Source organism: Marinobacterium marinum, assembly GCF_013868415.1.
Classification (GTDB): Bacteria; Pseudomonadota; Gammaproteobacteria; order Pseudomonadales; family Balneatricaceae; genus Marinobacterium; species Marinobacterium marinum.
The window spans coordinates 1-57170 of sequence record NZ_JACEMT010000040.1; the positions used below are offsets into that span (position 1 = coordinate 1).

Sequence of the window (57170 nt, forward strand, 5' to 3'; positions counted from 1 at the left end):
CCAATCATCGAGCTGCTGCATGAAGGCCCTCAATGGCCGTTGAGGGTGGGTCCCAATTTACCCGGAAAACGCAGAGAATTATCCATACAAGTCAAAGCACTCGGACTTGGTAAAGCTGTCACCTTTTTTGTTCCAAAAAAGCCGCCAACTTCACCAAGCCGGTGTTTGAGGCGTTAGCCGCATTCAGAGTTAAAGGAGAATAATGAATACTGTTGATGCATTTGGAATAAAAGAGCAAATGTTCGAAGATATGCTTCATGATTACGATGAGGCGAAGCAGTGGTTGGAAGAATTAGGTATTAAAATAGAGGCAGGCAGGTTTCAGTCATATAAAAAATTAATTGCCCAAAGTCTAAAGAGGGGAAAATTCAATTCTCCTGATATAAACGATTCTGACGCCCTTTGGGCTGTTGCTGAACTTCATGATTTGCTTGAAATATCTAAATATTTGCATGGTGTCGACCATGAGGATATTAAAAATACTCTAAACTGGCTTAAAAAGGGACCGCCTTTGCTATCGGGAGAACCGAATGATGGCGGCGGAATCCATGGAAGAAACTTTACGTTTGAGCTTTATGCATCTTCCAGGTTCTTAAGAGCTGGCTTGGATGTAAGTTATCAATCCGATGCTGATTTGAATATCTTCATAGCTAACACACTACTTCATGTAGAGTGCAAAAGAGCTGTAACTGAAAATAACTTAGAAGGCCTTATTGAAAAAGCAATTGAACAAATTGATAGATCATGTGAGGAAAACGACACTGACCGCGGGTTAATAGCCTTATCACTCAGTAAACTGTTCTGGATGATTCAAGTAGATATGAATCAAGGCAATGTCGCTGATGAGAAAGAACTTCAATCTTTGCTACATCCCGTGTCAGAAAAAATAGCGATGGCAATAAGAGCGCAATACGCAACTAAATCAGACAATGTTATTGGAGTGATTTTTCATTATAAAATGCCTTTTTATAGGCGTTCAAATGGATTTCCAGCGTTTATTAATAGGTTTTCATTTGTATCATTTTCCGATCCAGGTACTACCAATAAGGCGATTTCGGATGAATTATCGAATTGCCTTAAGCAGTCCGTATACAGTAGCGGCTAACAAGGCGGTGTTGTCGCCTTCGGCTGGGACTGCCATTCCGCTGGCGCTTCATGTCAGCCCCAAACCGCGACGTTAGCCTCTTTTAGAAGTGGTCTTGAATACAAGGAATAGTCATGAGTCAAATCCAGAAACTAAATATTAATCTTGAAGGAATTGGTGGCGTGCTCAAAAGTCGTCGGTTTCGTGTTCCAGCATATCAGCGTTCATATGCTTGGGAGGTTGATCATGTCGAAGCTCTTCTAAACGACATTAAAGAGGCAATTGATAACAAAGAGCGTGAATACTTTCTTGGGTCAGTAGTGGTTACTAGTGCTGACAATGGAAGATATGAGGTGGTGGATGGGCAGCAGAGACTCACTACAATAAGCTTGGTTATCGCGGCAATAAAAGAAATTTTTCAACGTGATGAAGATCATGAAGTAGTTGTGTCGGTAAAGTCTGATTTTCTTGCCAACACGGACAGAAGAACAAAGGAACGAGAGCCCAAGCTAATTCTTAATGAGGTAGATAACGAAATTTATCAAGATCTAATTGAGAGCTTTGGTGACGTAGACGAAAAGAAGGTGCGTCGGCAATCACACAAGCGATTGTTATCAGCGGCTAAGCATTGTGAAAAATATCTAACTGATCTCTGCATTATGTCTAAAGACTCAGAGGAGGAGCTGCACTCATGGCTTGATTATATAGAAACAAGCCTAAAAGTCATTGTTGTAACGGCTCCCGATGATAGTAACGCATTTGTAATATTTGAAACTCTCAATGACAGGGGCTTAGAGCTTGCTATTTCAGATCTCGTAAAGAATTACTTATTCCATAAATCTGGCGAGAAGATTGAAGAAACTAAAAATCGCTGGCTATCAATGGTCTCGACTTTGGAAAGTGCATCAGACGACCCGTTAACGGTTACATATATCAGGCACTTTACCATGGCTAGATATGGGCTGGTACGGGAAAAGGATCTGTTTTCCCTCCTAAAAACAAAGATCACTAGTAAAAGAGGCTCTTTAAAGTTTTCAACAGAACTAGCTGATACAGTAAGAATTTATACGGCACTATTAAATACGGATCACGAATACTGGAACGATTTCAGTAACGATGTGGCATATTCAGTATCTACTTTCAACCTCCTTGGTATGACTCAGATAAGGCCTTTATTGTTGGCATTGCTTGATAAGTTTCCTGCAAAAAAAGTATCTGAGGCGTTTAAAAAGTTAGTATCGGCGGCCGTCAGGTACCAGATGGTTGGTGGTGTCGGTGGTGGTACTCTCGAAAGGGTTTATGCTGATACGGCAAAAGCTGTCACAGAAGAAAGAATAAAAACACCTAGCGATGTTATTCAGGCTTTTAAGAGTGTACCAAGTGATTCGGCATTCTTATCAGCTTTTTCCATTGCTTCGATCTCCAAGCAAAAGATTGCTAGGTATTACCTACGTGAGCTTGAAATTGCACAAGCTGGTTCGAATGCGGAAACCATACCTAACTATGACACTAACAGTGTTAACCTGGAGCACGTATTACCATTAACGCCTGATCCTATTTGGGAGAATGCCTTTACTCAAGATGAAATGCGATCTTATCAAAGGCGTATTGGAAACCTGGCAATAATGGCCTCAAAGCTTAATAGCACTATTGGTAATGGTTGCTTTGAAGATAAAAAAGAACACTACACAGATTCAACTTTCAAATTCACTAAAATGATTTCAGCCAATAATGGTTGGAATAAGGATGCCATCGATAGTCGTCAAAGACAGATGGCCGAAGTAGCAGTTAAGCATTGGAGTTTAGGCTAACAAATGCATGTTGGGCACCCACTGCGTGGGCTGGGACCTTCGTTCCGCTGCGCTTCACTGCGGCCCCAAATGCGGGCGTTATATTTCAAGAAAGTGTGTGCCATGGAATACGAAGGCTATTTAACAAAACAAGAAGTATTGGAGAGAATTGAAAATGCATTTCCGTTCGTGGAAAGGCCATCGGAAGATGACCTTTATGTATATGACGAGTCCGATAGAATGCGGAAAATCATAAGTTCTGGTATATCTAAATTTCGAGAGCCGGAACTTCCTTATGAAGGCGTAATAGTTTTGTACGATGAATTTTCTACTATAAGCCAGAAAGCCGTCAGTTGGCTACTTCCGTCAATGCTAAGAATTATAATAAAAGAACGAGATCTTTCTGAAAATCTTCATTGGTTTCTGCCGTCATACTTTGAACACTTGGATTTAAATAGCCCTGATTCAGCATATAATTTTTCCTGGCTATCTCGGCAGCAGTTGTCTGCATTAAATTGCCTATTTGAGTACATGTCCGAAAAATACGATGAGTCAACTGGCTATGCACAAGAGAAATTACGAGAGATTGAGCAAAAAATATAACAAGGCGTTCAAAATCAGTCGCTGCGCTCCTTGGGACCTCAAAAGCTACGCTTTTTCGGCCCTTTAACGCGGCGTTATATGAAAATACTCCAAGGACGTAAGTATGTCAGATGATTATCAATTGGTCGTTTCTGGCGATGATCAGGAATCACTTGTTCAAATCCCAATAAAGAAGAAAGACTTTGGTGATTTTGTCACGAACCTTCTTGGCCAGCCAGAAACAATGGAATGGTCTAGAAATGGTACATTTGATATCAGGTTTGATTGGTTAATACACCTTCATCACCTGCTGGATCAAAGGATTACTCAGCAAAATCACTCATCTCTTGTTGATTTTTCAGCAGTAATTAAATATGAAAAAGGTCCAGAAAGAAGGCTTAATAATATTGATAGCTTTATTCACTTTAACGAGGCCAAAAAGGAACTGACAAAAAGTGTAAAGCTAACTTGGACATACCTTGTATCCTTTCCTAAAAAGCACGCACCTGAAAAACAAGAAATTTCCGTACAGTTTTCAACGGATAGTACAGTAAGAGTAATGATGGGAACTGCCCGCGTCACAAGAGAGGAGACTGAAGGCCGGGGAGATGTTCATTGCTCCATTTCATATACAGAAAGAACTTGGGGTGATGACATAGAATCAATCCTTGAAAAGGAGATTGATTCTATTATCGAAAAACCCAAATGGTACAGAAAAGTTGCTGACTTTTCGCTCTTAATGCTATTTATGGGATTTTTTATATCAGGGTTAGTACTTCCTGATTATATTGAGCAAACTATTCAGGAAAATAATATTGCAGCAATATTCGCAGGTTCAATACCAGAGGGGGCAGGTATCGAGTCACTTCAAGATTCAGAAAAGCTCAATCTTATCGTTAAGATACTAGATCCAAATAGTAAAGTTCATAGCGTTGAAGTTTGGTTCAGGATAGTTTCATTTTTAGGAGGTATTGCATTAGCGGCTCTTACTATGGCTATAATGATGATTGAGAAGCCTTCATTTGTTGTGATTACCAGTTCGGATGAAGAGAGACGGCAAAAGATAAGAAAGGGAAAAACTAAGAAAATAGTAGCTAGAGTTGTATCGTTTGCATTAGCAATTTCAGCAGGTGTCGCTGGTAATTACCTCTATTACTATTTATCAATACAATAAATATATAACAAGGCAATGAAATTCGTTCCGGCCCCTTGTGCCTCCACCGGACCCAAAAAGCTACGCTTTTCGGTCCGTTTATTGCGGCGTTATACGTAATATGGCATCAAGGAAGACAGAGCTAGAAAAGGCCGCAGGAAAGCTGATCTTAGCCATTCAAAAGGAATGGGGTAATGAGCTTGGTGAATCTGTTGCTGAAGTAAGCGAAGATGTTATGAACAAAGGGCATGAACTACTTCTGGCGTCAAAGCAAAGGGAAGTACATTGTGTTCTAGGCGGACTTAACGTGACCCAATACTTGGGGGAGCTTTGGGTTTCAAGGCATCCCGAGGTAAAGAAGTTTATAGTTCAATTTGAAAGGGAACTTGAGGAAAATGAAAGCGTATAACAAAGCATTCAAAATCGTTCGCTTCGCTCTCTGGGACCTCAAAAGCTACGCTTTTTCGGCCCTTTAATGCGGCGTTATAACTTAAGAGTAAGGATGCTGAGATGAACTACGATTGGCGCTGCCAAGCGTGTGATAGCACAGTAAAAGCAGGGAATGATAAGTGCACAACATGTGCTTGTCCCGCTTCATGTAATAGTCGAGAACTTCAAAAGTTTAAAGAGGCCTACCTAAACTCCGAATCGTATCGCGATCAGTCTGAATACAGATGCTTTAAGTGCGATCATCATCTATATGAGCGCGGTGGATTTAGAGCTTCGGGTGATGGTATTTCAGAGGTTTTCGATGTGGCAACCGAAGGGTTTGTTTACATAGCGTGTAAGAAATGCGGATATACTGAAATCTATAAAAAGGACCTTAGTAGCCTATCAATGATTGCTGATTTTTTGATTGGTGAATGAGTTATAAAAGTAAAGGTAACCAACCGCTAAAACAGGTCCCTTAGCCAAACATTATTAATATAAATATTTAGGTAATAAAAATGATTCAAGATGACCGTAAAGATAAAAAGTCGAGAGATCCGTTAAAGGTTTTTATCGGTTTGATTTTTATATTAATATCAACTGTAATTGCCAGTTGGTTAGTTGATGCTTTTTTGATGCTATGGGAATCGCCTGATGAACTTGTTTTAGTTGAAAAAATGTCGTCTTTTATGGCGTATCAAGTACCGATTGAAATGGCAGCGGATAATAGTCAATTATTCAGTGGTATTTTATATGGTTCGGGTGTTTTTTTATCTATTGTTATTCTTACGGGAGTGGGTTATTTCTTTCAATTTTTTATAACGGTAGCGCTACGTCTAATGTTTCCTGATTTCATGCCTCCTTTTAGAGAATTTAATAGGGAGTTAGAAGCATTAAAGCGGCAAATAGGTTTTAATAAGCATGAAAACGGCAAAGACTGAGTCAGTGAAAATATATAAGACTTCTCGGTTTAAATAGATAATAGTATTTTAATTGGCGGCATGTACAACACGTTTTCATCATTCATAATGAAAGGAGAAGTAAATGTTAACGCCCGTAATACAGGAAGAAGAAACGGGGTGCGGAATTGCATCTGTTGCAAATATATTGGGAAAGACCTACTCGGAAATGAAAAATATAGCAAATGCTATGGATATCTATGCCGAGGATAAATCGCTTTGGTCTGATACTCAATATGTAAGGAGAATGTTATTGCAAGCAGGTGTCGAGACATCTTTAGATGAAATTCCATTTGAGTCATGGAATACATTACCCGATTTGGCACTGCTCTCTATCAAACATCATTGGGAAAATGGTCATAATTTCTGGCACTGGGTTGTTTTCATGCGTGTGGAAGGCCAAGGATTTGTTTTGGACTCGGCGAGTTATCTACCATCAAATATTCGGACTGATTTTTCTGAAATGCAGCCGAAGTGGTTCATTGAAGTAAAAAAGGTATAGCCCTGGTGTTGAATGAACGTCTATTGGTTGCTGGGATGCAGTGGCTACGGCGAGTCTGTTCAGGGTACGGTACAACCAACTGACAAATGCAGCGCCAGTTCGTATGATGTAGCGGCTTGGACGGGGTGCCCGGCTTGGTTTGCACGGGCCGTTGGCGGTCATGTCTGCGCCGCTCCTGAGCCGATAAGGCGGTATGGGGTGCCGGTTGTTTGAAGGAGTTTAAATGTCATGTCTGAAAATGGAGTCTCTTGATGGAAGACACGGTTAAACAGGAGCTGATACAGTTTCAGGAAGTCTACACAATGGTCGTAGAGTTCTTCGTTAACTACAGTTTCCAGATTCTGGGTGCCCTGATCATCCTGTTGCTGGGGCTGTGGGTGGCTGCGAAGGTTTCCAAATGGTCTTTGGCGCTGATGCAGCGGCACAATTTGGATATTACGCTAAGCCGCTTTATTGCCAGCTGTGTCAGGATTTTGGTGATCGCCATGGTTGCGATTGTCGCACTGGGCAAAGTGGGGATTAGTGTGACTCCGCTGATTGCCATGATAGGTGCGGTTGGTCTGGGTGCTGGTCTGGCCATTCAGGGGCTTCTGTCCAACTATAGTGCAGGCTTGACGATTGTTTTGACGCGCCCCTATGTGGTGGGCGATACCATCCAGGTTCAAGGTGTCAGTGGTCAGGTGAAGGAAGTGCATCTGTCACATACGCTGTTAACGAATGAGGATGGGGTTGATATCTCTATTCCGAACAAGCATGTGGTAGGCGAAATTATTCATAACTCGCATGCTTATACGCTGGCAGAGGTGTCGATTGATATTGCATACAGTGCCAGCCCTGAGCAGGCATGTGAGCGGTTGAAATCTGCCTTGGTCGCCTTTGGTGATGAAGTTTGCCAGGAACCGGCGGCACAGGTGGGTATTGAAGGTTTCGGTGAAAATGGGATTACGCTGGGTGTACGCATCTGGCTGCCGACGGAGCGCTATTATGACCTGCTGTACCGTATCAATATGGCGCTGTTCAATGAGCTGAAAGACGCCGGCATCGAAATTCCGTTCCCGCAGCGTGAGGTGCGCCTGCTGAATACGCCGCCTGCCGCCTGAGCTGGAGCCCCGAGGCAGGATTCGGGGCTTGCCGAATGACAGGATGCGTCCGCAGAAAAAAGCTGCAGGCGCACCCTGTCCGAGGTCAGCTTTTTTCTGGCAGGGTGACGTTCAGTTCCAGAATGGAGCAGTCTTCGTCCAGATTGATCTGTATGTCGTTGGTCGATACATCGACATACTTGGCAATGACGGCCAGAATTTCCTGCTGCATTTGGGGCAGGTAGTCGGGTTGGGTGCGCTGAGAGCGCTCGTAGGCAACCAGGACTTGCAGGCGCTCCTTGGCGACGCTGGCCGATGTCTGCTTCTTCGATCGAAAATAACTCAAAATACCCATTAGCTCTTCCGTCCAAATACCCGGCTCAGGAAGCCCTTTCGTTCCGCATTGAGAAAGCGGTGTTCGCGATCTTCGCCCAGGAAGCGGGCAATGGCGTCGTCATAAGCCTGGCCGGCATCGCTGTCGGCGTCCATAATCACCGGAACGCCCTGGTTGGATGCCTTGAGGACTGCTTCGGATTCGGGGATGACGCCAAGCAGAGGGATCGCGAGAATTTCTTTGACATCCTCTACCCCCAGCATTTCACCTGCTTCTACGCGTCCGGGGTTGTAGCGGGTCAGCAGCAGGTGCTCCTTGACGGTTTCGCCCTGCTCAGCCTTGCGCGATTTGCTTTGCAATACGCCGAGAATGCGGTCGGAGTCGCGTACCGAGCTGACTTCAGGATTGGTAACGACGATGGCTGTGTCAGCGAAGTACAGTGCCAGTTGAGCACCTTTCTCGATACCGGCGGGCGAGTCGCAAACAATGTAGTCAAAGCTTTCGGCCAGCTCGTTCAATACGGCTTCGACACCGTCAATGCTCAGGGCATCCTTGTCGCGTGTTTGTGAGGCGGGCAGGATGTAGAGGTTTTCGGTGCGCTTGTCGCGAATCAGGGCCTGGTTCAAGGTCGCTTCTTTGTTGATGACATTAACAAAGTCATAAACCACACGGCGTTCGCAGCCCATGATCAGGTCCAGATTACGCAGGCCAACGTCGAAATCAATCAGGACGGTTTTGAACCCTTTCAGGGCCAGGCCTGTGCCGATTGCGGCGCTACTGGTTGTTTTGCCGACGCCCCCTTTACCGGAAGTGACAACGATTATTTCAGCCATGCATCTGTATCCATCAATCTGTAGAAGCGGTTAATTAAAGTGAAACTGTATCCAGTCGCGAGCCGCGTAGCAATGCCTGTATGGGCTGTTGCCAGCATTCCGTATGTAAGTCTTCGCTGGTTTTGAAGTAGCCCGCGATGGAGATGAGTTCTGCTTCCATCGACTGGCAAAAAATACGGGCGTCAGTATTGCCGTTCACGCCAGCCATGGCGCGTCCGCGCAGGGGGGCATAGACGTGGATGTGTCCATCGGCCATGATCTCTGCACCGGCACTGACCGGAGCCAGAATGATCAGGTCTGTGTCTCGAGCATAGATTTGTTGACCCGAACGCACAGGGGTCGTGACCACTTTGGCGGCAGGGGGCGGTGACACGGCGGGTGGTGCTTCGGCCTGTGCCTGTTTCGGAGTTTCGTCATCATTGCTGTGGGAGGCACGGCGCTGGTGGCTGAAATCGGCCAGCTGGAGCGCCGTGCAGAGTTCGGCCGAGCTATCGGGGTTGGTCTTGAGGCCAACGGGCACCAGCGAGAGTTCACGGCAGAGGCTGATCAGGGTTTTCAGTGTGGCAACATCGGGCGCCGTTTCCTGTTGCTGGCAGTTCAGAATCACGGGCATGTTGTTAAACAGCATGGGTACCTTGGCCGCATGAGCAGCCAGCTGCGGTTTCAGCAGTTCGGTATCGCTGGTGGTAAGAATCAATTCGTTGAGAGAGGCGCGGGCGCTTTTGAACTGAAAGCAGCGGGGTTCGGATTCCTGATTCACAGCAGAGGCCATAGGGGTCATATTGCTCACGGAGAAGTCCTTGTTGTTGAACTTCCTGAAAATGTTTTGGGGCTAACCTTATCATGGAACGATGGGAGGCCGACAGGCATCACTGGGAGCCGTTCGGTTTTTTGATCCCGGTCATTGTAGTACACTGCGCCATCTTTCTTGAACAGGAGCTGAAGTCACCATGAAAGCTGTTCGCTGGGTGCTGGGTTTAATCGTGATGGGGTTGCATTATCTGACGTTGCCGCGTCGTGGCAAGCGTTCGCCGCAGGCGCAACAGCAGGTGGAAGAGGCGTTGACCGGTTACGCCCTGTATCAGCTGCCGACCTGTCCCTTTTGTGTCAAAGTGCGTCGGGCGATGCGCCGTTTGAATTTGCCGCTTGAAGTGCGTGATGTCAAAGCCGATGAGCGGCACCGCCAGGACCTGATCAATGGTGGCGGCAAGATGAAAGTGCCTTGCCTGCGTATTGATCACGCGGACGGGCACAGTGAGTGGATGTATGAATCCAGTGATATTGTGGCGTATTTGGAAGGGCGCTTCCCGGTTGATAAGTAACACCAATATACCAAATAGTTATTAATAATATATTTTTATTACCATTAAAGTGGCTATAGTGTGTCAGTATCAAGCTGTACTGCACTGGAGCCACGACGATGGATTACCTGCCGCTTTTTTTCGATCTTAAAAAACGCTCTGTTCTGCTGGTGGGCGGTGGTGACGTGGCCTTGCGCAAGGCTCGTCTTCTGCAGCGTGCCGGTGCTCATATTACATTGGTTGCTCACTGTGTCCTGCCAGAGCTGCAGGAACTGCTGGCTCTGAACGAGGGGCAGGTCATTATTGGCGAGTACCACCCCAAGCTGCTGGACGACAAGGTACTGGTACTGGCTGCGACGGATGATGCGCAACTCCATGCCCGTATTCACTATGATGCGGTGGCACGGAATGTCCCGGTCAACGTGGTCGATAATCCTGAGCTGTGCACATTTGTCTTTCCGGCGATTGTTGATCGCTCCCCGATCATGATTGGCATCAGTTCCGGTGGGCAGTCGCCGGTACTGGCTCGCTTGTTGAGAGCCAAGCTGGAAACGCTGATTCCGTTTGGTTACAGCCGTTTGGGCCAGTTGGCCGGCCGCTTCCGTGACAAGGTAAAGGCGCGCTTCGGAACCCTGAGTGAGCGCCGAGTGTTTTGGGAGTCGGTGTTGCAGGGGCAGGTTGCCGAGCGGGTGCTGGCCGGGCGGGAAGGCGAGGCCGAGGCTCTGCTTGAACAGCAGTTGGAGGCCGGGGGTACGTCGACCGGGGTGGGCGAGGTCTATCTGGTCGGGGCGGGTCCTGGCGACCCGGAGCTATTGACGTTCAAAGCGCTGCGTTTGATGCAGCAGGCTGATGTGGTGCTCTATGATCGTCTGGTGTCCGAGCAGGTGCTGGATTTGTGTCGACGGGATGCGGATTTGATCTATGTTGGCAAGCAGCGGGACCATCATGCAGTGCCTCAAGAGGGTATCAATCAGATGTTGATTGATCTGGCGCGCCAGGGGAAACGCGTGGTGCGTCTGAAAGGCGGTGATCCGTTTATTTTCGGCCGAGGGGGCGAGGAGTTGGCCGAGCTGAAGCAGGCCGGTATTCCGTTTCAGGTCGTGCCGGGGATTACGGCGGCAAGCGCCTGTTCGACCTATGCCGGTATTCCCCTGACCCACCGGGACTATGCCCAGTCAGTTAAATTTGTGACCGGACAGCTGAAGAACCGGGCAACGGAACTCAATTATGCCGAGCTGATCCAGCCCAATCAGACCATTGTGTTTTACATGGGGCTGCATACCCTGCATCTGCTGTGCAAGGGATTGATCATGCATGGCAAGCCGGCGGATACTCCGGCCGCGATCATCTCGCGAGGAACGGCTGCGGACCAGCAGGTGCTGGTGGGAACGCTGGCGACGCTGCCTGCTTTGCAAGAAAAGGCAGAGTTGCCGGCACCGGCCCTGATCGTGGTTGGCGAGGTGGTTGAGTTGCAGTCCAGGCTGTCCTGGTTTGGAGAGGCGCGCTCAGAGGGGGAGTGAGACCCCGTGAGCGCGGGCATGGGTCAGTGCAGGGTATGGCCGACCAGATAGCTGCCGGCAAAGCCGACGCTGTAGGCGATCAGAATGATGCCGGAATAGCGCATGAAGCTGATAAAGGTAATGGCTTCTACCTTGCTCATGGCAACAATACCGGCCGCCGAGCCGATCACCAGCAGAGAGCCGCCTACGCCAACGGCATAGGTCAGCGTCAGCCAGCTGGCTGCATCCATGCCAATATCGGATTTCAGCAGTGCGGCCGTCAAGGGTACGTTATCGACCAGCGATGACAGCAGTCCCATCACGAAGTTGGCTCCGGTCGTGGGCAGCACTTCATAGATGTGTACCAGCGAGTCCAGTACACCGATCTCTTTCAGCATGCCGACCAGCAGCAGGATTCCCAGGAAGAACAGCAGAGTGTCGAACTCGATGACGCGGATGTAATCGAGCAGGTTCTCACGCTTATCATCCTTGTAGCAGATGCGCCCCACCAGGAACATGATCGACAGGCCGAACAGGAAGGTGAGCAGGGGAGGAATGGACGCGATCACGTTGAGGACGATGGTGGAAATGATGGTCAGCAAAAAAATCAGCGCGATCATCATGCCAACCTTGTCATCCCGGCGCGGGCTGGGGCTGATCGTGACCTCGCCCTTGAGGCTCAGCGACAGCATGCCGGCCAGCAGCATGACACTGGCCAGAGCGGGAAGGCTGAGCCAGAGCAGATCATCGATGGCCACTTTGTCCTGCATGAAGATCATCAATGTCGTGACATCGCCTGTAATCAGGGCGACACCGCCCGAGTTGACGGCAAAGACAACCAGTACGGCAAAGCGTACCGTCTTCTTGGCATCCAGTTTCAGTGACAGGACCAGCGCGATCGAGATCAGTGTGGCAGTGATATTGTCGGACAGAGACGAAAAGAAGAAGGCAAAGCCCGCGACCAGGAACATGAGTTTGCGTTCGCTGAGCTGCTTGGGCAGTACTTTGTAAATCAGTGTCTCGATCAGGCCCTGGTGGTTCAGGAAGGCCACAAATGTCATGGCCGCCATGAGGAAGAGCCAGAGGCTGGCGATTTCGAGGATATTTTCGTCCAGCTTTTCCTGAATCCAGTGGCTGTCGGTGCCGGCAGGCGGAAAGAGAAAAAGCAGTAACCAGGCAAGAGTGCCGAGGAATAGAGTTGTTTTCGCCTTATTGATGTGAATCACATCTTCCAGCACGATCATCAGGAAGGCGAGTCCTGCGAGCGCGAGTAATAGCGTTTGCATCGGTTTAACCGAGCCCTCAGAATTGTTTGAAAGCGAAATATTACGCCTCTGTTGCCGACAGGGACAGAGGCCGCGGGAAAGTTGGTACCAAAAGAGTGGAAAAGTACTGGTTTGTCTACATGCTCAGATGTGCGGACGGCAGTCTATACACGGGTGTCACTACGGATGCTCGGCGTCGGGTGGCCGAGCATAATGGTGAAAGCGGAGGCAAAGGGGCGCGCTATACCCGTGCCCGGCGGCCGGTCAGGCTGGTGTGGCAGGAGGGCGGGCACGATCGCCGCTCGGCTTTGCAGCGGGAGTATGCGTTGAAGCAGTTGCGCAAAATGGAGAAAGAGCAGCTGGTGGCGTGCTATGCGGTGCTGCCGGAAAGTGCCCCTCCCGAGGAGAGGGGCGGGCGGCGCTAGAATTCCACGCGAACGGTATTGGCGCACTGACGTGCCTTGTCGCGGGCCTTCTCGACATCTTCATCACGTGCCAGAGCGACGCCCATGCGGCGACGGCCTCGGATTTCCGGCTTGCCGAACAGACGCAGGTCCGTATCGGGGGCGGCCAGTGCCGCCTGCAGGTGGGCAAAGCTGGCCTGATTGGATTCGCCGGTTGGCAGGATAACGGCCGATGCCGAAGGGCCGTGCTGGCGAATCAGCGGAATGGGCAGATTCAGAATGGCGCGGGCGTGCAGGGCAAACTCTGACAGGTCCTGAGAAATCAGCGTGACCATGCCGGTGTCGTGAGGACGTGGTGATACCTCACTGAAAATGACCTCATCACCACGAATGAACAGCTCGACGCCAAAGATGCCACGGCCGCCCAAGGCGCCAGTGACGCTTGTCGCCATCTCTTCGGCGGCCTGGCGTGCGGCCGGTGTCATCGCCTGCGGCTGCCAGGATTCGCGATAGTCGCCATCAACCTGGATGTGGCCGATCGGTTCGCAGAAGCTGGTGCCGCCGATATGACGTACGGTCAGCAGAGTAATTTCGTAATCGAACTCGACAAAGCCTTCGATAATGACGCGACCGCCGCCGGCGCGACCGCCCTCCTGCGCATATTCCCAGGCAGCGTCGATCTGGTCAGGCTGTTTGATGGTGCTTTGGCCCTTGCCGGATGAACTCATGATCGGTTTGACAACGCAGGGCAGACCGATATCGGCAACGGCCTGTTTGAACTCGTCCTGAGTGCCGGCAAAGCGGTAGGGCGAGGTTTTCAGTCCCAGTTCTTCAGCGGCAAGGCGGCGAATGCCTTCTCGGTTCATGGTGAGCTGGGTGGCGCGAGCGGTCGGAATGACGACAAAGCCTTCATCTTCCAGTTCGGCCAGCGTGTCAGTGGCGATCGCTTCGATTTCGGGAACGATGTAATGTGGCTGCTCCTGCTTGATAACGGCACGCAAGGCGTCGCCATCCAGCATGGAAATAACATGGGAACGGTGAGCAACCTGCATGGCAGGCGAGTTGGCGTAACGGTCGACAACGATAACTTCAACGCCCAGGCGCTGGAGTTCGATTACAACTTCTTTACCCAGCTCTCCGCCACCACACATGAGTACGCGGGTTGCGCTGGAGGAAAGGGGGGTGCCCAGTGTTGTCATGGCCTGTCAGCTCCAAATTGAAAATGTTTCAGGCATTATAGGGCCGAGCGGGCGGTAAAGGCTATCGGACTGACTATACTGGAGGAATCGTTGCTTCTTCGCTCCATGCCGCCAGGCATGGTTTTCAGAGGGGCTTCCGGCCCGGTCAGGCCGCCTCCGAGAGGGGCGGCCTTTTTTCGAAACCCTGGCGGGTTTCGAGGGCGGGTATCCGATCAGTCGCGGTTGAAGCGACGTGCGGGTGGCTTGCCACGCGGACGGCGCGGAGCGCTGCCGTTGTCCTGCCAGGGGCGGATATCCAGACGCTGGCCGCAGACGCGAGCGCGTTTCAGGGTTTGCAACTGGTTGGCTTCCAGGCCAGCGGGCAAGTCGATGCAGCTGAACTCGTCGGCAATGTTGATACGTCCGATCAGGCGGCTTTCGATACCGGCTTCGTTGGCAATGGCTCCCACGATGTTGCCCGGCTTGACGCCATGCAGGTGTCCCACACCAATCCAGTAGCGTTCCATGCCGACAGCAACGGGCTCGTTGCGCTGGTTGCGGCGCGGGCGTTCGCCGCGTTCGCCGCGCTCTTGGCGCTCACGCGGAGCCGGGCGGGTGTTGGGGTCCGGTTCGTTCTCGTTCATCCACAGCGGTTTGTCGCTGTGCATCAGTGCGATGGTGGCGGCGATCAGCTGCTCGTTGCTCAGTTCTGAATTGGCCTGCAGCTTTTCGATCAGCGGCATGTACTCGTCCAGATTGGCTTTTTCGGCAGCGGCCAGGATTTGGGCCTGCAGGCGTTCGGCGCGAAGGGTGTTGATTTCCTTGGCGGTCGGCAGTTTCAGGGTTTCCAGCGGCTGGCGCGTGGTGCGCTCGAGCTGTTTGAGCAGACGCTGTTCACGCGGCGCAACAAACAGGATGGCATCGCCATTACGACCGGCACGGCCTGTACGGCCGATACGGTGGATATAGGATTCGTTGTCGTACGGAATGTCGTAGTTGATGACGTGGCTGATACGTTCCACGTCCAGTCCGCGTGCAACCACATCGGTTGCGATTACGACATCCAGTTCGCCTTTCTTCAGCTTGCTGACAATACGCTCGCGCTGGACCTGCGCAATGTCGCCGTGCAGGGCTGCGGCAGGGAAACCGGCGCGGGTCAGTTCGTCGGCCAGACTCTCGGTAGAAGTCTTGGTGCGTACGAATACCAGAGCGGCTTCATGTTCGCGCAATTCGAGAATGCGGGTCAGGGCTTGAGTTTTACTCATTCCACGTACAACCCATACGCGCTGGCGGATGGTACTGGCCGTCGCGGTTTGTGCCTGAATTTTGATAACAGCCGGGCTTTGCAGGTAGTTATCGGCAATGTGGCGTATCGCCTGGGGCATGGTTGCGGAGAAAAGCGCAATCTGACGCTGTGAAGGCGTGTGTTGCAGTACCCATTCTACATCGTCGATAAAGCCCATGCGCAGCATTTCGTCGGCTTCGTCCAGCACCAGGGCCTGGAGGCGATCCAGCTGCAGGGTGCCGCGGCGGATGTGGTCCATGACGCGGCCCGGAGTGCCGATGATAACTTGAGCACCACGGCGCAGGCCGCGAATCTGGCTGTCATAGCCCTGGCCGCCGTAGATGGAGAGGGTGCGCAGGCCCGGCAGGTGCTTGGAATACTTTTCGCAAGCGGTCGCGACCTGGAGTGCCAGTTCACGTGTCGGCGCTAGGATCAGCAGCTGCGGGTGAGTCGCCGTGGTGTCGATACGCTGCAGCAAGGGCAACGCGAAGGCTGCCGTTTTGCCGGTACCGGTTTGAGCCATGCCAAGCAGATCCTGCCCCTCGAGCAGTGGCGGAATACTCCGGGCCTGAATCGGCGAGGGAGTCTCGTAGCCAACGTCGGTCAGTGCGTTAAGAATAGGGGCGGACAGTCCCAAATCGCCAAAGTTGGCGGGGCTGGTATCAGTGTTGGACATGCTGTGAGCTATACCTGGGTCTTAAGAGGAGGAGAAAGGCTGCAGGCACTTTGATCAGGAGCAACACTTTCTAAAAAATAAGGTGGCAATTATACGCGCCTTGGCTGCCGGCGTCCACCGAAAGCGCCAAGGCGAGTGTTTCATTGCGTTTGGAGATGGGTGAAATGGTTATAGATGTCGATCAGTTCGTCCTCGCTGAAACGCACAATGACCAGCTGTTGCCCCGGATGGATGACATTGGGGTCCTGGCCCAGAAGTCCCTGTCGGTAGTTGAATACCCAAGTCTCTTCTACCTTGCGCTTGAGCAGGTGTCCGAGCCAGGAACTGCGCTGATCGTTCAGGGGTTCGTCAGCATCTTCGGGGATATGGGTGCTCAACAGGCGGTCACGGTTTTCGATACGGATGCCGCGCGTGAAGGTTTCCATTAACCCCCGGTGGATAATACCCCACAACCCTTGCTGGTCGGATGGCTGTACGGCGTGAACATAGAAGATTTCATCGGAGGCTTGCTCCGGGCTGCTGAGCAATTCCTGCAGGCGTAGCCTGTCGTGTGTGGATATTGGCGTGGCTGAAGGCCCTTCTGACAGGGTGTTGCTGTTGGTGCTGCCGGGGAGGTTGGCGGCAAAACTGGTGGCGACGTCGGCTTCGGTTGTGCTCAGCGTGGTGGTGGCGGCTGTTTGCGGTTGTTCCTGAGGCAGCTGTAGCAGTTGGTTGCCGGTGACAAAGTGGTCTGCGGTGGCAATGTCCAGGGTGTCTTCGGATGCCTGTTGCGTCAGGCTTTTGATATGCTGACGCGCTTGTTGGCGCGTGCTGTCGGAAACCGGGGGCGTGGTCTGGTTTGGCGTGGCGGGTGAAATGGGCTGCCCGGAGTCGATAAACTGGTAGATGGCAAGGGCGGCGACAACCAGAGTGAGGAGTATGACCAGTCGTTGCATAGGGGCTTTCCTGCATCGTGAGTGATTAAAGACACCATAGATGAGAACTCTGTCGTCGAAAAGCGTTCAATTGAATCAGGCCGCCTGTCAGAATGAAGGCGGAAGGTATGTGCCCGTGATGTGTATGGGGGAGAGCGATGCGTTCTGAACAAGAAACCGATTTCAATGCCTTGATGCAAGCAGAGGGGGTGAAGCGCAGTGCGCCAGCTGTGCCGACGGTGGCGTCCGAGTCGCGCCGGCCTTTGAAAGCGGACCCCCGTAAAAGTATTCGACGACGGTTGGCACAAGGCTCGCCCGAAGGCCTTACGCTGAATCCGGTCGATTGGCTGCACCCTGCCGATCCGGTCAGCTGGAAGCGTGATGGTGTGCAGGAGGGGGTTTTCCGCAATTTGCGCCTGGGGCGGTATAACGCGGATGCCAGCCTCAATGTGCAACAGTGTACGTTGGCTGAAGCACGAGATGAGGTCGCAGGTTTTGTGCGGCAAAGTTGCGAGTTTAATATCCGCACGGTGTTGATTCAGCATGGGCGCAGCAACCGGGCTGACGGGCCGGGTAATCAGTTGAAGACCTATCTGAATGAGTGGCTGCCGCTGCTGGATCAGGTGTTGGCATTTCATTCTGCCCAGCTCCACCACGGTGGCGTCGGAGCGATCTATGTCATGTTGCGCAAGAGCGAGCAGGCACGTCAGGACAACTGGGAAAAGCACCAGAAACGGCGCTGATTCCAGCCGGTAAGGCTGTGTGATCTCATCATGACAAGCAGGAGACAGTCAGGCGTATGGCAGATGTATGACAGTAAGGCCGGCGGCTTTGAGAGCGGCCCTCATTTCGACTTGATACCGACAGATTGATGACGGAGTTGAACGAGCTGCGTCGACAGCTGCAGTTGTCGCACCAGCGTGTGCTGATCTGGGTGAGTGGTGAGGCTGGCTGGTGTCGTGAGCAGCTGAAAGGCCCCTTGTCGATGTGGCTGCAGGGGCGCGGGGTTTTGGTTGGGCGCGATTCGATTGCGGGAATACCGGCATTCGAAGCGCGTCAGGTATCGGCATTGCTGGGGCAAACGCTCGATTTTGCCGTTGTTGATGCCTTTGCCGGCTTTAATCCCAATACCTTCGGTCAGCTCTGTGGGGCTGTTGAGGGGGGTGGGTGCGTGGTCTTGCTGACGCCCTCGCCTGATGAGTGGGTTCGCTACGCGGACCCCGAATACGCTGCATTGTGTGTCGAACCTTACCGTCCTGATCAACTGCGCGGTCAATACCTGGCGCATTTGGTGCGCGTCTTGGGCAGTGCCGATGAGCGTGTGTACTGGCCTCAGGCGGGGGCGCCGGTCCTGCCGTTCCTGCCGGGAGTGGAGGCGGCAGGCGTGGGGGTGCCGCCCTGTCGCAGCCAGGATCAAGTGGCGGCGGTGGAACAGGTACTGGAAACGGCTGAAAAAAGGCAAAGCCCGCTGGTGTTGAGTGCAGACCGGGGACGCGGCAAGAGCGCCGCTTTGGGTATTGCGGCCGCTCGTTTGTTGCAGGCGGGCAAGCGCGTGGTCGTGACGGCTTTCTCTCGAGAGGCGATTGGCTCTCTGCTGGAGCGGGTCGAGGTGCTGGCCCCAGAAGTGGTTGAGCAGCTGGATTATTACCGACCGGATGAGCTGCTGCAGGCGGATGTCCGAGCCGACCTGCTGCTGGTGGATGAGGCGGCGGCGATACCGACCCCCCTATTGAGTCGTTTGCTGGAGCGCTACCCTCGTGCGGTATTTGCGACCACCCTGCACGGTTACGAGGGTAATGGTCAGGGATTTGCGCTCAGGTTTCTGCAACAGCTGCGTAACCGCTACCCCCGTTGTCGGGAGTATCGTTTGTACACGCCCATTCGCTGGTCGGCTCCTGATCCGCTGGAGCGCTTGAGTCATCGGATGTTGCTGTTGGATGTGGATGTGGGGGATCTGACCGATACGGAGGGCGAGCCGGCAGTCGTGCGCTTGACGCAGGCTGACCTGGCACAGAATACCGAGCAGCTGCGCCAGTTGTTTGGCCTGTTGGTCCTGGCTCATTACCGGACGACGCCCGGAGATCTGCGCATTCTGCTGGACAGTCCGAACATGCGTGTCTATCAGATTTCGACCCGAGGCGTGCCGGTTGCCTGCGCGCTGGTTGCCGAAGAAGGCCCCTTGCCGGTTGAACTGGCGCAGTCGGTTTGGCAGGGGCGGCGGCGCCCGCGCGGCCATCTGCTGCCTCAAACACTGATTGCTCAGGAAGGCTGGCTGGAAGCCGCGCCCTGGCGGGCATTGCGGATTGTACGGATTGCCGTGCATCCGAGTATGCGGGAACGAGGGATAGGGCGTCGCGTCCTGCAATCGATTGAGCAAGAGGCCAGGGCCGAGGGGGTCGACTACCTGGGGGCCAGTTTTGCCGCCAGTGAGGCCTTGCTGGGGTTTTGGCAGCGCAGCGGTTTTTGCCCCGTGCGCTTGGGTGAGCAGCGTGACCCGGTTGCGGGTACTCATGCACTGCTGGTGCTGAAAGCGCTGACGGCCCGTGTCGAGGACTGGTTGCCGCAGGCGCAATGCTGGTATCGGCGCAGTGTGTTGCAGCGTGTGCCGGGAACGCTTCGGGATCTGGAAGCGGAGCGTCTGCCAGCCCTTTTGCGGATGACGGTGCGTGAAAGGGTGGTGCCGTTAGCAACGATGCAGCGTCTGCGCGGTTTCAGTGAAGCGCAGCGCAGTCTGGAAAGCAGCCTGCTGCCCTTGTGCGACTTGATTGAAGCCAGTGTGCAGGATTGGGATGACTGGCAGCTGTCGGTGTCTGATCAGCGCTTGTTGTGCGACCGTATTCTGCGCCAGTTGCCGCCGGCTGCGGTAGTGGAGCCGGCGGGCAAAAAGGCACAGCTGGCGCGACTGCGCCTGTTGTGCGGGCTTTTGTTGCTCAGGCTTTCTGCAAAATCACCATCAATCCCTTGATACTGACGCCGTTTTCAAATCGAAGAGGGAAGGGGTTCAGCAACTTGATCGTGAAGTCGTATTGTGCCGCTAGCCTTTCGATATGTTGCAGGCTGTGGCGGTAGCGCCCCGAAGCATGCAGGCTGATCTCGTCAGGACCTTCGTGCTGCTCGACCGTGAACGCGAACAGCCCCTGTGGCGCCAGAGCGCCAGGCAGTGCGGCTAGAATCGGCTGCAGATCGCCCGTATAGATCAGGACATCGGTTGCCGTAATCAATTGGGTGGCCGTCAGAGTGGGCAGGTAGTCCAGCAAAGGACTGCAGCTGAGGGCATCATAGACGTGCTTATCGGCTGCCAGTTGCAGCATGCGGGGCGACAGATCGCAGCCCTGCAAGTGGCGGATCGGCAGTTGGCTGCGCAGCTCTCGACCACAGAGTCCGGTGCCGCAGCCCAGATCGGCGGCGCTGACAGGGCGATTCGCGGGCATAATCCTGGCCAGTTGTCGGCATAGCTCAACGGGTGCGTTGTATCCAAGCTGCTGCTGCAGTCGTGATTCGAACTGATCCGCGTGGGTGTCGTACAGTGTGCGAACATAATCGGCGGGTGCTGCGGCGGTGCAGTCTCCGCGTATGGCGTCCAGCATGTGCCGTACCCCCGAGTTGTCCGGTGCCGCCAGTGCGGCCGCCTGGTAAATAGGCGTGGCGGCGACGGCAAACCCCTCCTCGGCGATATAATCCGCCATCCTGATCAGGGTTTGCGGGTCAGAGTCCTTCGAGGTCCAGCGCTCAATGACAGTCTGGGCATTCTCTGTCAGGCACAGGTTGAGTGCTCGCTCCGATTCCACCTCTAAAGTGTCAGGTAATGTGGTCAGCAGGTCGAGGGCGGCCTGATAGTGCTGCAGGTGGCGTTCGGCGACAGCATGGCAGAGCCGGGCTTCGATCTGCCTGGCCAGGACCGGGTGCGCGTACATGTGATCGCAAATTTCCGGCCAGCGTTCAAGCTGTTCTAAGGCGCCCAGCAGATTAAGGTGGAAGGCTTGCTCACGTGGCTGTAGCTGAATGGCTGTGCGGCAGGCGTTCACGGCCTGTTCCTGTTTGCCTCTGGCCTGGAGTACCAGTGCCAGGTTATTGAAGGCCTGGGCCTTGAATGCCGGCGCGGGGTTCAGGCGACTAGCCTTGGTCAGCTCTTTGGTGGCGGCAAGCTGGTTGCCGTTCTTGAACTGGATCAGCCCGAGCAGGTGGCGAGCGTTGAAGTCATCGGGTCGTTGCGCCAAATGTTGCCGACAGATGGCGCAGGCAGCTGTGAATGCGCCCTGATTCATCAGCGCAAGCGCTTCATTGAGACTGGGTAATGACATGATGAACTCGTTGAAAAAAGTACAAAAGCTGGAGCGATACTAGACAAGACGGCGCGAAATGCCAATGTCTGCTTGAGAGGGCGGGTGAGGGATGTTGTGCCGGTAACGAGGGCGGGTAACCGAGCGGATGGCCCGGCTACCCGTGGTATCAGCTGACCTGACGGGTGCTGTCGGCCTGCTTCAGGACTTCCTGCTGTGCAGCCAGGGCTGCCTTGGCATTGGCCTTGAACTGGGCCGCTTCCAGGTCGTGCTTGTTCAGCAGCTTGTAAAAATCGGTGCGGTTGCGCTGTGCAATGCGGGCGGCGTGGGTGACGTTGCCTTCCGTGATCTGCAGTACCTTGATCAGATAGCGTCGCTCAAAGTCGGCGCGAGCCTCGTTGAACGACGGAATCACCCGTTCCTGATTGGTCAGTGCCTTGGATACCAGCCCTTCTGGAATGATCGGAGAGGGGCTGAGCGCCACAACCTGCTCCATCACGTTCTCCAGCTGTCGTACGTTGCCGGGCCAGGCGGCCTGAGCCAGCAGGTGGAGCGCGCCTGGCGAAATGCCTCGAACCTTGCGATTGTGCTTGCGTGCCGCCTGAGACAGAAAGTGGCGTGCCAGCAGAGGGATGTCCTCCGGACGCTCTCGCAGTGGCGGCAATTCCAGGTTGACGACATTGAGGCGGTAGTACAGGTCTTCCCTGAATTCCTGACTCAGCATGGCGGACTCAAGGTTGCGGTGAGTCGCTGAAATGATGCGTACGTCTATCGGCATGCTCTGGGTGGAGCCGACCGGGCGAATGGTACGTTCCTGCAGGGCGCGTAACAGTTTGACCTGGAGGGTGGTTGGCATATCGCCAATTTCGTCCAGAAACAGTGTGCCGCCCTGGGCCGCGCGAAACAGGCCGTCGTGCTGATTAACGGCACCGGTAAAGGCTCCCTTGGTGTGGCCGAAGAGTTCGGACTCCAGCAGTTGTTCCGGCAGCGCACCGCAGTTGATGGCGACAAAGGGCTTGTCGCTGCGCGCGCTGGCCTGGTGAATTGCCTTGGCGACCAGTTCCTTGCCGCTGCCGCTGGGGCCGGTGATCAGGACGCTGACATCCGAGGCGGCTACGCGCTGTGCCTGGTCCAGTACATGCTCCATGCGGTCGCTGTGACTGATGATACCGGCACGCCAGCTTTGGTCCTGGCTGCGCTGTGAGCTTTTGAGGGCGGCACGGACGGTATCCAGCAGGTGCTGCTTATCGATCGGTTTGGACAGAAAGCCGAAAACGCCTTTCTGGGTTGCCTCTACCGCTTCAGGGATGGAACCATGCGCGGTAATGATGATGACGGGCAGGTCGGGGCGTTCCTGCTGAATGCGAGAAAAGAGCGTCAGGCCATCCATGCCATCCATTCTCAGGTCTGTGAGTACCAGGTCAAAGCTGTGTTGGCGAATCAGGCTCAAGGCCTTTTCTCCGCTTTCGGCACAGCTGATCTCGTAACCGGATGCCTGCAGCCGTAGTTCCAGCAGTCTCAGCAATGCGGTATCGTCATCGACCAGCAGAATATTGGGGGTTGACGTCATCTGTCAGTGCTCCTCACGCTGTCGCGTTATTTGTCGTTCCAAATCAGTCAGGGCGTCTACCTGACGCTGTAGTTCATCGACCTGTCGTTCCAGGGTGTACTGCTGGTCCAGCAGGTTCAGCTGCAGCTGCAGCTGGCGGGTGCGCACCTGAACATACTGCCCCGCGCTGCAGGAGGGGCTGATCTTGAGTGTGCTCAGGTATTCCAGCGCTCGCTTCAATTGCTCGGGGGATTGCCCGGGCGCACTGAGCAGAAGCGCATGTAATGTGGTTTGCTGTCTCTTTTCGGCTTCAATAAGAAGCTTGCGCTTCTCATCAAGTGTAGACGAAATGTAACGATGCTCGTAATCAAGCCATTTGATGACCTGCGCATTTTCGTCGGCGCAGGGGTGAAGCTGTTCTTCGCTATTGTCTGGGGTGTGCGAAACCGGGCGCTCCAGAAGCTGGCAACCCGATAGAAGCATCATCAAGATACAAAATAAAAACTGACGCATCGCTTCAATGTTCCAGAGATGGTAAAAAAAGGCTGAATGCTACCCAGCCGTCACTGTTCCGGCTGACCAGCAGTTTGGCGTTTAATGCGCTGCTGGCCTGAGCCGCTATGCTTAATCCGATTCCTGACCCCTTCAGTGGGCCGCGCCGGCGATTCTTGCCCTGATAGAAAGGCTCGAACAACTGGGGGAGATCGGCGTCTGGAATCTGAGGGCCCGTATTGGCGACCTCCAGCTCCAGTACCGAACCGGTTTGGGAGGTTGTGATGCAGATGACGCCGCCCTGATTTGAATAATGCACGGCATTTGAAATCAGGTTTGTCAGGATGCGCTGCAACATGTGAGAATCAGTAATCCAGCCGTCGATATTATTAAGTTCCAGCTTCAGCTGCAATTGTTTTTGCTCTATTTGCAACTTGAACGGTGTAATTATGCGCTCCAATAAAGAAGGTAATGCTACCGTTTCCTTTTGCAGGCGGTGAGGCTGCTGTAAGCGATTGTAATCCAACAGTTGTTCGATTAACTCCTGCAGGGTAATACTGTTTTGCTGCAGCAGGTGAACGATCTCCTGCTGATTTTGAGTAAGCGGTCCTGCCAACTCTTCCGATAAAATATCGGCCCCTTCGCGCAAGGTGGTTAATGGCGTTTTTAATTCATGGGAAATATGGCGTAAAAAGCGCGCTTTATCCTCTTCGAGTCCTGAAAGGCGATCTGCCAGCCAGTTCAGTTGCTCGTTGACCTGAACCAGTTCAAGGGGGCCGGACAAGTAGGGAGACGGCGTACGTTCTCCTTCGCCCAGAGCTCGAATATGCTTGATCAAGTGTTGCACCGGGCGGTTGATGCGGGCGCTGAAAAACAGAATCAGTATTGTGGAAGCCAAAATCAGAGCGGATGCCTGCCAGACAGTACGCTGCTGTTCGGCTTTGACTTGTTGCTCAAGTTCAGACAGTCGAGAGTTGAAGGCTTGGTCGGTTGCGTGGATCAGGCTCTGGGTGGCGGTGATCAATGCGTCCAGGTCGGCAGGTTCAAAGCGAGGAGCCGTGTCCTGGTCCGATTGCAGCTGGATGTTGTCCAGCAGGGTCTTCAGCTTGGCCGCGCTGTCAGTGAGCCGTGTCGGTAGCTGTAGCTGCTGCAGCAGAGTGCGGTAGTTCTGCAGTTGATGTGTCAGGCGGTCGCGCAGTTCTGATCGTTTGACGATCTCATACTGACGGGCCGAGCGGGTGATGTCTTCAGCCAGAGTGCGCAGCTCTTCAGTTTGTTGGCTGCTTTGCAGCATTTCGCGGGCCAGCATGCGAGCGCGATCAGATTGATCGACCAGGGCGTTGCCTGATTGGAAAATCAGGATGGCAAGTGGGATCGCGGCGAGAAAAAAAGCCAGTAATACCAGTTGCTTGAGCGAATGAGTGTGCCATTTGAAGCGGATCATCAGTTATTTGTCGTGTAACCGAGGTGGTTGCAACGTTCCTATTGTCAAAAATATCCGCCTTGCGGTCTCGACCCCTGCTTGCTTTGGGAGGCGCGGTGCCTGAGATGAATGCATAGCAAATATTGTGCCTTTTTTGTGAAAGTTCTTTTTTATCAATTAGATAGGTTTTTTTAAAGAGGGGTAATACGATTCAGTTTATACAAGCTGTAAGTGTTATGGCGACACATTTGTTGTGAAAACTATAAAGTCCTTTAATATCAAAGGGTTGCAATGTCTCCTTTTGGATACTTTATTGTTGCCTTGGTTGTACAGGTGTGGGGCTTACATAAAAAAGTCGTGCTTTTAATACAGCTGTTGACTCATGCTGGGGCAGCGTTTTGATTTAACCATCAAGGCGGTAGAATACGGCGCTGAATATTAGACCTCCAAACAGGCGTTCCAAATAGCGGGGTAGGAGTGGATGCGGTTTAAATGGATGCCGGTACTGGGCGTCATTATGCCTTTACTGATGAGCGGCTGTGCACAGCAGTCGGTCAAATCCGGTGCGGCCGGGCAATTGGTACGCGGGACTTTAAGCAAGGAAGGAGAGGTTTATCGATTTTCGGCCTGTGGCTCGACGGATGTATTGAATGCCGAGATTGCGTCCGATGTGTTAATACAAGAGCATGCCGCCCAGAGTTTGGGTGAGGGATGGCCGGTTTATGTAGAGGCCTGGGCGGGTGCGGGAGTGGCACCGCTGGTGCTGGAACAGCCGCTGGTGATCGGAGGGTCGCTGGCGGCCTGTGAGTACACTCTGCCGGGCATCGAATTGCGGGCAGTGTCTGATGATGGGCGTGTGATTATCGATCTGCGTGATCATCATGTGCGGGTACAGTACCCGGAGCGACTGTTGCAGTTGGGTTTTGAGCGGCCCGAGGTGGAGCGCAAGGCTCAGAGCCGGCGCTGGCAGCAGGTCATGGTCAGCGGTGGCGGACATAAGGAACACCAGCTGTCGCTGGAGGTCGAGTCTCGCGCCTGTCGGGGAAAACTGGGGGCCTGGTATGCACTGAGCATGGACGCTGAAGTAAACGGTGTTTATGCGCGGGGCTGCGCTCGCTTGGGTGATCTGGAACACTGGCCGCTGCGCAATGCTTATGCAACGCCTGACAGTATCAGCACCCGACGCCTCAGCTTGACGTTTGAACGCGATGGCCGCTTCCGTTTGGTTGAGGATTATTTGAACAACCAGCCGGTGATGGAGCATTTGGGACGCTGGGAGCGGGTGACGGCCGCAATGGTCAGGTTGTACCCGGATGAGCAGGGGCAGCCGTCAGTCAGTTTCCGTTTGGGCACGGGAGGAGAGCTGGTGCTGGAGGGATTTCATCCGGCCTACGGGCGTGCGCTGGAACTGCAGCCAACGGGAGCCATGCTGAGAGTCTCCAGTGGCGAACTGGACTGGTGGCGCTGAGCGCTGACGCTCCTAGTCGTCGAGCAGTAAATCCCGTGCCTCGTTAACACGCGCCGCCAGCCAGGCACTGCCCTGGCGATCCGGGTGCAGTTTCTGAATCAGGTGGCGATGGGCGCGAATGATCTCCTCCCGGCTGGCGTTGGGCTGCAGGCCCAGAATTTCCAGAGCCTCGCCCCGTGTCATTGTGCCGGTATTTCGAGCGCCGTGTTGTTGATCGGACCGCTGGTGTCGTTGCTGGCGCGCCTGCCAGGCGCGAGCCAGAGTTGGAAACAGGCGCAGCAACAAGGGCAGCAGCTGTTTCAGGAAGGGCAGGGTCAGTGCAATCAGGGCGCCCAGCCAGTGCATGCGGCCGGTGATGGCCAGATACAGCAGGCCGAGAGTCATCAGTAGCAGGATGGCTTTCCAGCCTGCGCTGCGGCGCTGCTGCGGTGGACGTGTTTGCCACCAGTACCAGCTGCCCAGTGCGATGATAGCGAACAGTACCAGTCCAAGAGGGTGCATCCGGTTTCCCCATGTATTATGACGGACGGGTACTGTACCTTGACTGGCTGAATTAGCCAGTCGAACCGATATAGCGATCGCGCTTGCGGGCTTTCACCTTTTGGGTGTCGACCAGTACCAGACCGTCGATACAGTAGTTGAAGTCTGCATCAACGCCAAAGTCAAGAAAACTGACCCCGCCCGGCTCGCAGAGTTCACTGTATTGCTTGTACAGTGTCGGTATGGAGACACCCAGGAAGTCGAGTTGTTCGCGCAGGCGGCTGAAGTCCTCGCGGTAGTCGTCGCCTGTAAACAGCTGTTGAATGGTTGCTTCCGCATCGCTATCCAGCTGGTAAGGGCTGCGGGAACGCGCCAGCCAGGCGGAATCGGGAAAGTAGTGGCGGTAGAACCAGACCAGTAGATCGCGCGCGCGCTTGGGATAGCTGTTACTCAGACTGACCGGGCCGAACATGTATCGGACTTCGGGATGGCGACGCAGGTAGGCACCGATGCCGTACCAGAGATAGTCCAGAGAACGTTTGCCCCAGTAGCGCGGTTGAACAAAGCTGCGCCCCAGCTCAATGCCCTGCTTGAAGATATCCTGCATCTGTTCGCTGTAATTGAACAGGGATTCGCTGTACAGCCTGTACTCGGCGTCCTGCACACGTTGGCAGCCTTCACCGATGCGGTAGGCTCCGGCAATTTCAAGATCTTCCTCGTCCCACAGGATCAGATGGCGGTAATACTGGTCATAGCGGTCCAGATCGCGCCGTTCGCCGGTGCCCTCGCCAACCGTACGGAAGGCAACCTCACGCAGGCGGCCGATCTCCTGCATGACAACGGAATCGGCGTGATAGTCGAACAGGTAGATTTTCTTGCCGTCAGCGGTTTCGCCCAGCAGCTCCGCTCGTTTCAGTTCCTGCTTGAGTGCCTGACGGTCCTGTGGGTGGGCGATGGTTTTTTCGGTTAAAAACAGCGGAGGCTTGTTACGCGCAATGCGGTACAGGTGCTTTTTGAGCAGCCTGGCCTTGTCACGATTGGAAACCGGCAGGGCATCCAGCTGGCTGAAAGCGATGGGTTCGCCGATACGCACCGGAAGTGTCACCGAGTGCTTGTTGAACATTTCCCGGGCCAGCATCAGCGTTGACATGGATTTGTTGATGTACGACAGGCCATAGAACAGGGGGGAGTTTTTGCCACCCAGATAGACCGGCAGGATAGGGGCATTGGCCTTACGGGCAAAATGGATAAAGCCGCTGTTCCATTTGCCATCCTTGATACCGGTGAAGCCGGCGCGAGATACTTCACCGGCCGGGAAGACGATCACGGCTTCATCGTTTTGCAGTGCTTCGACAATGCGTGCGATGTTGGCCTTGCGGGTGCTCTTGCCCAGGTTGTCCACGGGCAGAAAGAGGCCCTGCAGGGTGTCAAAATTCATCAAGACATCGTTGGCGATGATGCGCACATCCCGGCGGACTTCGCCAATCAGCTTGAGCAAGGCCAGTCCGTCAAGTGCGCCCAGAGGGTGGTTGGCAATAATGACCACGCGACCGGAGGAGGGGATGTTCATCCGCTCCTTGTGACTGATGGTGTAGCTGAAATTGAAATAGTCCAGCACCTCGTCGACAAATTCGAAACCACGGCTGCCCTTGTGCGTATCCAGGAATCGATTGATTTCCTGTTCTCGCACCAGGTGGCGCAGGCAAAAAAGGGTCGAGCGGCGAACCGGGGCGGGTTTGTGCGCGAAGGCGGGGTATTTGTTAACCAGCACCTGTTCAACATCAATCTGCATGTTCTGTCACCTCTATCAACTGAGATCTACACTATGGCGATCAGGTGACACCGGGGTGACCGCAAGATGACTGCCCTGTTACAGTAGGGGGGCTCTGTCAGCGGCTGGCCGGGCGTGACCGGATGAGTCCGGTTGCGCGAGAGGGCGGCTGCCGACTTGCTCCCGGGCACGTTTCGTGCGTGAATAGCCGCTCTGTACATACCGTGTAAGCCGATGAAATCAGTAGTTTCTGTCAGTCATAGCCTTCCTTTGCCTCGCAAAATTATCCATCTGGACTGCGATTGCTTTTTTGCCGCCGTAGAGATGCTGGCGCATCCCGAGTGGCGTGATGTGCCTCTGGCGGTGGGCGGGGCCGTCGAGCGGCGCGGCGTGATATCAACCTGTAACTATCCCGCACGCACTTTCGGCGTGCATTCGGCCATGTCCAGTGCCCGAGCACTGAAGTTGTGTCCGCAGCTGAAATTGATATCGGGAAATATGGCGCGTTATCGCGAAGTATCAGAGCAGATTTTTGCCATTTATCGGCGTTTCTCTGATCAGATCGAACCGGTTTCTCTGGATGAGGCTTATCTGGACGTAACCGGGAGCCGGTTATGCGATGGTAGTGCGACGCGCATTGCCGAAACGATTCGGCAACAGGTGAGGGACGAAACCGGCATTGTCGTGTCGGCCGGCGTGGCGCAGAACAAATTTCTGGCCAAGGTTGCCAGTGACTGGAATAAGCCGGATGGACTCTGTGTGATCACGCCCGAGCAGCAAGGCGAGTTCGTGGCACAGCTGGATGTGAAAAAGATTCCCGGTGTGGGGCCGCGCACCCAGGAAAAGCTGATGGGGCTGGGGGTCGGGGTATGCAGCGAGCTGCAGTCCTTGCCGCTGATTGAGCTGCAAAACCATTTTGGCCGTTTTGGTGAGCGCTTGTGGCAGTTGTCACGGGGAGAGGATGATCGAGAGGTGCGCACGCACCGTGAGCGCAAGTCGGTCAGTGTCGAGCACACGTTCAGCCAGGACTTGCCGGATTTGGCGGCCTGTCTGGATCAGCTGGAGTCACTGATGGATGATCTGAATACGCGTTATGAGCGCCATCGTGAAGCGCGGCAGATTTTGGGAGCGGTTGTGAAAATCAAGTTCAACAATTTCTCGCAGACGACCGCCGAGTGCCGAGCCGAGCAGCCGCACAAGGGCGTGTTTGCATCGCTGATGGAAGAAGCCTGGCTGCGTGGTGCGCGGCCGGTCCGTTTGCTGGGATTGGGGTATCGGCTGGGGCCTCGGGAGGGGGAAGCGGAAGCCGAGCAGCTTCCGCTGTTCTAAATCAGCCCTTGCGTTCCAGCGGTTGAGCGTCGAACTGAATACCGTCCCAGCCGCAGCGGATGAAGTTGCGGATGTTGCCGTGATCGCTGCCGTCCGGCGTGTTCAGTACATCGCGGTAGAAACGGCCAAAACAGGCCAGGGTTTGAGCCTGGTTCAGCTGCATGAGTCGGCCAAAACCGAAAATTTTACAGGACCCTTCATTCTGGCCTGCATCGTTGCGTAGTTCGTCGTTTGTGAAGGCGCAGGGAGTGTAGTTGAAGTACTCGCTGATGACGGCCTGAGTATCTTCAAAGTCCAGGCTGTCATCCTGGCCGATACGGGCGGCAAACGCTTCCGGTGTCATGGCAATAATCCTCTATTAACATGGGTGCATCGTTCAAGGCGATGCATTATGCCGTGAGTGGCCGCCATTGCACAGGGCGAACCTCCAGCTGGAGCAGGCATCGAATCAGTTCCGTTTGTGTGGCGTGGCAGCCCTGGCGCTGACAGCGGTCAATGACGGCACCACTGATTTCGTCCAGCTCCAGCGGGCGGCCCTTCTCCCGGTCGACCAGCATGGATGTTTTGATGGCGTCAAACTGGCTGATCAGAGCAAACATGTCGTCGATATCCGCTTCGCTCAGGCTCACATCATCTGCGCGGGCGGCGATGGCCGTTTCTTGCATCATTGCGTAGACGGTGCGGCCCAGAACGGGGTCAGCCGTCAGGCTGCGTGTATCCAGACCGGTCAGGGCGCTGAGCGGATTGACGCCATTGCTGAGCGGATTGACGCCATTATTGATAAGCAGCTTTTTCCAGAGCTCATAACGGATGTCGGGTGTAATGCGGGCAGGAATGTGTGCCGCATTGAGGGTCTGGGCCAAAGCCTCCAGAGCAGTATTGGACTCCGCCTGTTGGGGCCAGTGCCCCATGACTATCTGTGCCGGGCCTTTTGCTTCAATGTGCCCGGGGGCAATGATGTGTCCGCCAATTCTGACGGCGAGCCCGCCCAGTGTCCTGGCGTTGCCTAACGCGGCTGCAATCATCGGTTCGTTGTCCACACCGTTCTGCAGGGAGAGAACCGGTGTCTCGGCTCTGTTCAGCCAGTCTGCCGCCAAGGTCAGCCAGTCTGAAGTTGCGCCGGATTTGAGTGCCAGCATGATCAGGTCATACTCGGCGCAGGCATGTTGCTGCATGAGTGGTGTCATGGCTTGGGCATCGACCGCCCGGTTGAAGTGCAAGTCTTCGTGCACGACTTTCAGGCCGTGGCGCTGCATCCTTTCCAGATGAGCGCCCCGTGCAACAAATGTCACTTGATGCCCCGCTTCAAGCAGGCGTGCGCCATAGTAGCAGCCGATACCGCCGGCACCGACAATCAGAAATTTCATCCTTCGTCTCCCTTTAACGGATACTCCGGTTTTACCTCAAAAACCGGCTGGATTAAACCGGATGTAATGGGAATACAGGGCCCCATGGATGCAATGGGTCGTTGTCAGGGGGGCGAAAGGGGGCAGGGAAAGTTGAGTGCTGGACTATAGTGTCAGGACAGCCGTTTTTCTTGTCCGCACGAAAGCCTTGATGCTTCGTGCTGCGAACGCAATCTCGAATATAACTGTGAGTAGCGGGCTGCCGGCCGTAGCCGGCAGCCATCAGGGCGAACCGAGAAGTGGCTCGTTTTACTTGATGCGCATGCCGGGTTGAGCGCCGTTATGGGGCTCCAGAATCCACAGGTCTTCACCGCCCGGACCAGCAGCCAGTACCATGCCTTCAGAAACACCGAACTTCATCTTGCGCGGTGCCAGGTTGGCCACCATGACGGTCAGCTTGCCTTCCAGGTCTTCCGGCTTGTAGGCAGACTTGATGCCGGCGAACACGTTGCGCGTCTCGCCACCCAGGTCCAGAGTCAGACGCAGCAGCTTGTCGGCGCCTTCTACGTGTTCAGCCTTGGCGATCTTGGCAACACGCAGGTCGACCTTGGCAAAGTCTGGGAATTCGATGGTATCGGCCACCGGTTCCTTGCTCAGTTCGGTGGCTTTGGCAGCGGGCTTGGCGGCAGCGATCTGAGGCTGAGCCTGCAGACTCTGTCTGGAGTCTTCGATCAGCGCTTCGATCACTTTTTCATCCACGCGCTGCATCAGCGGCTTGAACTTGTTGATCTGCTGATCCAGCAGCGGCTGTTCGATTGCATCCCAGGCCAGAGTGTCGATATTGAGGAACTCGCACGCTTTCTCGGCCACTTCCGGCAGTACAGGTGCCAGGTAGCTGATAATGACGCGGAACAGGTTGATGCCCATGCTGCAACAGGCCTGCACTTCAGCTTCCTTGCCTTCCTGTTTGGCCAGTACCCAGGGTTCGGCAGTGTCGATGTACTGGTTGGCCTTGTCAGCCAGGTGCATGATTTCGCGCATGGCGCGGCCATATTCACGCTTCTCGTAAGCGTCGGCAATCACGTCTCCCAGGGCAACGGCTTCCTGATACAACTCTGGGTTAGCCAGGGTAGTGTCCAGCTGACCATCAAACTTCTTCTTGATGAAACCGGCGCAGCGGCTGGCGATGTTGACGACCTTGTTGACCAGGTCGGCATTCACGCGCAGGCGGAAGTCGTCCAGGCTCAGGTCGATATCGTCAATGCCTGAGCCCAGCTTGGCGGCGAAGTAGTAACGCAGGTACTCCGGCTGCAGGTGCTTCAGGTAAGTCTCGGCCATGATAAAGGTGCCGCGTGACTTGGACATCTTCTGGCCGTTGACGGTCAGGAAACCGTGGCAGAATACGCCGGTCGGGGTGCGGAAGCCTGCACCCTTCAGTTCGGCCGGCCAGAACAGGGTATGGAAGTAGGCGATATCCTTGCCGATGAAGTGATACAGCTCGGTATCGGAACCTTCTTGCCAGTATTCGTCGAAATCAACGCCGTTCTTGTCGCACCAGTTCTTGAAGCTGGCCATGTAGCCGATCGGTGCGTCCATCCAGACGTAGAAGTACTTGCCCGGAGCGTCCGGGATTTCGAAGCCCCAGTAGGGTGCATCGCGGGAAATATCCCACTCCTGCAGGCCGGATTCGAACCACTCGTTGAGCTTGTGGATCATCTGACTCTGTACGTGTTCATTGACCCAGTTGCGCAGGAATTCCTCGAAATCGCCCAGTTTGAAGAAGAAGTGCTCGGACTCTTTTTCAATCGGCGCCGCGCCGGAGATGGCGGAGTAGGCGTTCTTCAGCTCGGTGGGCTGGTAAGTAGCGCCACAGGCTTCACAAGAATCACCGTACTGGTCCTTGGCGCCGCATTTCGGGCAATCGCCCTTGATGAAGCGGTCCGGCAGGAACATGTTCTTCACCGGATCGTAGGCCTGAGTGATGGTGCGGCGGGTGATATGTCCGGCGTCACGCAGGCGCTCGTAGATCAGTGTCGAGAAGTGACGGTTTTCTTCCGAGTGGGTGGAATAGTAATTGTCGAAGTTGACCATGAAGCCGGCGAAGTCGCGCTGGTGCTCAGCGCTGACCTGGTCGATCAGCTCCTGTGGGCTTTTGCCCATCTGGTTGGCCTTGAGCATAATCGGCGTACCGTGGGCATCGTCGGCACAGACGTAGGTGCAGTCATGACCACGCTGTTTCTGGAAGCGAACCCAGATGTCGGTCTGGATATACTCGACCAGATGGCCCAGATGGATGGGGCCATTGGCATAGGGCAGGGCACTGGTGACAAGAATCTTGCGCTTGCTGTCGGACATCGTTGGCTCTGAGTCGGTTGAAAAATAAAGTGAATCATTCTACGCCGGATTGAACGCCGAATGAAGGCTGCCGGTGCCTGTGCTAAAATCCGCGGCCCTTGATGTCCATTCCCGTTTGATCCCTGTGATCACCAAAGCAAGTATAGAGGTAGCCGATGGCCCTTCCCCGTGTGGAGCCGGAACAGTACGACGCCTTGTTGGCGGCTAAAAAAGCCCGTATCGAAGCGCAGTTTGCCGAGTTTGATCTGCCTGAGGTCGAAATCTTTACATCGCAGCCGGAGCACTATCGTCTGCGCGCCGAGTTTCGTACCTGGCACGAAGGGGATGACCTCTATTACGTCATGTTTGATGGCGACAAGCGTACGCCGGTCAGGCTGGACAGCTGCCCGATGGTGTCTGAGCGTATCCATGACGTGATGTTCAAACTGCTGGATGTGATCCGCCCCGACCCCGTGTTGCGCTTTAAGCTGTTCCAGGTGGATTTTCTCAGCACTCTGTCCGGCGAGCTGCTGGTAAGCCTGCTGTACCATCGCCAACTGGACGATGAATGGGTCGAGCGGGTCAAGCCGCTGCGTGAGCAGTTCAACATCGATATCATCGGTCGTGCACGCAAGCAGAAGATTCTGCTGGATCGCGACTTCGTGGTGGAAGAGCTGAACATCAACGGACGGGCCTACCGCTACCAGCAGACCGAGAACGGCTTCACGCAGCCCAACGGACATGTCTGCGAAAAAATGATCGAGTGGGCGATCGACTCTACTGCCCATGCCGGCGGTGATCTGGTCGAGTTCTACTGCGGTAACGGTAACTTCACTCTGCCGCTGGCGCAGAACTTCCGCCGTGTGGTGGCCACCGAGATCTCCAAGGTGTCGGTACGCTCTGCGGAATGGAATATCCAGGAGAACGGCATCGACAATATCGACGTGTTGCGCATGCCGTCGGAAGATCTGTCACTGATCCTCAAGGGCGAAAAGACCAGCCGCAAAGTGCAGGGGCTGGCGCTGGAGGAATGTGACTTTACTACTGTGCTGGTGGATCCGCCGCGCTGTGGTCTTGATGAGCACACGGTGGCGCAGATCTGCGAATACCCGCACATCCTCTACATCTCCTGTAACCCGGAAACACTGCACGACAATCTCAAGCAGATCAGCAAAACGCACCGGCTGGAGCGGTTTGCGATTTTTGACCAGTTCCCGTACACCGATCACCTGGAGTGCGGTGTCTATCTGACCCGTCGCTGAGCAGGCTGATGATGAAAGGAGGTTCCATGTTGTATTTCTGGCTGTCATTGGCATTTGTCGCCGGCATGATGATGCCGCTGCAGGCAGGGGTGAACAGCACTCTGGCCCTGCATGGCAATGGCGCGGTCTGGGCCTCCGGGATCTCGTTTTTGATCGGCACGCTGACCTTGCTCGGGGTGGTTCTGGCGATGCGTTATGAGGTGCCCTTGCCTGCGCAGTTGAAACAGGCTCCCTGGTGGGCCTGGACCGGCGGCTTCATGGGGGCGCTGTTCGTGGCGACCGGTGCCTTTCTGGCCCCGCGCATCGGTGCTGCCACCATGGTGGCACTGCTGGTTGCCGGACAGTTGATCATGTCCGTGATTCTGGATCATCTGGGATGGGCGACTTTTCCGCAGCATGATATCAATCTCGGCCGCATTCTGGGCGTACTGTGCCTGTTGGTCGGCGTAGTATTGATCCGGATGAACTAACGTTCCGGAAGAGGAAAACGGTGATATAGCTGTACTTCAAACCGCTCGATTTGGAAAAGCTATCAGCCTCACTAAAAAGATCAATTTGAGGTTCTGCTCGGCGCTATCTATACCTGTATACACACACTCATGTGGGCAAACAGCTTTTGTGGCGACGTGCCTGCAACAGCGGGAGATAGCAATGAGCAATCACAACGATAACGCCACGGCCGGCGGAGGCTGCCCGTTCATGCACGGCGCCAAAACCCGTGCTGGGAGCCAGGGCACCGCCAATCAGGATTGGTGGCCAAACCAGCTGAACCTTGGAATTCTGCACCAGAACAGCCGTCGAGCTTCTCCAATGGAGCAAGGGTTCAATTATGCCGAGGCGTTCAAGACCCTTGATCTGGCGGCGGTCAAGCAGGACCTTTATGCGTTGATGACCCTCTCGCAAGACTGGTGGCCGGCGGACTATGGCCATTACGGACCGCTGTTTATCCGCATGGCCTGGCACAGTGCCGGGACCTATCGCATCGGTGACGGACGTGGGGGTGCCGGGACCGGTAATCAACGCTTTGCGCCCGTGAACAGCTGGCCGGATAACGGTAACCTGGACAAGGCACGACGACTGTTGTGGCCGGTCAAGCAAAAATATGGCGACAAGTTGTCCTGGGCCGATTTAATGATATTGGCGGGCAACTGTGCGCTGGAGTCGATGGGGTTCAAAACCTTTGGCTTCGGGGGCGGGCGTGAAGATATCTGGGAGCCGGAAGAGGATATCTACTGGGGCCATGAAACCGATTGGTTGGGTGATCAGCGCTATACGGGTGACCGTGAGTTGGAAAGTCCGCTGGCCGCCGTGCAGATGGGGCTGATCTACGTGAACCCCGAAGGCCCCAATGGCGAGCCGGACCCGCTGGCCTCGGGGCGGGATATACGTGAAACGTTTGCGCGTATGGCGATGAATGACGAGGAAACCGTGGCGCTGGTCGCCGGGGGGCACACGTTTGGCAAGTGCCATGGTGCCGGCAGTGCAACTCACGTGGGGCCTGAACCCGAGGCTGCGCCACTGGAAGCCATGGGACTGGGCTGGCTGAGCAGTCATGGCAGCGGCAAGGGACGTGATGCCATTACCAGCGGAATTGAGGGGGCTTGGACGCCCACACCGACACAGTGGGACAACAGCTATTTCGATACCTTGTTCGGCCATGAATGGGAAAAGGTTAAAAGTCCTGCCGGTGCCTGGCAGTGGCGTCCTGCAGGCGGTGCCGGTGCGGACAGCGTGCCGGACGCCGAGGACCCGACCGTTCGGCACGCCCCCATGATGACCACGGCTGACCTGGCCCTGCGCTTCGACCCTGTTTACGAACCCATCTCACGTCGCTTTCAGCAAGACCCCGCCGCGCTTGCGGATGCCTTTGCGCGGGCCTGGTTCAAACTGACCCACCGTGATATGGGGCCGCGCTCGCGTTATCTGGGACCGGAAGTGCCGGATGAGGCGCTGATTTGGCAGGACCCTGTGCCAGCGGTCGACCATGAACTGGTCAGCGAGCAGGACTGTGCGGCACTCAAGCAAACCTTGTTGAGTAGTGGACTGTCGACCGGCGAACTGGTTTCAACGGCCTGGGCTTCCGCCGCCACCTTCCGAGGCTCGGATATGCGGGGTGGCGCCAACGGCGCACGTATCCGCCTGGCACCGCAAAAGGATTGGGAGGTCAACCAGCCGTTACAGCTGGCGCGAGTCCTGCGTACGTTGGCAGGCATTCAGGATGATTTTAATCGAGCCTGTACGGGTAACAAGCGGATATCGCTGGCCGATCTGATCGTGCTGGGGGGCTGTGCCGCGATTGAACAGGCGGCCGGGAAGGCCGGGGTTGATATCAAGGTACCCTTTATGCCGGGTCGAACCGATGCCGAACAGGCGCAGACGGATGTGGAGTCGTTTGCCGTTCTGGAACCCCGGGCTGACGGCTTTCGCAACTACCAGCAGCAGGACTATGGTCGGCCGGCCGAAGAAATGCTGCTGGACAAGGCGCAGCTGCTGACACTGAGTGCGCCGGAGATGACGGTGCTGATTGGCGGGATGCGTATGCTGGAGACGAATGTGGGGGCGTCATCTCATGGTGTGCTGACCCGGCGTCCGGGGGTTCTGAGCAACGATTTCTTCAAGAATCTGCTCGACATGAATACGGTTTGGACACCGATCTCGGCAGCGGCTGAAGTCTTCGAGGGGCATGATCTCAAAAGCGGCGACCTCAAGTGGACGGCAACTCGGGTTGATCTGGTGTTCGGCTCCAACTCCCGGCTGCGGGCTCTGGCGGAAGTCTATGGCGCCGTTGATGCTCAGCCGCACTTCGTACGGGATTTCGTGGCGGCCTGGAACAAGGTGATGAATGCCGATCGCTTTGATCTGGTATAAATAATGTCTGGGTGAGCGGTGGCGACCGCCCATCCGGGGTGCGAGTCTTAGCCCTTGAACCCTTTGCCGACCACGTACACTTCACGGGAGCGTGCGCGGGAGGCTTCGGGTTTGCGGATCAGAACAGTATCGAAATGCTCGCGGACCTGTTTGACGAACGCTTCATAGCCTTCGCCCTGGAAGGCCTTGGCGACAAAACTGCCCTTGGGCTTGAGAACCTGCTGGGCCATATCCAGTGCCAGTTCAATCAGATAGATGGAGCCGGCCTGGTCGGCAGCGGCAACCCCACTCAGATTGGGAGCCATATCGGAGATGACGACATCTACCGGGCGCTCATCAATCACCGTCATGATTTCGTCGAACACACTCTCTTCGGTAAAGTCACCCTGGATGAAGTCCACATCGGGCAGGGCATCCATGGGCAGAATATCCGATGCGATCACCTTGCCCTTTTCGCCGACCAGTTGCGATGCGATTTGCGACCATCCGCCCGGTGCCGAGCCCAGGTCGATCACCAGCATGCCGGGCCTGATCAGTTTGTCCTTCTCGTTGAGCGCCAGCAGTTTGTAGCTGGCGCGGGAACGGTAGCCGTCCTTTTGTGCCTGTTTGACGAAGGGGTCGCTGACGTGCTCTTTGAGCCAGCGGGCGCTGCTTTTGGAACGGGCCATAGTGTGCAAAAACCATCATTGTGACTGAACAGCCTATTGTACGTGCGGCCATGCCGACACGCCAAGGCCTGCCTGACTTCCTTTGGGGGCAGGTTTATAATGCCGACCTTGGTAACAGGTGGGACAGGCATGAAACTGGATCTGATCAAAAAGCTGCAGCAGAAAAAATATCGTAATGAAACCGGGTACTGCCTGGTTGAAGGTGAGCATCTGGTGCTGGAATTACAGAAAGCCGCCGAGCTGCAGCCGGGGTTGCGTGCCGCCGAGTTATATCTGACAGATCAATACGCGGACTGGTCGACCGACTTCAAAACGCACCCGGTAACCGGCAAGCAGATGAGTGCAATCAGTGCCACCAAAAGCCCGCAAGGAATTGTAGCAGTGGTGCCGATGGCGGCCATGCGTCCCGTATCGACCGGTGCCAGTGAGGTTGCTGTATACCTGCATGAAATTCAGGACCCCGGTAACCTGGGTACGATTTTGCGTACTCTGGCCTGGTTTGGCGGTTACCGCTGCTTGCTGAGCCCCGGCAGTGTTGACCCCTTTAACCCCAAAGTCATTCGCGCCAGTATGGGCGCCATCTTTCACGTACCACTTGAATTGGATGTGGCGCTGGAGTCTCTGGGCGAGCGCTTCGCAAGCATCGGTGCTCTGGATATGCAGGGGGAGGTACTGGAGTCCGCGTCATTCAGAGCATGCGACTGTTATCTGTTTGGCAATGAGGCCCGCGGGGTACCCCGTGAACGATTGGCATCGCTGAATGCGCAGGCCTTTACCATACCCGGGACCGGGCTGATCGAGTCCCTGAATCTGGGGACGGCTGTTGGCCTCTGTGTCTATGAGCGCCAGCGCTGACCCGGACGAATTCAAACAGCCGGCCATTCGCCATCTGGCATGGCTGTGCCGCGCCCCTCAGTTGTATCGCGGGGCACCGACCTTTGTCCCACGGGACTGGCTGCCGCCGGATTATCGGCAGCAGCTGCACCACTGGGATCATGCCCCCGAAACCTTGCCTGAGCTGCTGCAGGGGGCGCCTGCCCGCCGTCTGGGGCATTATTTTGAGCAGTTGTATGCCTGCCTGTTGAGCGACCTGCTGGGCTGGCCGCTGCTGGCTCGGAACCTCCCGATACGTGACAGTTGCCGTACGCTGGGTGAACTGGACTTTCTGGTGCGCAATCTGCGCCTGAATCGCGTGGAACATCATGAAATCGCGGTCAAGTTTTATCTGGGACACCGGTCGGCCGAGTCCGGCCTGGTGCGCTGGTACGGTCCCGACAGCCGAGATCGGCTGGATATTAAAACCGAACGGCTGCTGACCCATCAGACTCGGCTGACAGCCTTGCCCGACACTCGAGCCGCCATGCGAGCGCTTGGTATTCAGACACCTCCAGTGCCTTTCCTGTACATGCCCGGATATCTGTTCCAGCCCCTGCGTGAGGACCTGCCTGTACCCGAACAGGTCGATTCTGACTATGCCAGCGGGCGCTGGTGCTACCCCCATGAAGTCGACAGCCTGGAGCCTGAGGGGTGGGTGTCCTTGCACAAACCTCACTGGCTGGGGCCTTGGTGCCAGACTGTAGCGCCTGAAACCGGTCGGTTGCAGCAGGCAGCTGCCGAAGTGGCAAGCACGGGACGCGCCTGCCTGCTGGGGCGGCTGGTCCGAGGCATAACGGGGTGGGTGGAAACAGAGCGTCTCTTTATTGTATCGAACGATTGGCCGACAACGCCTTCAAAGGACTCTCGGGGCAGGGTGAAGTCAGCCGCCTTGATCGAACAGTCACAGTAGGCGTCTATAGTGTACTTGACGGTGCCGTTGCGGCGTTTTGGCGCCAGGTCTGATCGATAGTCGCTGCGAACTGACCAGAGGTGCCTGGCCGAGATGCCGGCCGGGGTTGAGAAAATGAATTAATAGAACTGCGGTCTAATTTACATTCATACATGTATGCATGTAAGATCGCGGTTTGCCTTTCAATCATCGGGATTATTGTGATGAAGACACTAGTTACCCAAGGGCGAGTTCTCTTCCTGAGCTGTATGGCGCTGATGCTGACCGCATGTGGCGATGAGGCCGATCAGGCTGCTGCGGGAGGCGCGCGTCCATTACCGCCGGTTATGACCGATGTGTCCCGTATCGAGCGCCAGGATATCGCGCTGAACAAAACCTACTCGTCGTTGCTGCGCAGTGACAACGAGGTCACGCTGGTTGCCCGTGTGACCGGCACGCTGGAAGCGCGCCAGTTCGAGCAGGGCGATCAGGTCACCAAGGGGCAGGTGCTGTACACCATAGAACCTGAACAGTATCAGGCACAAGTCAAGCAGCGTGAAGCCGACTTGCAGAGTGCCCGAGCCGAACTGGCGCGTGCCGGTCGTGATGCTGCCCGTTACGAGCAGCTGCTCAAGCGCAGCTCGGTCAGCCGTCAGCAATACGATCAGGCACTGGCCGAACAGCAGGTTGCACGTGCTCGAGTAGCTCAAGTAGATGCCGCTCTGTCCAGTGCACGTATCGATCTGGGCTATACCCAGGTTGAAGCGCCTGTTGATGGCCGCATCGGTCTAAGCCAGGTTAATGTGGGTAATCTGGTGAGTCCCGGTACTGAGCTGGTGACGATTACGCCGCTTGACCCGCTGGAAGTGCGTTTCCAGATGCCACAGAAAGATGCGCTGGAGCTGCGTGATCAGTTGGCCCAGGATGATATCAATCAGATTCACGCCACGCTGGAAGTGATGGGCCGTGAAGGGGTGCCGGCAACACAGCTGAAAGGCGGACTCGACTTCCTGGGTGTACGTGTTGATACACGCACCAGCACCGTGCAGGCATCGGCCAGCTTTGCCAACCCTGATGCCAAGGTTCTGCCGGGACAGTTTGCCCGTGTCAGCATCGAAGGCCTGAAGCGCTACGATGTGCTGGCGGTGCCGGAAGTCGCGATTACCCAGGGGCTGATGGGGCCTCAGGTATTTGTGGTGGATGAGGAAGGCAAAGCTCGCGCTCGCACTGTCGAGCTGGGTGAAGTCGCCGGTGAACTGCAGATTATTTTGAGTGGCCTTGAAGGCGGTGAGACCGTTGTCAGCGGCGACCCATCAGGTATCAAACCGGGTACGCCGATCAAGCCCAGGACTGAAGCGACTGCGACCGAGCAGGGTAATGACGCATGAATTTCGCCAACTTTTTCATTAAGCGACCGATATTCGCCACGGTGCTGGCGATTATCCTGACCTTGATCGGGGTCGTCAGCCTGCGCGTGTTGCCGATTGAGCAGTACCCGAGCGTGGTGCCGCCCAGTGTCTCCGTGCAGGCAACCTTTCCGGGTGCCAACGCCGAAACGGTCGCTCAGACCGTAGCCGCGCCGTTGGCCGAGGCGATCAACGGGGTCGAAGACATGATTTACATGACTTCGACCAGCGCCGATAACGGTCTGATGTCTATGGAGGTGTCATTCAATATCGGCACCGATGGCGACATGAACACCGTTAACGTCAACAACCGGGTGCAGAGTGCCCTGTCGCAGCTGCCGGACTCGGTACGGGCACAGGGTGTGAAAGTGGAGCAGCGTTCCAACTCGATCCTGATGCTGCTGGCGCTGATATCACCGGAAGGTGATTACGACAACGTCTACATGCAGAACTACGCGACCCTGAATATTCTGGACGAACTGCGCCAGATTCCAGGGGTGGGTGCGGCTGAAGTGCTGGGTGGCGGTGAGTTCGCCATGCGTGTCTGGATGGATCCGGAAAAGCTGGCCCAGTATGATCTGACGCCGACCGAGGTGGCACGTGCCATTCGGGCACAGAACACCGAAGTGCCGGCGGGTAACCTGGCGGGCACGCCGCAGGGTGAGCCGCGTGCCTACACCTATACCGTAAATGCCGGCGGGCGTCTGTCCACGGCGGACGACTTCCGTAGTATCTATCTGCGCACCAATCCGGATGGCTCTGCACTGCTGCTGAGAGATGTGGCGCGTGTAGAACTGGGTGCTTCCTTCTATGGCGTTGAAGCACGTTTGGACAGTGCCACCATGGCACCCATCGTGATCAACCAGCAGCCGGGTGCCAATGCTCTGGCCACCGCAGACGCGGTGAAGGCAAAAATCGATGAATTGTCCGAGCGTTTCCCGCCGGGACTGGAGTACGAAGTCCCGTATGATACGACGCTGTTCATCACGGCTTCCGTGGACACGGTGATCGCGACTTTCATTGAAGCCTTCCTGATCGTGGGCGTGATTCTGTACGTGTTCTTGCAGAACTGGCGCTTCACCGTCATTGCCATGTCCGTGGTCCCCGTTTCTGTAGTGGCGACCTTCGCCGGCTTTTACATGTTCGACTTCTCGTTGAACCTGCTGACGCTGTTCGCGCTGGTACTTTCCATCGGTATTGTGGTGGATGACGCCATACTGGTGGTGGAAAACGTTGAGCGTGTACTGGCTGAAGATGACAGTCTCAGTGTGCGCGAAGCGACCGTCATCGCGATGAAAGAAGTCGGCGGACCGGTTATCGCCACGTCGTTTATCATGGCGGCGGTGTTCGTGCCGGTTGCCTTCCTTGGCGGCTTTACCGGCCAGATCTATCAGCAGTTCGCCTTGACCGTAGCCATTTCCGTTGCCTTCTCGGCATTGATGGCCTTGACGTTTACACCGGCCATGTCGGCGGTATTCATCAAGCATCACAAGCCCGGCGAGCACGAAGGTGCGTTCATGCGTGCGTTCCATGCACCGCTGCGCTGGTTTGATCGCGGTTTCGGTGCGATAACGGCTTTCTATACATGGCTGGTGGATGTTCTGGTACGTCGCTGGGCACTGGCGCTGCTGCTGACAGCCGGGTTCTGCTACGGCTCCTGGTGGATGTTTGCCAATACGCCGACCACACTGGTACCGCAGACCGACCAGGGTATCGTATTGGTCAGTGTACAACTGCCGGATGCGGCTTCACTGCATCGAACCAACGATTACATGGATGCGGTCAGCAAGCAGATTCAGGATATCCCGGGGGTTGCCCACGTAGCGGCTGTTGCCGGTTACGATGTGCTGACCAGTGCGGTTAACAGCGCACGTGGTGTTATGTTCGTGAGCCTGCGTCCCTGGGAAGAGCGTGATCTCAAGGTGGATCAGTTGATTGGTCAGATCATGCAGATTGGGGCCATGACGCCGGGTGGTAGCGCGATGGCATTTAACATGCCGCCGATCATGGGCTTGTCGACAACCGGTGGCTTTACCGGCTACCTGCAGTCCTATGCCGGTGCTTCTCCGGAGGAACTGTACCAGGCATCGGTCAAGGTGATGCAGGCTGCCGCCCAGCATCCGGCCCTGAACCAGGTGTTTACAACCTTTAACGTGAATGTGCCGTCCTACCGTGCCGATATCGACCGTCAGAAGGCGTTGAGCTATGGCGTGGCACTGGAAGACCTGAACGCAACCCTGTCCAACACGCTGGGTAACGGATTTGTGAACTACTTCAGTTACCAGAACCGTAACTTCCAGGTGTTTCTGCAGAACGAAGACGAATACCGCAAGCAGCCGGATGATTTGAACAACATCTTCGTGCGCAGTGGCAACAATGGCGAACGCATTCCGATGTCGGAGCTGGTGACGCTGGAGCGTCAGTTGGCACCGGCCGTAGTATCACGCTTTGGCGTCTATCTGGGTGCCCAGTTCCAGGGGGGTCCGGCACCGGGTTACAGTTCTGGTCAGGCTATTGCCGCTATGAACGAAGTGGTCAAGGAAACTCTGGGTGATAACTGGGGCATGGGTTGGACGGGTACGGCTTATCAGGAAACCACTGTCGGCAACACGGCGTCTCTGGCGGTGGGCTTCGGCATCCTGATGATGTTCCTGATCCTGGCGGCTCAGTATGAAAGCTGGTCACTGCCGCTGGCGGTTCTGACAGCGACACCCTTTGCGTTCTTTGGTGCCGTTGGCGGCATCATGATGCGCAGCCTCGAAGTGAGTGTGTATGTCGAAATCGGGGTGCTGGTGGTGGTCGGTCTGGCGGCCAAGAACGCGATTCTGATCGTCGAGTTTGCCGAGCTTCAGCGTCGCGAACTGGGCAAGACGATTCGTGAAGCGGCCGTGACGGCAGCCGAGTTGCGTTTCCGCCCGATCGTGATGACATCGTTGGCCTTCATCCTGGGTACCTTGCCGCTGGCGCTGGCGACCGGTGCCAGTGACACCAGCAGCCACCATATCGGGACGGCGGTATCCGTCGGCATGGCGTCGGTAGCGATTATCGGTAGCTGCTTCGTGCCGACTTTCTATGCCATGATCGCGTCGGTATCCGAATGGCTGAGCCATAAGCGAGGCGTGAAAGAAGCGCACTGATACTGACGATTCCAACTGCGTTGCAACGAACAAAGGGCCGGTTTTTCAACCGGCCCTTTTTGCGTGTGTCGGGCCGGAATCTGTAATACGTGATGGGTACAGCTGGGTGGCGGGTGGGCTTGTTGAAGGGAAAGCGAAAATGAAGAAGGGCAGGACCTGGGGAGGTCAGGATGGGCGCAGGAGGTTCAGCAGATTTTCAACCATGGTGGTGCCACGTGCCTTGATCGAGTACAGGTCAGGGTGACGGAGCCAAGCATAAAACAGGCCTGACAGGGTAGCATGGAACAGGTCGGTAGCCGCTTCCGCACTCAATCCTGACAGTTGCTGACGTTCTTCCGCCAGCTGGAAGTAGCGCAGCAGAACAGCGTGAGTATCGCCGGAAATTTCTTCCTGCATCGCCTGGGGGTCGATATCGCTGAAGAACTCGCAGCGGTACATCATGATAAAATGTACGCGCTTGTTACGTGGCTGCTCCAGGCGGGCGAACCCATGTATGCAGGCGCGGCGAATCGCTTCCAGGGGGCAGCGCTCGACCACGTCGTCATCGACTTCATCAAACAGGTTCTGGAAGGGCATGTGAATGCGCTCCAGCATGGCGCGGAACAGGTCGGCCTTGTTCTTGAAGTGCCAGTATACTGCACCACGTGTCATGCCTGCATGGCGTGCAATCTGCTCCAGGGAGGTACGGGCAACACCGTGCTCCATGAACATGTCTTCGGCTGCATCGATCAGCGCTTCGCGTGTGGCGGCAGCCTCAGCCTTGGTGCGTCTTGCCATTCCTTCTCAACCCTGTGAAAACCGGTACAAATAACAGGGTTAGTGTATCCCATTGGTGCGGGAAAAAACATCTATACATATTTGTTTGTATGTATAGGAATGGAATGTTGTCTTTACATAAGTTGACATTGTTTAACCCTTGTTTAAGCAAGAGAAGAGTAAGCTGGGAGGTGTCTTACCGATAGAAGGCCGATTCAGGCTAAGGATGGTTGCAACATGAGAGCGTATCTTCTGCAGGTGCATCGCTGGCTGGCGCTGCTGCTGACCCCTGTTTTTCTTCTAATTACCCTGACCGGCATGGTGCTGGCCTTTAAACCCATCATGGCGGACCTGTCTGCACCGCCGTATGCGGGAGCGGTTGATACCGCTCGACTGACATCCATGCTGGAGAGGGTTCCCTCGGCAGAGTCGATCACGGCATTGGAGCGCAGTAGTGTGTCAGGGCAATGGATTGTTCCCGGGGTGGGTGAGTATCGTGTAGGAGATGCAGTCAGAGTCGGAGATGTGCCGGTTGATGCGAGTGCGGACTTTTTTGCCTGGGTCAAGGACCTGCACAAGCGCCTGCTGCTGGATATGGGGTGGCTGGTGGAGTGGGTAACCTACGCCATGGTCGCCATCATGGTGGTCGGGGTGCTGTTGGGGTGGCCGAAATTCAGTCGCTCGTTGATTGGCTGGCACCAGTGGCTGGGTGCCTGGCTGCTGCCGGTAGCCATTATGTTGCCGTTGACGGGGGTCTTGATGTCGCTGCATATCGGCAGGCCCGATCTGGGGCTGCAAAAGGGCGTGGGTGCAACACCGCTGGTGCAGGGGATTCAGCAGGCAGCCGACCGTCATGACATCTCGGCCATGACCAGTGCACGTCGCTTCAAGTCGGGTTCGGTGCTGATTCAAACACCGGACCAGGCATGGGTGGTCAGCGGGACGCAGGTAACGCCGGTGGACTTGGCATCCAACCTGCCGAAGCAGTTGCATGAAGGCCTTTGGGCCGGTTGGGTATCCGGTGTGTTCAATATCCTGACGGGAGGCCTGGTTGCCGGGCTGACACTGACGGGTGGGTTGAGTTGGTTGCGCCGCCAGCGTGCCGCCGGAGCCCGCCAGACTCAGGCCGATGCGCAGGTGCTGGTGGTATTTGCCAGTCAAACCGGTACCGGGCAAGGGCTCGCCGCCGCGACCGCCGCAGCCCTGCAGCGTGCCGGAATAGCGGCGGATCAGGGCGCTATTACGGCGTTTGGCCCGGCCGATTGGCAGCGCTATCGACAGGTGTTGGTCATTGCCTCGACAACCGGTGAGGGTGAATTGCCCGATATGGCGCGCAGCTGGGTGAAGCATCTGAAAACGGCGGCTCTGAAGGGGGCCGGCTTCAGCCTGCTGGCGTTGGGGGATCGTCGCTATGTCAACTTCTGTGCCGGTGGCTGCCAGTTGCGTCAGGCCCTGCTGGAAGCCGGGGCTGTGGAGCAGCTGCCCATGCATGAAGTTGATGGTGACCCGGCTGCGGACTGGAATCAGTGGCTGCAAAAACTGTCCGAGCACCACGGCTGGACATTAGCGGCCGAGCGCTTGACGGTACAGCGGCAGAGGTGCCAGGCACGGTTGGTCGAGCGTGTACGACTGGACTTGCCCATGGATGAGCACAGCCCGCAAAGCTACAGCCTGATTCTGGAAGTACCGGAATCGACAACCTTTGCGCCGGGTGATCTGTTTCAGTTTCAGCCGAGGGCCGGTGCCGAGCCGAGAACCTATTCGGTCGGTTCGGCAGCGGATGTGAGTCCGGGTCGTGTTCGACTGACGGTGGGCCTGCTGAAATATACGGATGACCAAGGGGATGAAGTACTGGGGCTGGGCAGTGGCGAACTCTGCCTGCGCTGGCCGCTGGGAGAAACACGGGAGGTGGAACTGGTTGCACACCCGGGTTTCAACCCGCCGGCCAACACTCGGCAACCACTGATCATGGTGGCCACCGGGTGTGGCATAGCGCCCTTTATCGGCTTCCTTGAAACTCGTGAAGCCGCCGGTGATACGGGGCCTGTCTGGTTACTGTTCGGCAACCGCTATCATGAAGGCGATTACCTGTATCGTGAACAAATACAGTCGCTGGCCGAGCGGCAGGTCATCACGGATCTGGATACGGTGTTTTCCAGGGATGGGGGTACTCAGCGATACATCACGGAACGTCTGGAACAGGAAGGTGACAAGCTGCTGGACTGGATGGCACAGGGAGCAGTGCTGTACATCTGTGGTCGTGCATCCACCCTGGGCAAGGGGATTGATCGCCTGTTGCTGAACCTGTTGCAGAAAAGGGGAAAAAGCCTGGATGAGGCGCAGGCTGAACTGGTGCGCTGGGCGGATCAGGGCATGATGCGTCGGGATCTGTTCGACTAAAATCGGCAAACATCGGGGCGTTGGTTCGCTCCGATGTTTGCATTTGGTCAAATATCCTTCACAAATCGATGCCGGACAGCAGCATTTTCGGCGTCAGATCTCTAGAATAGTCCGTCAAACGGATTTGAACGTGATCACACAGCCATGTCTCGATATGTATTCTCCCTTGTTCTGGCCGGGCTTCTTGTATCGGCTACCCAGGCCGAAGCGGGCGTTCGCCGCATTGAGCATCCTGACGGCCGGGTCGAGTACACCAATATTGCACCTGCGCAGAAAGCTCGGGTGGTCAATACGTATTACAAATACCGTACAGGGAGCGGTACCCTGTCGTTCAGTGATACAAAACCCAAAGGCGTCAAATACGAAGAGATTCGCTTTGACTGCTTCGCCTGCAAGGTCCACTCGGGCGTGAACTGGGAAACGACCCCTCTGTTTCAGGAGCGCTACCAACAGGCTATCGACCGTATCGCCGCCAATCACGGGGTGGATAAATCACTGGTACGGGCGGTCATTCATGCCGAATCGGCGTTCAATCCTCAGGCCAGGTCTCGCGTGGGAGCACAGGGGCTGATGCAGCTGATGCCGCAGACAGCAGCCGAGCTGGGAGTCGGTAATGCATTTGACCCTGAACAGAATATCGATGGGGGAGTGCGTTATCTGGCGATGTTGCTGGATCGCTATAATAAGGATGTGCGTCTGGCCACGGCGGCCTACAATGCAGGACCTGGAGCTGTTGCCAAGTATGATGGCGTACCGCCCTATGCGGAAACCCAGGCTTATGTGAAGCGGATCGCGATTTTGCAACGGCGTTATCAGGCGCTGGACTAAAAACGTCCGGCGGGGTCGCCGGACGTTTGGTGTGAAAAGGCGTATTCAGGCGCTGATCAAATCAGGTCCTTACCCGCCTTGCGAGCCTTGTTAATGTCCCGGATGACAGCCCGGCAGATCACCGTCAGCACACCCAGTGTCAAAGCAGGCCAAATCAGAATATAGGCGGCATATGCCCAGGTGCTTGTCATTTCGCTCCCTCCGGAATCAGGGCAGAGTCGTCTGCCGGTTCTGCGTCATCATAATTGCCGACCCGCTGCTTGATCAGATCGAAATCGAAGCGCTCCTGGCTGAACAGCGTGATCAGCGTACATACAATGGCGCTGGCGCCATAAGCGGTCAGTGATGCGACCAGCACCATGTAGTCGCGCAGGAAACCGGTGGCGAACAGGAGCATGACGACCAGTGTCAGCGCACCGGCGATCAGGCCGGTGATACGGCCGAAGAAACCGAAGGCCATCAGCCCGATGACGACAGCACCGCCGACCGAGGCCAGTAGCTCGAAGATCAGCACGGTGATACCGGTCATCTCCAGCAGCTCAAATCGAGCAATGCAGAACAGAGCCATGGCGACGACAACCGACCAGGTGAACGCCGCATTGGTGACGCGATCCCAGTAACAGCTGACAATGACCGGGAACACGATGGCTCCCCAAAGGGCTCCGACAAACACCAGCATTACCAGAATATCCAGCGAGAAGCTGGCAAATACCAGTCCTGCTGCCGTGGCAACAATCATGGTGATGCGTCCGACCAGCAGCATGGTGGTCGGGTTGGGGTTGTCTCGGGCGATATTCTTGCCATAGACATCAGCCATCATGATGGTTGACAGGGCCGACAGGTCCGAGTCCGCCGTGGATGACAGCGAGCCGATCACCAGAATAAAAAACAGAGCCACAAACACTGGTGACAGGTAGGTTGATACCATCTGCGGAATCAGGTTATTGAGGTTGCCGTTGATCGGTTCGATGCCCACCGACAGGGCGATCAGACCAATCATGCCGAGACCGATCACGATGGCCCCATATCCCAGAGTAGCGGTGACAAAAGTTGATTTGATGTTGTCTTCACGAACGGCAAACAGACGCTGAGAAATAGTCTGGTTACCGATGGCATAGGCCAGTACCGCCACAAAGAAAGGTGCGCCTTGGTTGAGAATGGCGTCCATCGAAAAGAGGTCGGCCTGTTCCCGGGTCATCCGGCTCAGGCCTGCAACCATGATTTCAGGGCCGCCGGCTGCAAATAAAACCGCCGGAATGATAATGATCGCGATCGCCATCAGAGCGACCAGTTGAGCAAAGTCGGTAAAGACCGAAGCCCTGAACCCGGAGGTCAGGGTATAGGCGAGGACACCGACGCCCGCCACAATGACGCCGGTTTGAAACGACAGGGGCGACAGGACCGACACCAGTGCACCGGCTGCAGTAAAGTTAACCATCAGGCTGATAATGCTGCCCAGAATGTTGGACCCGGCCAGGATCAACTGGCTGGATGTGCCGTGGCGGGCGTGTATCAGCTCCCCCAGGGTGTGGCCGTTCGGGGCCAGTTGGCGGAAACGGCGGCCAAAGGGGTAGATGAACAGAATCATCAGGGCGCCCCAAAGGCCGTAGTGAATCGGGCCGGAGACCCCGTAGGTGTAACCGGAAGTGGCAGCGGCATAAAAGGAGGCCGCCCAGATCCAGGTGGCCGTCATGCTGGCAGCCCCCATGCCGAAGCCGACATGATGGCCGGCCACCATAAAACCGGTGGTATCTTCTTTTTCTTTGCGGATTAAAAGGGTTAGCAGGTAGGTACCGCCATAGAAGGCGGCCAGCAGCAACAATACGGTGGTTGCTGAAAATTGAGTAAATTCGATCTCGTTCAAATCGTGACCTCTATTCGAAACGATAGATATCCACCAGCAGGCCGACACCTGGATGTCAGTCGTGCAATCGGAGGAGTGAGGAAGCCCATACCGCCTGTACAGACGGGTACTGCATTGGCGCAGTTGAGACAGGCCGTTACCCAGTGGTCAGACTTGCTAAGGGAAACTCAGGTGAGGCAAAAGCTCGGTCAGTTGTTTTAATGTCATGGCTGTGTTGGTCCTTTTAACCAGAAATCAGGTGGGCCATCGAGATTGGCCTGTCTGCTTGGAGCAGCTTCTGTTATGCGGCCAAATACCGAAAAAAAGGCCCGAAAATCACGGGTTAATCACCTGACATGGCAGGTGGGGGAGGCCAAGACCATACGCAATTAAAAACGGCGCGTCCAGTTTGTGACCAGCAGGTTACAATGCGGTGCGAGTCCCCGGAGTGGTTGAGAACATCGACACGGCACTCTATAGTGCGTGACGCCCGAGAGGGGCTGCGACGCCCTGAATACAGCTATCCACCAGGAAGAGTCACCATGCCTGACCAGCCATCTCTGTTTGATTCCTCGCCGTGCCCGGATGAGGCTGCCGAGCCGGATAAAGCGCGCGGCCGAGGGCGTTTGCGGGTACTGCACAGCTCGGACTGGCACCTGGGACGTCTGTTGTATGGGCAGCGCCGTTATGACGAGTTTGAAGCTTTCCTTGACTGGATGCTGGCGCAGATTCACGAGCAGCGAATCGATGTGCTGCTGATCGCCGGTGATCTGTTTGATACCACCACCCCGAGTAACCGGGCACAGGGGTTGTATTACCGTTTCCTCAATGGTGTTGCGCAGTCTCCTTGTCGGCATGTGGTCATTATCGGTGGCAATCACGACTCGCCCAGCTTCCTGAATGCGCCGGCTCAGCTGCTGAAAGCACTGGATGTGCATGTCGTGGGATCTGCCTGTGCAGACCCGACCGATGAAGTGGTTGTGTTGCAGGACGCTGCCGGGCAACCGGAAGCGATTGTCTGCGCGGTGCCCTATCTGCGTGACCGGGATATCCGGCAGGTCGAGGCGGGTGAAAGCCTGGAGGACAAGGACCGTAAGCGTGTAGCCGGTATCCGTGAGCACTACGCCGAAGTCTGTCGGGCGGCCGAGCGCATGCGGGCAGGTCGGGATCTGCCCCTGGTCGGGATGGGGCACCTGTTTGCTGCTGGAGGCAAAACCCAGGATGGTGACGGTGTGCGCGACCTGTACGTCGGTTCTCTGGCCATGGTGGGGGCGGATGCCTTTCCAGAATCGCTGGACTATGTAGCGCTGGGACACCTGCATGTCCCTCAGACCGTAGCGGGGCGGGAACATATCCGATACAGCGGTTCGCCGTTACCCATGGGGTTTGGGGAAGCCAGGCAGCAAAAGAGCGTGTGCTTAATCGAGTTTCAGGGACGAGACGCGGATGTGCAGTTGTTGCCGGTTCCCTGTTTTCAGCGGCTGGAGCGTCTCAAGGGAGGGCAGGCCGACTTGATGGCCGAGCTGGAGCGTCTGGTGGCGGAAGACGAGCCCATCTGGCTGGAAATAATCTACGAGGGAGAGCAGATCGCGGCTGATTTGCGCCAGTGGCTGGAGCAGCAAGTTGAAGAAACCCGGTTGACCTTGCTGCGGGTGCGCAATAATCGAGTGGTTGAACGCGCCCTGTCGCGTGCAGATGCAACCGAGACACTGGACGATCTGCAGCCTCACGAGGTATTTGAACGGGCACTGGTGGCGCACCAGGTCCCGGATGAGCAACAGGCTGAACTGAAACAGCTGTTCAGTCGCCTGTTGCAGCAGATGGACGAGCAGGACCACCGTGCCGAATAGCCTCAGGGCAGCTCGATACCGGCCTTGATCAGTCTCTGGCGGCTGCGGCGTTCACGCTGGAACAGGTACAGCCCGGACCCCAGAATGATGGCAGTACCCAGCCAGGTGAGTGCGTCGGGGTAGTCGCCAAACAGGATATAGCCCAGGGCGGTCGCACTGATGATCTCCAGATATTGAAAAGGTGCCAGCAGACTGGCCGGTGCCCGCTTGAAAGCCGCATTGATCAGCCCGAACGCCAGGGCCGACAGGACACCCATCAGTAACAACAGGGGCCATTGAGCGATGATGTTGGGACGCCATTCAAGCTGAGCAATGCCGAGCGGGTCGCCGAACAGCATGGCCAAAGCCAGCAACAGGCAGGCAAACACACCGCTCCAGAACTGTGATGCCAGCCCGGTGATCTTGCCGGATAAATGTCGCAATGTGGCCATGTGGGCGGCATAGAAGGTTGCGGCCAGCAGCGGCAGTACGGTAACCCAGCCATAGGCTTCCCAGTTGGGGCGAATGACGATCAAAGCTCCCAGCAGGCCGACAAACACTGCGCCATATTGATGGCGACCCACCCGTTCTCCCAGAAACCAGGCTGACATCAGCAACAGTATCAATGGCTCGACGAAGAAAATGGCGATGTTGTTGGCCAGCGGCAAGTAAGTCAGGCCCCAGAACAGAAAGGTAACCGCCGCAGCGATCCAGAGGCCCGACAGCATGAGCTGCCCCAGCACCGGGCGGATGGCCAGCCCGGTGCTGTCGCGCATCATGAACCCTGCCAGCAGCAGAGTCTGCATGGCAAAGCGCAAGCAGCCTATTTGTGCCGGTGACAGCGCCGGCGCCAACAGTTTGGCGATGGCATCCATGCCCGGAATCAGTAACATGGCCAGGGTAATGATGCCCATGCTTTTTTCAGTGGGCGACAAAGCGTGGGTGTGTTGACGCAGCCGTTGCAGCATACTTCCTCGCGGATAACGATCAGAAAACCGAATATAGTAACACCAACCGACTGCAATCAAACGGGCCCTCATGCGTATACTCCAGATCCGCTTCAAGAACCTGAATTCTCTGGCCGGAGAATGGCACATCGACCTGACCGATCCGGCCTATGCCGCCGACGGTATTTTTGCCATTACCGGCCCGACCGGGGCCGGTAAGTCGACCCTGCTGGATGCCATTTGTCTGGCGTTGTATGGCCGTACGCCCAGGCAAAATCGGGTCAATGCCAGCCTGAATGAGGTCATGTCGCGTCAGACGGGCGAATGTTTTGCCGAGGTGATCTTCGAAACCGCACAGGGGCGCTGGTGCAGTCACTGGAGTCAGCATCGCAGCCGTAAAAAAGCCGATGGGGCACTGCAGCCTCCCAAACATGAAATATCGGATGCGAGCAACGGCAAGGTGCTGGGCACCCGGCTCAAGGATGTGGCCGACACCATCGAACGGTTGACCGGCATGGACTTTGATCGTTTTACCCGTTCCATGCTGCTGGCCCAGGGTGGTTTTGCCGCTTTCCTTCAGGCGGACCCGGATGAGCGGGCACCGCTTCTGGAGCAGATTACCGGCACATCCATCTACTCGGATATCTCCATTGCCGTGCATCAGCGCCGTGGCGAGGAAAAGCAGAAGCTGGAGCACCTGAAAGCGGCCCAGTCCGGACTGCAGTTGCTTGATGAAGAGGAAGAAGCCACGTTGAGCCGCGAGTTGGCCAGCGTTGACGAGCAGGTGCAGCAGCAGCAGCGGCAGGTCGAGTATCAGCAGGGACTGCTCCACTGGCGTCAGCAACTGGACAAGGAAAGTGAACAGTTGAAGCGGTTGCAGCAGGATCAGCAGCAACTGGAAGGTGAACAGCAGGCTTTTGCCCCCCGGCAGCAGGCGCTGGAACAGGCACAGAAAGCGGAAGCCTTGCGCCCGGAATATGCGCCGCTATGCCAGCGCAGACGTGATCTGGAGGTCGCCAAATCTGACGTGGCGCGCCTGCAGAGCGAGTTGCCACAACTGAAGCAGGCACATCGTCAGACCAGCCTGCAGCTGAGTCAGGCGCAGCAGCATCAGCTGCAGGCCATTACCGAATATGAGCACCAGCAACCCTTGCTCGGGCAGCTGCGTGAGCAGGACTATGGCATCAGCCTTAAACACGGTGAACTGCAGCGACTCAAGGCCAGCCTGCCAGCCGAATTACGGCAGGGCCCGGCGCCGGACCCTGCCGTATTGCAGGCTGCGATGCGGACAACGGAGCTGGCACTGAGTGAAGCGTTGAGCGAGGGCAACCGGGCCGAGCTGAAGCAGCAGCAAGAGCAGGTGCGCCAAAGAGGGGAGTGTTTGGGCGAGCTGCGCGGGCTGGTCCGCCAGTCGAATGAGCTGCGACTGGAGCACCGAGCGCTGACCGAAGCGCGGGCCGAGCTGGAGCGACAACAGGGTCCGCTGCAGGATCAGGCCGAGCAATCGGGTAAGCAGATTGAAGCGCTGCAGCGTGAGCAAAAAGACCTGCAGACACTGCAGCGGCTGGCAGAGCGCATTGCTGATCTGGAGCAGCAGCGCCATGAACTGGAGCCCGGCAAGCCTTGCCCGTTGTGCGGCTCCGAGCAACACCCCTGGCGTAGCGAGCATCCCCCTGAACTCAGCGAGGAACGAGCACGCTTGCAGCGGGTTGAGCAGCAGTTGCATGAGCTGCTGGCCAGCGGGCGGCAGTTGGATATTCGGCTGGCGGAATTGACCACACAAGTACGCAGTCAGCAGCAGCATGAGCGGGTCCTCCAGAACAAGTTGGAGGCTTTGCAGGGCCCGATTAGCCAGTGTCTGGAGCTGTTGGGCTGGCTCCAGTGCCCAGACGCGGAGGCACTGGAGCAGGCTTACCGAGAAACCGGGGAGCAGTGGAAGCAACTGAAACAGCGGCTGGATCAAATTGACCTGCTGGAATCCGAACAGAAACAGCAACAGTTGGAGCACCAGCGTCAGCAGCAGCGTGCGGCGGTCGATGCCAGTGAGGCCGAGCTGGCGGGGCTACAGCAGCAGCGCATGCAGTTGTCGCCTGAACCGGATACCAAGGCCTGGGAGGAGCGTCTGAAAAACGCTGTCGAGCATGCGCGCAAGGCACTGGAGCAGGCACAGACTGAGGCGCGTACAAGTGAGCATGAGCTGACGTCCCGCCAACAGAAGATCAATGACAGCGGTGAGACTATCGAGCGCTTACAGGCTGAAACCGAGCAGATGCAAAATGCCTTTCAGCAGGCGTTGGCCCAGAGCCGCTTTGCGGATGAAGCCGAGTTGCAAGCCGCATTACTGCCTCAGGAGGTAGTGCGGCAGCTGAAGCAGAAAGCCGATGCCCTGCACGCCAGAGCAGCCGAGTTGAAGGTTCTGCGAGAACGGTGTGAGCAGGCGCTGACGGCTCTGCGGCAACAGGCGTTGAGTGAAGCAAACGCAGAGCAACTGCATGCGGTGTTACTGCATCTCAGGAGTCGGCATGAGCAGCTGCTGGAGCAACGTGGCAGTCTGCAGCGGGCGTTGAATGACAACCGTACGAAAAAAGAACAGTTTGGGCAGCAGCAACGGGCGATCGACGCTCAGCAGCGTGAATGGAGCCGCTGGGGGCAGTTGCATGAGCTGATCGGATCGGCGGATGGCAAAAAGTTTCGTAATTTTGCCCAGGGGCTGACGTTCGAACTGATGGTGGGGCAGGCTAACCGGCAGCTGCAGAAAATGTCCGACCGCTACCTGTTGGCCCGAGATGTGGAGCAGCCGTTGGAGCTGAACGTCATCGACAATTACCAAGCAGGGGAAACCCGTTCCACCAAAAACCTGTCAGGCGGGGAAAGCTTTCTGATCAGTCTGGCGCTGGCGCTGGGGTTGTCGGGTATGTCCAGCCGCAATGTGCGGGTGGACTCCCTGTTCCTGGATGAAGGCTTTGGCACCTTGGACGAAGAAGCGCTGGAAACAGCGTTGGACACCTTGTCCGGGCTGCAGCAGGAGGGCAAATTGATCGGCGTGATTTCGCACGTGCAGGCGTTGAAGGACCGCATCGGTACCCGTATCGAGGTGCAGCCGGTCAGTGGTGGCCGCAGCCGAATCACGGGCCCCGGATGCCTGGCCGTAACCACCGCGTGATGGGCGCTGCTCGCATCCCGAAAGCTTGAGCCTTTGGTGGAGTGGACTTGTCGGCGGGCTTCTCTATGCTGAGAGGTGTACTCGACAGGGAGAGGGATGATGCGAACGGTTTGGCGTGAACTTTTTGCAGCAGAGGGCGCCGATGTCGGCAGGGTATTACAGCCGCTGGAGCAGGCATTGGGGCCTGCCGATCAGCCGCTGCCAGCGTTGAGGGCCCGTCAGCCGGAGCTTGCACGGCAACTGTTGCAGTTGCAGTTGCCGGCCTGGCAGGTATGTGAACTGATCAGTGATCACAACGATCAGATCTATCGCCGAGCTATTGATACGGCGCTGACCGGCATGCGCGAGCAGGGGTGGGGCGAGCCCCCGGTCGGGTTTTGTGTGCTGGTTATGGGGTCGGGGGGACGACATGAAAGTCTGCTGCATCCGGATCAGGACAACGCCCTGATTCTGGATGATTACCTGCCTGAGCGTCATACCGAGATTGACAGCTGGTTTCTGACTCTGGCCGAGCGCTTTACGGCGCAGTTGGATGATGCCGGTATTCCGTTTTGTCGGG

The 57170-nt window shown here is 55.9% G+C and carries 49 protein-coding genes (1 of these 49 running past the window's edge); 28 read left to right on the forward strand and 21 right to left on the reverse strand.

Features of this window, described 5'->3' with window-relative positions; all coding sequences use genetic code 11:
- The first annotated feature begins 202 nt into the window (after positions 1-202).
- From H1S06_RS04890 to H1S06_RS04930, 9 genes are all read left to right on the forward strand, one after another.
- On the forward strand, positions 203-1105 hold the full coding sequence (locus tag H1S06_RS04890; protein ID WP_181737808.1) for a hypothetical protein: 903 nt from the start codon (positions 203-205) through the stop codon (positions 1103-1105).
- A gap of 113 nt (positions 1106-1218) precedes the next feature.
- Positions 1219-2895: a DUF262 domain-containing protein gene (locus H1S06_RS04895; RefSeq protein ID WP_181737810.1), complete on the forward strand. Its 1677-nt coding sequence runs from the start codon at positions 1219-1221 to the stop codon at positions 2893-2895.
- Positions 2896-2997: 102 nt separating this feature from the next.
- Positions 2998-3477: a hypothetical protein gene (locus H1S06_RS04900; protein ID WP_181737812.1), complete on the forward strand. Its 480-nt coding sequence runs from the start codon at positions 2998-3000 to the stop codon at positions 3475-3477.
- A gap of 103 nt (positions 3478-3580) precedes the next feature.
- A complete protein-coding gene (locus H1S06_RS04905; RefSeq protein WP_181737814.1) occupies positions 3581-4630 on the forward strand; it encodes a hypothetical protein in 1050 nt (349 codons plus the stop codon).
- A gap of 100 nt (positions 4631-4730) precedes the next feature.
- Positions 4731-5018 carry a hypothetical protein gene (locus H1S06_RS04910; RefSeq protein WP_181737816.1) on the forward strand — a complete coding sequence of 96 codons (288 nt, stop codon included), beginning with the start codon at positions 4731-4733 and terminating at the stop codon, positions 5016-5018.
- 101 nt (positions 5019-5119) lie between these two features.
- Positions 5120-5476, forward strand: coding sequence for a zinc ribbon domain-containing protein (locus H1S06_RS04915; RefSeq protein ID WP_181737818.1), 357 nt, complete (start codon positions 5120-5122; stop codon positions 5474-5476).
- Between the two features lie 80 nt (positions 5477-5556).
- A complete protein-coding gene (locus H1S06_RS04920) occupies positions 5557-5979 on the forward strand; it encodes a hypothetical protein (protein ID WP_181737820.1) in 423 nt (140 codons plus the stop codon).
- Positions 5980-6082: 103 nt separating this feature from the next.
- The gene (locus tag H1S06_RS04925; RefSeq protein ID WP_181737822.1) at positions 6083-6499 is read left to right on the forward strand and encodes a hypothetical protein; all 417 of its coding nucleotides are present in this window, start codon (positions 6083-6085) and stop codon (positions 6497-6499) included.
- A gap of 251 nt (positions 6500-6750) precedes the next feature.
- Complete coding sequence (locus H1S06_RS04930) at positions 6751-7599, forward strand: mechanosensitive ion channel family protein (RefSeq protein ID WP_181737823.1); 849 nt, start codon at positions 6751-6753, stop codon at positions 7597-7599.
- 85 nt (positions 7600-7684) lie between these two features.
- Here H1S06_RS04930 and minE read toward each other — a convergent pair whose 3' ends face one another.
- From minE to minC, 3 genes are read right to left on the reverse strand one after another with little or no spacing between them, the layout of a single operon-like run.
- Positions 7685-7933, reverse strand: a complete 249-nt coding sequence (gene minE / locus H1S06_RS04935; protein ID WP_181737825.1) for a cell division topological specificity factor MinE — start codon at positions 7931-7933, stop codon at positions 7685-7687.
- The gene (gene minD / locus H1S06_RS04940) at positions 7933-8745 is read right to left on the reverse strand and encodes a septum site-determining protein MinD (protein WP_181737828.1); all 813 of its coding nucleotides are present in this window, start codon (positions 8743-8745) and stop codon (positions 7933-7935) included. Before minD ends, minE begins: the two co-directional genes overlap by 1 nt.
- 34 nt (positions 8746-8779) lie before the next feature.
- The gene (gene minC, locus H1S06_RS04945) at positions 8780-9526 is read right to left on the reverse strand and encodes a septum site-determining protein MinC (RefSeq protein ID WP_255482910.1); all 747 of its coding nucleotides are present in this window, start codon (positions 9524-9526) and stop codon (positions 8780-8782) included.
- A 169-nt stretch (positions 9527-9695) separates the two neighbouring features.
- Here minC and H1S06_RS04950 point away from each other — a divergent pair, with 169 nt between their 5' ends.
- Together H1S06_RS04950 and cysG are read left to right on the forward strand one after the other, a co-directional pair.
- Positions 9696-10067 (forward strand): glutaredoxin family protein, encoded by a 372-nt coding sequence (locus H1S06_RS04950; RefSeq protein WP_181737831.1) that lies wholly within the window; start codon positions 9696-9698, stop codon positions 10065-10067.
- A gap of 98 nt (positions 10068-10165) precedes the next feature.
- Positions 10166-11566, forward strand: coding sequence for a siroheme synthase CysG (cysG, locus tag H1S06_RS04955; protein WP_181737833.1), 1401 nt, complete (start codon positions 10166-10168; stop codon positions 11564-11566).
- 23 nt (positions 11567-11589) lie between these two features.
- Here the strand turns inward: cysG and nhaD are convergent, their stop codons facing one another.
- Positions 11590-12831: a sodium:proton antiporter NhaD gene (gene nhaD, locus H1S06_RS04960; protein ID WP_181737835.1), complete on the reverse strand. Its 1242-nt coding sequence runs from the start codon at positions 12829-12831 to the stop codon at positions 11590-11592.
- 95 nt (positions 12832-12926) lie between these two features.
- On the opposite strand from nhaD, the gene H1S06_RS04965 reads away from it, so the two are divergent.
- Positions 12927-13235, forward strand: a complete 309-nt coding sequence (locus H1S06_RS04965; RefSeq protein WP_328515312.1) for a GIY-YIG nuclease family protein — start codon at positions 12927-12929, stop codon at positions 13233-13235.
- Here H1S06_RS04965 and purT read toward each other — a convergent pair.
- From purT to H1S06_RS04980, 3 genes are all read right to left on the reverse strand, one after another.
- Positions 13232-14413 (reverse strand): formate-dependent phosphoribosylglycinamide formyltransferase, encoded by a 1182-nt coding sequence (gene purT / locus H1S06_RS04970; protein WP_181737839.1) that lies wholly within the window; start codon positions 14411-14413, stop codon positions 13232-13234. The genes H1S06_RS04965 and purT overlap by 4 nt on opposite strands.
- A gap of 212 nt (positions 14414-14625) precedes the next feature.
- Positions 14626-16353 carry a DEAD/DEAH box helicase gene (locus H1S06_RS04975; RefSeq protein WP_181737841.1) on the reverse strand — a complete coding sequence of 576 codons (1728 nt, stop codon included), beginning with the start codon at positions 16351-16353 and terminating at the stop codon, positions 14626-14628.
- Between the two features lie 140 nt (positions 16354-16493).
- On the reverse strand, positions 16494-17288 hold the full coding sequence (locus H1S06_RS04980; protein WP_181737842.1) for a hypothetical protein: 795 nt from the start codon (positions 17286-17288) through the stop codon (positions 16494-16496).
- Positions 17289-17425: 137 nt separating this feature from the next.
- Between H1S06_RS04980 and smrA the strand changes: the two genes are divergently transcribed.
- Both smrA and H1S06_RS04990 read left to right on the forward strand, forming a co-directional pair.
- Positions 17426-18010 carry a DNA endonuclease SmrA gene (gene smrA, locus H1S06_RS04985; RefSeq protein WP_181737844.1) on the forward strand — a complete coding sequence of 195 codons (585 nt, stop codon included), beginning with the start codon at positions 17426-17428 and terminating at the stop codon, positions 18008-18010.
- Between the two features lie 128 nt (positions 18011-18138).
- Positions 18139-20232 carry a tRNA(Met) cytidine acetyltransferase TmcA gene (locus H1S06_RS04990; RefSeq protein WP_181737846.1) on the forward strand — a complete coding sequence of 698 codons (2094 nt, stop codon included), beginning with the start codon at positions 18139-18141 and terminating at the stop codon, positions 20230-20232.
- On the opposite strand, the gene H1S06_RS04995 is transcribed toward H1S06_RS04990, so the two are convergent.
- The 4 genes from H1S06_RS04995 to H1S06_RS05010 all read right to left on the reverse strand — a co-directional run bounded on the left by H1S06_RS04995 (position 20198) and on the right by H1S06_RS05010 (position 25032).
- Positions 20198-21568, reverse strand: a complete 1371-nt coding sequence (locus H1S06_RS04995; RefSeq protein ID WP_181737848.1) for a class I SAM-dependent DNA methyltransferase — start codon at positions 21566-21568, stop codon at positions 20198-20200. The two genes, H1S06_RS04990 and H1S06_RS04995, sit on opposite strands and share 35 nt — an antisense overlap.
- Positions 21569-21716: 148 nt before the next feature.
- Entirely contained in the window at positions 21717-23117 is a 1401-nt protein-coding gene (locus tag H1S06_RS05000) for a sigma 54-interacting transcriptional regulator (protein ID WP_181737850.1), read from the reverse strand.
- A 3-nt stretch (positions 23118-23120) separates the two neighbouring features.
- Positions 23121-23582 carry a hypothetical protein gene (locus tag H1S06_RS05005; RefSeq protein ID WP_181737852.1) on the reverse strand — a complete coding sequence of 154 codons (462 nt, stop codon included), beginning with the start codon at positions 23580-23582 and terminating at the stop codon, positions 23121-23123.
- Positions 23583-23613: 31 nt separating this feature from the next.
- Entirely contained in the window at positions 23614-25032 is a 1419-nt protein-coding gene (locus tag H1S06_RS05010) for a sensor histidine kinase (protein WP_181737854.1), read from the reverse strand.
- 460 nt (positions 25033-25492) lie between these two features.
- Here H1S06_RS05010 and H1S06_RS05015 point away from each other — a divergent pair, with 460 nt between their 5' ends.
- Positions 25493-26479 (forward strand): hypothetical protein, encoded by a 987-nt coding sequence (locus H1S06_RS05015; protein WP_181737856.1) that lies wholly within the window; start codon positions 25493-25495, stop codon positions 26477-26479.
- A gap of 12 nt (positions 26480-26491) precedes the next feature.
- On the opposite strand, the gene H1S06_RS05020 is transcribed toward H1S06_RS05015, so the two are convergent.
- Both H1S06_RS05020 and H1S06_RS05025 read right to left on the reverse strand, forming a co-directional pair.
- Entirely contained in the window at positions 26492-26980 is a 489-nt protein-coding gene (locus tag H1S06_RS05020; RefSeq protein WP_181737858.1) for a DnaJ domain-containing protein, read from the reverse strand.
- A 52-nt stretch (positions 26981-27032) separates the two neighbouring features.
- The gene (locus tag H1S06_RS05025; RefSeq protein WP_181737861.1) at positions 27033-28751 is read right to left on the reverse strand and encodes a lysophospholipid acyltransferase family protein; all 1719 of its coding nucleotides are present in this window, start codon (positions 28749-28751) and stop codon (positions 27033-27035) included.
- 213 nt (positions 28752-28964) lie between these two features.
- Here H1S06_RS05025 and dinB point away from each other — a divergent pair, with 213 nt between their 5' ends.
- Positions 28965-30059: a DNA polymerase IV gene (gene dinB, locus H1S06_RS05030; RefSeq protein ID WP_181737863.1), complete on the forward strand. Its 1095-nt coding sequence runs from the start codon at positions 28965-28967 to the stop codon at positions 30057-30059.
- A 1-nt stretch (position 30060) separates the two neighbouring features.
- Here the strand turns inward: dinB and H1S06_RS05035 are convergent, their stop codons facing one another.
- From H1S06_RS05035 to metG, 3 genes are all read right to left on the reverse strand, one after another.
- Positions 30061-30402, reverse strand: coding sequence for a HopJ type III effector protein (locus H1S06_RS05035; RefSeq protein WP_181737865.1), 342 nt, complete (start codon positions 30400-30402; stop codon positions 30061-30063).
- 46 nt (positions 30403-30448) lie between these two features.
- Positions 30449-31426, reverse strand: coding sequence for a ketopantoate reductase family protein (locus H1S06_RS05040; RefSeq protein WP_181737868.1), 978 nt, complete (start codon positions 31424-31426; stop codon positions 30449-30451).
- Positions 31427-31714: 288 nt separating this feature from the next.
- Positions 31715-33760 carry a methionine--tRNA ligase gene (gene metG, locus H1S06_RS05045; RefSeq protein ID WP_181737869.1) on the reverse strand — a complete coding sequence of 682 codons (2046 nt, stop codon included), beginning with the start codon at positions 33758-33760 and terminating at the stop codon, positions 31715-31717.
- A 155-nt stretch (positions 33761-33915) separates the two neighbouring features.
- Here metG and trmA point away from each other — a divergent pair, with 155 nt between their 5' ends.
- The 3 genes from trmA (at position 33916) to katG (ending at position 37869) form a co-directional block, all read left to right on the forward strand.
- Positions 33916-35001 carry a tRNA (uridine(54)-C5)-methyltransferase TrmA gene (trmA, locus tag H1S06_RS05050; protein WP_181737871.1) on the forward strand — a complete coding sequence of 362 codons (1086 nt, stop codon included), beginning with the start codon at positions 33916-33918 and terminating at the stop codon, positions 34999-35001.
- A gap of 26 nt (positions 35002-35027) precedes the next feature.
- The gene (locus H1S06_RS05055) at positions 35028-35471 is read left to right on the forward strand and encodes a DMT family transporter (protein ID WP_181737873.1); all 444 of its coding nucleotides are present in this window, start codon (positions 35028-35030) and stop codon (positions 35469-35471) included.
- A 181-nt stretch (positions 35472-35652) separates the two neighbouring features.
- Positions 35653-37869 (forward strand): catalase/peroxidase HPI, encoded by a 2217-nt coding sequence (gene katG, locus H1S06_RS05060; RefSeq protein WP_181737875.1) that lies wholly within the window; start codon positions 35653-35655, stop codon positions 37867-37869.
- Between the two features lie 47 nt (positions 37870-37916).
- On the opposite strand, the gene rlmE is transcribed toward katG, so the two are convergent.
- Positions 37917-38537 (reverse strand): 23S rRNA (uridine(2552)-2'-O)-methyltransferase RlmE, encoded by a 621-nt coding sequence (rlmE, locus tag H1S06_RS05065; RefSeq protein ID WP_181737877.1) that lies wholly within the window; start codon positions 38535-38537, stop codon positions 37917-37919.
- Between the two features lie 129 nt (positions 38538-38666).
- Here rlmE and H1S06_RS05070 point away from each other — a divergent pair, with 129 nt between their 5' ends.
- From H1S06_RS05070 to H1S06_RS05085, 4 genes are all read left to right on the forward strand, one after another.
- On the forward strand, positions 38667-39392 hold the full coding sequence (locus tag H1S06_RS05070; protein ID WP_181737880.1) for a TrmH family RNA methyltransferase: 726 nt from the start codon (positions 38667-38669) through the stop codon (positions 39390-39392).
- A complete protein-coding gene (locus H1S06_RS05075; RefSeq protein WP_181737882.1) occupies positions 39376-40323 on the forward strand; it encodes a DUF1853 family protein in 948 nt (315 codons plus the stop codon). Before H1S06_RS05070 ends, H1S06_RS05075 begins: the two co-directional genes overlap by 17 nt.
- A 203-nt stretch (positions 40324-40526) precedes the next feature.
- Entirely contained in the window at positions 40527-41690 is a 1164-nt protein-coding gene (locus tag H1S06_RS05080; protein WP_181737883.1) for an efflux RND transporter periplasmic adaptor subunit, read from the forward strand.
- A complete protein-coding gene (locus H1S06_RS05085) occupies positions 41687-44845 on the forward strand; it encodes an efflux RND transporter permease subunit (RefSeq protein WP_181737885.1) in 3159 nt (1052 codons plus the stop codon). Before H1S06_RS05080 ends, H1S06_RS05085 begins: the two co-directional genes overlap by 4 nt.
- A gap of 165 nt (positions 44846-45010) precedes the next feature.
- Here the strand turns inward: H1S06_RS05085 and H1S06_RS05090 are convergent, their stop codons facing one another.
- Positions 45011-45622 carry a TetR family transcriptional regulator gene (locus H1S06_RS05090; protein WP_181737888.1) on the reverse strand — a complete coding sequence of 204 codons (612 nt, stop codon included), beginning with the start codon at positions 45620-45622 and terminating at the stop codon, positions 45011-45013.
- A 216-nt stretch (positions 45623-45838) separates the two neighbouring features.
- On the opposite strand from H1S06_RS05090, the gene H1S06_RS05095 reads away from it, so the two are divergent.
- Both H1S06_RS05095 and H1S06_RS05100 read left to right on the forward strand, forming a co-directional pair.
- Positions 45839-48001, forward strand: a complete 2163-nt coding sequence (locus tag H1S06_RS05095; RefSeq protein ID WP_181737890.1) for a PepSY domain-containing protein — start codon at positions 45839-45841, stop codon at positions 47999-48001.
- A gap of 144 nt (positions 48002-48145) precedes the next feature.
- Positions 48146-48829 carry a lytic transglycosylase domain-containing protein gene (locus H1S06_RS05100; protein WP_181737892.1) on the forward strand — a complete coding sequence of 228 codons (684 nt, stop codon included), beginning with the start codon at positions 48146-48148 and terminating at the stop codon, positions 48827-48829.
- 56 nt (positions 48830-48885) lie between these two features.
- Here H1S06_RS05100 and H1S06_RS15430 read toward each other — a convergent pair whose 3' ends face one another.
- Entirely contained in the window at positions 48886-49020 is a 135-nt protein-coding gene (locus H1S06_RS15430; RefSeq protein ID WP_220183768.1) for a putative transporter small subunit, read from the reverse strand.
- Positions 49017-50693: a sodium:solute symporter family protein gene (locus H1S06_RS05105; protein ID WP_181737894.1), complete on the reverse strand. Its 1677-nt coding sequence runs from the start codon at positions 50691-50693 to the stop codon at positions 49017-49019. The genes H1S06_RS15430 and H1S06_RS05105 overlap by 4 nt, the downstream gene beginning before the upstream one ends.
- 521 nt (positions 50694-51214) lie before the next feature.
- Between H1S06_RS05105 and H1S06_RS05110 the strand changes: the two genes are divergently transcribed.
- Positions 51215-52522, forward strand: coding sequence for an exonuclease SbcCD subunit D C-terminal domain-containing protein (locus H1S06_RS05110; RefSeq protein ID WP_220183769.1), 1308 nt, complete (start codon positions 51215-51217; stop codon positions 52520-52522).
- Positions 52523-52524: 2 nt separating this feature from the next.
- Here H1S06_RS05110 and H1S06_RS05115 read toward each other — a convergent pair whose 3' ends face one another.
- The gene (locus tag H1S06_RS05115; protein WP_181737896.1) at positions 52525-53469 is read right to left on the reverse strand and encodes a DMT family transporter; all 945 of its coding nucleotides are present in this window, start codon (positions 53467-53469) and stop codon (positions 52525-52527) included.
- A 70-nt stretch (positions 53470-53539) separates the two neighbouring features.
- Here H1S06_RS05115 and H1S06_RS05120 point away from each other — a divergent pair, with 70 nt between their 5' ends.
- Together H1S06_RS05120 and H1S06_RS05125 are read left to right on the forward strand one after the other, a co-directional pair.
- Positions 53540-56611 (forward strand): AAA family ATPase, encoded by a 3072-nt coding sequence (locus H1S06_RS05120; RefSeq protein ID WP_181737898.1) that lies wholly within the window; start codon positions 53540-53542, stop codon positions 56609-56611.
- Between the two features lie 96 nt (positions 56612-56707).
- A protein-coding gene (locus tag H1S06_RS05125) for a DUF294 nucleotidyltransferase-like domain-containing protein (RefSeq protein ID WP_181737900.1) crosses the window boundary here: on the forward strand, positions 56708-57170 show its start. Its footprint extends 638 nt past the window's final position; 463 of the gene's 1101 nt are visible here — the first part of the coding sequence; it begins with the start codon at positions 56708-56710; the stop codon falls past the right edge of the window.

What these genes read in the sequence shown, in the direction of transcription:
- H1S06_RS05010 (WP_181737854.1), bottom strand. Translation starts at nt 25,032, where the DNA reads ATGATCCGCTTCAAATGGCACACTCATTCGCTCAAGCAACTGGTATTA.
- H1S06_RS04995 (WP_181737848.1), bottom strand. Translation starts at nt 21,568, where the DNA reads ATGTCATTACCCAGTCTCAATGAAGCGCTTGCGCTGATGAATCAGGGC.
- H1S06_RS04950 (WP_181737831.1), top strand. Translation starts at nt 9,696, where the DNA reads ATGAAAGCTGTTCGCTGGGTGCTGGGTTTAATCGTGATGGGGTTGCAT.
- minC (WP_255482910.1), bottom strand. Translation starts at nt 9,526, where the DNA reads ATGACCCCTATGGCCTCTGCTGTGAATCAGGAATCCGAACCCCGCTGC.
- H1S06_RS15430 (WP_220183768.1), bottom strand. Translation starts at nt 49,020, where the DNA reads ATGACAAGCACCTGGGCATATGCCGCCTATATTCTGATTTGGCCTGCT.
- H1S06_RS04920 (WP_181737820.1), top strand. Translation starts at nt 5,557, where the DNA reads ATGATTCAAGATGACCGTAAAGATAAAAAGTCGAGAGATCCGTTAAAG.
- H1S06_RS05015 (WP_181737856.1), top strand. Translation starts at nt 25,493, where the DNA reads ATGCGGTTTAAATGGATGCCGGTACTGGGCGTCATTATGCCTTTACTG.
- rlmE (WP_181737877.1), bottom strand. Translation starts at nt 38,537, where the DNA reads ATGGCCCGTTCCAAAAGCAGCGCCCGCTGGCTCAAAGAGCACGTCAGC.
- cysG (WP_181737833.1), top strand. Translation starts at nt 10,166, where the DNA reads ATGGATTACCTGCCGCTTTTTTTCGATCTTAAAAAACGCTCTGTTCTG.
- H1S06_RS04925 (WP_181737822.1), top strand. Translation starts at nt 6,083, where the DNA reads ATGTTAACGCCCGTAATACAGGAAGAAGAAACGGGGTGCGGAATTGCA.
- H1S06_RS05040 (WP_181737868.1), bottom strand. Translation starts at nt 31,426, where the DNA reads ATGAAATTTCTGATTGTCGGTGCCGGCGGTATCGGCTGCTACTATGGC.
- smrA (WP_181737844.1), top strand. Translation starts at nt 17,426, where the DNA reads ATGCGTTCTGAACAAGAAACCGATTTCAATGCCTTGATGCAAGCAGAG.
- H1S06_RS04930 (WP_181737823.1), top strand. Translation starts at nt 6,751, where the DNA reads ATGGAAGACACGGTTAAACAGGAGCTGATACAGTTTCAGGAAGTCTAC.
- H1S06_RS04900 (WP_181737812.1), top strand. Translation starts at nt 2,998, where the DNA reads ATGGAATACGAAGGCTATTTAACAAAACAAGAAGTATTGGAGAGAATT.
- metG (WP_181737869.1), bottom strand. Translation starts at nt 33,760, where the DNA reads ATGTCCGACAGCAAGCGCAAGATTCTTGTCACCAGTGCCCTGCCCTAT.
- H1S06_RS04980 (WP_181737842.1), bottom strand. Translation starts at nt 17,288, where the DNA reads ATGCAACGACTGGTCATACTCCTCACTCTGGTTGTCGCCGCCCTTGCC.
- H1S06_RS04895 (WP_181737810.1), top strand. Translation starts at nt 1,219, where the DNA reads ATGAGTCAAATCCAGAAACTAAATATTAATCTTGAAGGAATTGGTGGC.
- H1S06_RS05070 (WP_181737880.1), top strand. Translation starts at nt 38,667, where the DNA reads ATGAAACTGGATCTGATCAAAAAGCTGCAGCAGAAAAAATATCGTAAT.
- H1S06_RS05035 (WP_181737865.1), bottom strand. Translation starts at nt 30,402, where the DNA reads ATGACACCGGAAGCGTTTGCCGCCCGTATCGGCCAGGATGACAGCCTG.
- minE (WP_181737825.1), bottom strand. Translation starts at nt 7,933, where the DNA reads ATGGGTATTTTGAGTTATTTTCGATCGAAGAAGCAGACATCGGCCAGC.
- H1S06_RS05080 (WP_181737883.1), top strand. Translation starts at nt 40,527, where the DNA reads ATGAAGACACTAGTTACCCAAGGGCGAGTTCTCTTCCTGAGCTGTATG.
- trmA (WP_181737871.1), top strand. Translation starts at nt 33,916, where the DNA reads ATGGCCCTTCCCCGTGTGGAGCCGGAACAGTACGACGCCTTGTTGGCG.
- H1S06_RS05025 (WP_181737861.1), bottom strand. Translation starts at nt 28,751, where the DNA reads ATGCAGATTGATGTTGAACAGGTGCTGGTTAACAAATACCCCGCCTTC.
- H1S06_RS05085 (WP_181737885.1), top strand. Translation starts at nt 41,687, where the DNA reads ATGAATTTCGCCAACTTTTTCATTAAGCGACCGATATTCGCCACGGTG.
- H1S06_RS05000 (WP_181737850.1), bottom strand. Translation starts at nt 23,117, where the DNA reads ATGACGTCAACCCCCAATATTCTGCTGGTCGATGACGATACCGCATTG.
- H1S06_RS05090 (WP_181737888.1), bottom strand. Translation starts at nt 45,622, where the DNA reads ATGGCAAGACGCACCAAGGCTGAGGCTGCCGCCACACGCGAAGCGCTG.
- purT (WP_181737839.1), bottom strand. Translation starts at nt 14,413, where the DNA reads ATGACAACACTGGGCACCCCCCTTTCCTCCAGCGCAACCCGCGTACTC.
- katG (WP_181737875.1), top strand. Translation starts at nt 35,653, where the DNA reads ATGAGCAATCACAACGATAACGCCACGGCCGGCGGAGGCTGCCCGTTC.
- nhaD (WP_181737835.1), bottom strand. Translation starts at nt 12,831, where the DNA reads ATGCAAACGCTATTACTCGCGCTCGCAGGACTCGCCTTCCTGATGATC.
- H1S06_RS05020 (WP_181737858.1), bottom strand. Translation starts at nt 26,980, where the DNA reads ATGCACCCTCTTGGACTGGTACTGTTCGCTATCATCGCACTGGGCAGC.
- H1S06_RS05075 (WP_181737882.1), top strand. Translation starts at nt 39,376, where the DNA reads ATGAGCGCCAGCGCTGACCCGGACGAATTCAAACAGCCGGCCATTCGC.
- H1S06_RS04915 (WP_181737818.1), top strand. Translation starts at nt 5,120, where the DNA reads ATGAACTACGATTGGCGCTGCCAAGCGTGTGATAGCACAGTAAAAGCA.
- H1S06_RS04990 (WP_181737846.1), top strand. Translation starts at nt 18,139, where the DNA reads ATGACGGAGTTGAACGAGCTGCGTCGACAGCTGCAGTTGTCGCACCAG.
- H1S06_RS05100 (WP_181737892.1), top strand. Translation starts at nt 48,146, where the DNA reads ATGTCTCGATATGTATTCTCCCTTGTTCTGGCCGGGCTTCTTGTATCG.
- H1S06_RS05095 (WP_181737890.1), top strand. Translation starts at nt 45,839, where the DNA reads ATGAGAGCGTATCTTCTGCAGGTGCATCGCTGGCTGGCGCTGCTGCTG.
- H1S06_RS04905 (WP_181737814.1), top strand. Translation starts at nt 3,581, where the DNA reads ATGTCAGATGATTATCAATTGGTCGTTTCTGGCGATGATCAGGAATCA.
- dinB (WP_181737863.1), top strand. Translation starts at nt 28,965, where the DNA reads ATGAAATCAGTAGTTTCTGTCAGTCATAGCCTTCCTTTGCCTCGCAAA.
- H1S06_RS05115 (WP_181737896.1), bottom strand. Translation starts at nt 53,469, where the DNA reads ATGCTGCAACGGCTGCGTCAACACACCCACGCTTTGTCGCCCACTGAA.
- H1S06_RS04975 (WP_181737841.1), bottom strand. Translation starts at nt 16,353, where the DNA reads ATGTCCAACACTGATACCAGCCCCGCCAACTTTGGCGATTTGGGACTG.
- H1S06_RS04890 (WP_181737808.1), top strand. Translation starts at nt 203, where the DNA reads ATGAATACTGTTGATGCATTTGGAATAAAAGAGCAAATGTTCGAAGAT.
- minD (WP_181737828.1), bottom strand. Translation starts at nt 8,745, where the DNA reads ATGGCTGAAATAATCGTTGTCACTTCCGGTAAAGGGGGCGTCGGCAAA.
- H1S06_RS05005 (WP_181737852.1), bottom strand. Translation starts at nt 23,582, where the DNA reads ATGATGCTTCTATCGGGTTGCCAGCTTCTGGAGCGCCCGGTTTCGCAC.
- H1S06_RS05120 (WP_181737898.1), top strand. Translation starts at nt 53,540, where the DNA reads ATGCGTATACTCCAGATCCGCTTCAAGAACCTGAATTCTCTGGCCGGA.
- H1S06_RS05110 (WP_220183769.1), top strand. Translation starts at nt 51,215, where the DNA reads ATGCCTGACCAGCCATCTCTGTTTGATTCCTCGCCGTGCCCGGATGAG.
- H1S06_RS05055 (WP_181737873.1), top strand. Translation starts at nt 35,028, where the DNA reads ATGTTGTATTTCTGGCTGTCATTGGCATTTGTCGCCGGCATGATGATG.
- H1S06_RS04910 (WP_181737816.1), top strand. Translation starts at nt 4,731, where the DNA reads ATGGCATCAAGGAAGACAGAGCTAGAAAAGGCCGCAGGAAAGCTGATC.